Annotated in this window: 45 protein-coding genes and 4 pseudogenes; 13 read left to right on the forward strand and 36 right to left on the reverse strand. The window is 54.3% G+C overall.

The features are described 5' to 3' along the window. The 6 genes and pseudogenes from ATJ93_RS21715 to ATJ93_RS24195 form a co-directional block, all read right to left on the reverse strand. A partial coding sequence (locus tag ATJ93_RS21715) for a type II toxin-antitoxin system VapC family toxin (RefSeq protein WP_120246817.1) occupies positions 1-170 on the reverse strand: 170 nt, incomplete at its 3' end. Next, positions 167-325, reverse strand: a complete 159-nt coding sequence (locus tag ATJ93_RS23855; protein ID WP_170155631.1) for a hypothetical protein — start codon at positions 323-325, stop codon at positions 167-169. The genes ATJ93_RS23855 and ATJ93_RS21715, both read right to left, overlap by 4 nt. 298 nt (positions 326-623) lie before the next feature. Next, the gene (locus tag ATJ93_RS21720) at positions 624-953 is read right to left on the reverse strand and encodes a hypothetical protein (protein WP_120246768.1); all 330 of its coding nucleotides are present in this window, start codon (positions 951-953) and stop codon (positions 624-626) included. Positions 954-1,179: 226 nt separating this feature from the next. After that, a pseudogene (locus ATJ93_RS24625) lies at positions 1,180-1,284 on the reverse strand (PemK-like protein); the annotation flags it as partial. Further along, entirely contained in the window at positions 1,281-1,640 is a 360-nt protein-coding gene (locus ATJ93_RS21730; protein ID WP_120246769.1) for a MarR family transcriptional regulator, read from the reverse strand. The gene ATJ93_RS21730 and the pseudogene ATJ93_RS24625, both read right to left, overlap by 4 nt. A gap of 92 nt (positions 1,641-1,732) precedes the next feature. Further along, positions 1,733-2,119 (reverse strand): DUF7558 family protein, encoded by a 387-nt coding sequence (locus tag ATJ93_RS24195; RefSeq protein WP_449405102.1) that lies wholly within the window; start codon positions 2,117-2,119, stop codon positions 1,733-1,735. Positions 2,120-2,652: 533 nt separating this feature from the next. On the opposite strand from ATJ93_RS24195, the gene ATJ93_RS21745 reads away from it, so the two are divergent. Further along, complete coding sequence (locus tag ATJ93_RS21745; RefSeq protein WP_120246771.1) at positions 2,653-3,006, forward strand: DUF7344 domain-containing protein; 354 nt, start codon at positions 2,653-2,655, stop codon at positions 3,004-3,006. Positions 3,007-3,059: 53 nt separating this feature from the next. On the opposite strand, the pseudogene ATJ93_RS24200 reads toward ATJ93_RS21745, so the two are convergent. The 12 genes and pseudogenes from ATJ93_RS24200 to ATJ93_RS21800 all read right to left on the reverse strand — a co-directional run. Further along, positions 3,060-3,179, reverse strand: a pseudogene (locus ATJ93_RS24200) (PadR family transcriptional regulator); the annotation flags it as partial. A gap of 56 nt (positions 3,180-3,235) precedes the next feature. After that, the gene (locus ATJ93_RS21755; RefSeq protein WP_120246772.1) at positions 3,236-3,727 is read right to left on the reverse strand and encodes a hypothetical protein; all 492 of its coding nucleotides are present in this window, start codon (positions 3,725-3,727) and stop codon (positions 3,236-3,238) included. Next, the gene (locus ATJ93_RS21760) at positions 3,724-4,044 is read right to left on the reverse strand and encodes a CopG family ribbon-helix-helix protein (RefSeq protein WP_120246773.1); all 321 of its coding nucleotides are present in this window, start codon (positions 4,042-4,044) and stop codon (positions 3,724-3,726) included. Before ATJ93_RS21760 ends, ATJ93_RS21755 begins: the two co-directional genes overlap by 4 nt. A 144-nt stretch (positions 4,045-4,188) precedes the next feature. Next, positions 4,189-5,493, reverse strand: a complete 1,305-nt coding sequence (locus ATJ93_RS21765) for a phage NrS-1 polymerase family protein (protein ID WP_120246774.1) — start codon at positions 5,491-5,493, stop codon at positions 4,189-4,191. A 256-nt stretch (positions 5,494-5,749) separates the two neighbouring features. Then, positions 5,750-10,012, reverse strand: coding sequence for an ATP-binding protein (locus ATJ93_RS21770; RefSeq protein WP_120246775.1), 4,263 nt, complete (start codon positions 10,010-10,012; stop codon positions 5,750-5,752). Further along, on the reverse strand, positions 10,005-12,116 hold the full coding sequence (locus tag ATJ93_RS21775; protein ID WP_245977786.1) for a VirB4 family type IV secretion system protein: 2,112 nt from the start codon (positions 12,114-12,116) through the stop codon (positions 10,005-10,007). The genes ATJ93_RS21770 and ATJ93_RS21775 overlap by 8 nt, the downstream gene beginning before the upstream one ends. A gap of 91 nt (positions 12,117-12,207) precedes the next feature. Then, positions 12,208-13,287 carry a hypothetical protein gene (locus tag ATJ93_RS21780; RefSeq protein ID WP_394338804.1) on the reverse strand — a complete coding sequence of 360 codons (1,080 nt, stop codon included), beginning with the start codon at positions 13,285-13,287 and terminating at the stop codon, positions 12,208-12,210. A gap of 35 nt (positions 13,288-13,322) precedes the next feature. Then, positions 13,323-14,477 carry a hypothetical protein gene (locus ATJ93_RS21785; RefSeq protein WP_120246777.1) on the reverse strand — a complete coding sequence of 385 codons (1,155 nt, stop codon included), beginning with the start codon at positions 14,475-14,477 and terminating at the stop codon, positions 13,323-13,325. Further along, complete coding sequence (locus ATJ93_RS23300; protein WP_147376673.1) at positions 14,474-15,235, reverse strand: hypothetical protein; 762 nt, start codon at positions 15,233-15,235, stop codon at positions 14,474-14,476. The genes ATJ93_RS21785 and ATJ93_RS23300 overlap by 4 nt, the downstream gene beginning before the upstream one ends. A 77-nt stretch (positions 15,236-15,312) precedes the next feature. Beyond that, positions 15,313-17,025: a hypothetical protein gene (locus tag ATJ93_RS21790; RefSeq protein ID WP_120246778.1), complete on the reverse strand. Its 1,713-nt coding sequence runs from the start codon at positions 17,023-17,025 to the stop codon at positions 15,313-15,315. Positions 17,026-17,074: 49 nt separating this feature from the next. Continuing rightward, complete coding sequence (locus tag ATJ93_RS23965; protein ID WP_245977797.1) at positions 17,075-17,404, reverse strand: hypothetical protein; 330 nt, start codon at positions 17,402-17,404, stop codon at positions 17,075-17,077. 462 nt (positions 17,405-17,866) lie between these two features. Continuing rightward, positions 17,867-18,822, reverse strand: a pseudogene (locus tag ATJ93_RS21800) (transposase); the annotation flags it as partial. A 95-nt stretch (positions 18,823-18,917) separates the two neighbouring features. Between ATJ93_RS21800 and ATJ93_RS21805 the strand changes: the two are divergent. Continuing rightward, a complete protein-coding gene (locus tag ATJ93_RS21805; protein WP_211334120.1) occupies positions 18,918-19,838 on the forward strand; it encodes a UbiA family prenyltransferase in 921 nt (306 codons plus the stop codon). A gap of 4 nt (positions 19,839-19,842) precedes the next feature. Here ATJ93_RS21805 and ATJ93_RS21810 read toward each other — a convergent pair whose 3' ends face one another. Both ATJ93_RS21810 and ATJ93_RS21815 read right to left on the reverse strand, forming a co-directional pair. Further along, positions 19,843-21,156 (reverse strand): cytochrome P450, encoded by a 1,314-nt coding sequence (locus tag ATJ93_RS21810; RefSeq protein WP_120246780.1) that lies wholly within the window; start codon positions 21,154-21,156, stop codon positions 19,843-19,845. Between the two features lie 123 nt (positions 21,157-21,279). Then, positions 21,280-22,053 (reverse strand): helix-turn-helix transcriptional regulator, encoded by a 774-nt coding sequence (locus tag ATJ93_RS21815; RefSeq protein ID WP_120246781.1) that lies wholly within the window; start codon positions 22,051-22,053, stop codon positions 21,280-21,282. Between the two features lie 245 nt (positions 22,054-22,298). Here ATJ93_RS21815 and ATJ93_RS21820 point away from each other — a divergent pair, with 245 nt between their 5' ends. The 4 genes from ATJ93_RS21820 (at position 22,299) to ATJ93_RS21830 (ending at position 25,237) form a co-directional block, all read left to right on the forward strand. Further along, complete coding sequence (locus tag ATJ93_RS21820) at positions 22,299-23,207, forward strand: hypothetical protein (protein ID WP_120246782.1); 909 nt, start codon at positions 22,299-22,301, stop codon at positions 23,205-23,207. Between the two features lie 266 nt (positions 23,208-23,473). Continuing rightward, positions 23,474-23,869, forward strand: a complete 396-nt coding sequence (locus ATJ93_RS23305) for a hypothetical protein (RefSeq protein WP_147376674.1) — start codon at positions 23,474-23,476, stop codon at positions 23,867-23,869. Beyond that, the gene (locus ATJ93_RS21825) at positions 23,859-24,065 is read left to right on the forward strand and encodes a helix-turn-helix transcriptional regulator (protein WP_120246783.1); all 207 of its coding nucleotides are present in this window, start codon (positions 23,859-23,861) and stop codon (positions 24,063-24,065) included. The genes ATJ93_RS23305 and ATJ93_RS21825 overlap by 11 nt, the downstream gene beginning before the upstream one ends. 215 nt (positions 24,066-24,280) lie before the next feature. Continuing rightward, positions 24,281-25,237, forward strand: a complete 957-nt coding sequence (locus ATJ93_RS21830) for a heterocycloanthracin/sonorensin family bacteriocin (protein WP_147376675.1) — start codon at positions 24,281-24,283, stop codon at positions 25,235-25,237. An 864-nt stretch (positions 25,238-26,101) separates the two neighbouring features. Here ATJ93_RS21830 and ATJ93_RS21835 read toward each other — a convergent pair. Then, entirely contained in the window at positions 26,102-27,403 is a 1,302-nt protein-coding gene (locus ATJ93_RS21835) for a tyrosine-type recombinase/integrase (RefSeq protein ID WP_120246785.1), read from the reverse strand. A gap of 694 nt (positions 27,404-28,097) precedes the next feature. Between ATJ93_RS21835 and larE the strand changes: the two genes are divergently transcribed. Continuing rightward, positions 28,098-29,009, forward strand: a complete 912-nt coding sequence (gene larE / locus ATJ93_RS21840) for an ATP-dependent sacrificial sulfur transferase LarE (protein ID WP_120246786.1) — start codon at positions 28,098-28,100, stop codon at positions 29,007-29,009. A 1-nt stretch (position 29,010) separates the two neighbouring features. Here larE and larB read toward each other — a convergent pair whose 3' ends face one another. Both larB and ATJ93_RS21850 read right to left on the reverse strand, forming a co-directional pair. Next, positions 29,011-29,757 carry a nickel pincer cofactor biosynthesis protein LarB gene (gene larB / locus ATJ93_RS21845; protein ID WP_120246787.1) on the reverse strand — a complete coding sequence of 249 codons (747 nt, stop codon included), beginning with the start codon at positions 29,755-29,757 and terminating at the stop codon, positions 29,011-29,013. Between the two features lie 5 nt (positions 29,758-29,762). After that, a complete protein-coding gene (locus ATJ93_RS21850) occupies positions 29,763-31,094 on the reverse strand; it encodes a DUF362 domain-containing protein (protein ID WP_120246788.1) in 1,332 nt (443 codons plus the stop codon). A 105-nt stretch (positions 31,095-31,199) separates the two neighbouring features. Between ATJ93_RS21850 and ATJ93_RS21855 the strand changes: the two genes are divergently transcribed. Continuing rightward, positions 31,200-32,528, forward strand: a complete 1,329-nt coding sequence (locus ATJ93_RS21855; protein WP_120246789.1) for a glycerate kinase type-2 family protein — start codon at positions 31,200-31,202, stop codon at positions 32,526-32,528. 101 nt (positions 32,529-32,629) lie between these two features. Here ATJ93_RS21855 and ATJ93_RS21860 read toward each other — a convergent pair whose 3' ends face one another. The 8 genes and pseudogenes from ATJ93_RS21860 to aceB form a co-directional block, all read right to left on the reverse strand. Next, complete coding sequence (locus ATJ93_RS21860) at positions 32,630-33,637, reverse strand: 2-keto-3-deoxygluconate permease (RefSeq protein WP_120246790.1); 1,008 nt, start codon at positions 33,635-33,637, stop codon at positions 32,630-32,632. A gap of 332 nt (positions 33,638-33,969) precedes the next feature. Continuing rightward, a complete protein-coding gene (pdxA, locus tag ATJ93_RS21865) occupies positions 33,970-34,971 on the reverse strand; it encodes a 4-hydroxythreonine-4-phosphate dehydrogenase PdxA (RefSeq protein ID WP_120246791.1) in 1,002 nt (333 codons plus the stop codon). Further along, positions 34,964-36,232: a four-carbon acid sugar kinase family protein gene (locus ATJ93_RS21870; RefSeq protein WP_120246792.1), complete on the reverse strand. Its 1,269-nt coding sequence runs from the start codon at positions 36,230-36,232 to the stop codon at positions 34,964-34,966. The genes pdxA and ATJ93_RS21870 overlap by 8 nt, the downstream gene beginning before the upstream one ends. A gap of 553 nt (positions 36,233-36,785) precedes the next feature. Continuing rightward, entirely contained in the window at positions 36,786-37,583 is a 798-nt protein-coding gene (locus ATJ93_RS21875; RefSeq protein ID WP_120246820.1) for an IclR family transcriptional regulator, read from the reverse strand. A 626-nt stretch (positions 37,584-38,209) separates the two neighbouring features. Next, positions 38,210-38,826: pseudogene (locus ATJ93_RS24705) on the reverse strand (IS6 family transposase). 79 nt (positions 38,827-38,905) lie between these two features. Next, the gene (locus tag ATJ93_RS21885) at positions 38,906-40,165 is read right to left on the reverse strand and encodes an MFS transporter (protein WP_120246793.1); all 1,260 of its coding nucleotides are present in this window, start codon (positions 40,163-40,165) and stop codon (positions 38,906-38,908) included. Between the two features lie 17 nt (positions 40,166-40,182). Next, complete coding sequence (locus tag ATJ93_RS23970; protein ID WP_211334121.1) at positions 40,183-40,539, reverse strand: hypothetical protein; 357 nt, start codon at positions 40,537-40,539, stop codon at positions 40,183-40,185. A 424-nt stretch (positions 40,540-40,963) separates the two neighbouring features. Then, positions 40,964-42,265 (reverse strand): malate synthase AceB, encoded by a 1,302-nt coding sequence (gene aceB / locus ATJ93_RS21895; RefSeq protein ID WP_120246794.1) that lies wholly within the window; start codon positions 42,263-42,265, stop codon positions 40,964-40,966. Positions 42,266-43,194: 929 nt separating this feature from the next. On the opposite strand from aceB, the gene ATJ93_RS21900 reads away from it, so the two are divergent. After that, positions 43,195-43,365, forward strand: a complete 171-nt coding sequence (locus ATJ93_RS21900) for an L-lactate permease (RefSeq protein ID WP_170155630.1) — start codon at positions 43,195-43,197, stop codon at positions 43,363-43,365. A gap of 220 nt (positions 43,366-43,585) precedes the next feature. Here ATJ93_RS21900 and ATJ93_RS21905 read toward each other — a convergent pair whose 3' ends face one another. Next, positions 43,586-46,576 carry an FAD-binding and (Fe-S)-binding domain-containing protein gene (locus tag ATJ93_RS21905; protein ID WP_120246795.1) on the reverse strand — a complete coding sequence of 997 codons (2,991 nt, stop codon included), beginning with the start codon at positions 46,574-46,576 and terminating at the stop codon, positions 43,586-43,588. Positions 46,577-46,781: 205 nt separating this feature from the next. After that, entirely contained in the window at positions 46,782-46,988 is a 207-nt protein-coding gene (locus ATJ93_RS24215; RefSeq protein ID WP_245977791.1) for an MOFRL family protein, read from the reverse strand. 393 nt (positions 46,989-47,381) lie between these two features. On the opposite strand from ATJ93_RS24215, the gene ATJ93_RS21915 reads away from it, so the two are divergent. Beyond that, positions 47,382-49,631, forward strand: coding sequence for an NADP-dependent malic enzyme (locus ATJ93_RS21915; protein WP_120246796.1), 2,250 nt, complete (start codon positions 47,382-47,384; stop codon positions 49,629-49,631). A 115-nt stretch (positions 49,632-49,746) separates the two neighbouring features. Here the strand turns inward: ATJ93_RS21915 and ddh are convergent, their stop codons facing one another. Next, positions 49,747-50,682 (reverse strand): D-2-hydroxyacid dehydrogenase, encoded by a 936-nt coding sequence (gene ddh, locus ATJ93_RS21920; protein ID WP_120246797.1) that lies wholly within the window; start codon positions 50,680-50,682, stop codon positions 49,747-49,749. Between the two features lie 136 nt (positions 50,683-50,818). On the opposite strand from ddh, the gene ATJ93_RS21925 reads away from it, so the two are divergent. Further along, positions 50,819-51,244: a PPC domain-containing DNA-binding protein gene (locus ATJ93_RS21925; RefSeq protein WP_120246798.1), complete on the forward strand. Its 426-nt coding sequence runs from the start codon at positions 50,819-50,821 to the stop codon at positions 51,242-51,244. A gap of 73 nt (positions 51,245-51,317) precedes the next feature. On the opposite strand, the gene ATJ93_RS21930 is transcribed toward ATJ93_RS21925, so the two are convergent. After that, complete coding sequence (locus tag ATJ93_RS21930) at positions 51,318-52,373, reverse strand: isocitrate/isopropylmalate dehydrogenase family protein (RefSeq protein ID WP_120246799.1); 1,056 nt, start codon at positions 52,371-52,373, stop codon at positions 51,318-51,320. 141 nt (positions 52,374-52,514) lie between these two features. On the opposite strand from ATJ93_RS21930, the gene ATJ93_RS21935 reads away from it, so the two are divergent. Further along, complete coding sequence (locus ATJ93_RS21935) at positions 52,515-52,883, forward strand: VOC family protein (protein WP_120246800.1); 369 nt, start codon at positions 52,515-52,517, stop codon at positions 52,881-52,883. Between the two features lie 584 nt (positions 52,884-53,467). Further along, positions 53,468-54,229 carry an IclR family transcriptional regulator gene (locus tag ATJ93_RS21940; RefSeq protein WP_120246801.1) on the forward strand — a complete coding sequence of 254 codons (762 nt, stop codon included), beginning with the start codon at positions 53,468-53,470 and terminating at the stop codon, positions 54,227-54,229. A 93-nt stretch (positions 54,230-54,322) separates the two neighbouring features. On the opposite strand, the gene ATJ93_RS21945 is transcribed toward ATJ93_RS21940, so the two are convergent. Further along, the gene (locus tag ATJ93_RS21945) at positions 54,323-57,295 is read right to left on the reverse strand and encodes an FAD-binding and (Fe-S)-binding domain-containing protein (protein WP_120246802.1); all 2,973 of its coding nucleotides are present in this window, start codon (positions 57,293-57,295) and stop codon (positions 54,323-54,325) included. Between the last annotated feature and the right edge of the window lie 376 nt (positions 57,296-57,671).

Here is a 57,671-nt window from a genome sequence, read left to right on the forward strand (position 1 = left end):
GATAACTCGAGACGTTCCTTTTTGGTAAGCACTGACCGCAACTCCATGAGATTAAGCATCGAGGTGAGAAAGTCGTGATCACCGTCAAGGACATCTACAGCGATCGCTCCAGTATCCGGTTCGTCAGTTACTGCAGCGATGAATACGTTGGTATCGAGAAAGAGTTTCATGTCCGTTCGCGGAGTTCACGAACCTCAGCGACTGAATCAACATCAAGGTCGCTGGCTAGTCCCTGAAGTCGTTCACCAAGCGATGGCTTATCACTGTCTTCGTCCTCGTCGTCGGTGCGAGCAAATTCGCTTACGTCGTCGGCGTAGACACCCATACTTGATCAATAGCTTTCCGTCGGTAAAACAGTTCGCCACAGGTCAGATCGGTTTGACTGCTTTCCATGATCGATGGCGATGAACCAGAGGTTCATATTGTCTTTCGGTACTGAGGATCCAATTCGTTGTAGTCATCGCTGAACTCTCACTCACTTCTGGAGGGAAGAAACCCAACGCTCGAGCATAGTATTGCGGCTCACAACGGCGTTCTCGTACACAAAGCGAACGAGAACAAGCGAGACGCAGTCCCACATGGTCATGGGACCCGATCGGCCGAAGGATTTCACAAAAAACGTCTCAGCTGTCTTGCTGCGCGTTCAGTTCCCTCAGGAACCAGCCAGCCGTCGTCCCGATATGAACGCCGTCGACGTTACGCATCTCGAGGCCATTTGTGGCGGTGCGGAACGGAGAGTTTTCCACAAGGACACGATGGATGACGGTGCGGACGGGTTCCGTCCCGTAGCTATCGACGATGGCCGCCATCGCCTCATCGAAATGAGCGTCTTGGTGATCCTCACGGGGATTCTGCGCTCGCTCGAACACGAGATCAACTACGTCGTCAACTGATGCATGCTCGGGGTTTCCGGTTCGTTCACGAACGTTGTAGAGGGCGTCGCTATCGGCCATACTCACTCACTTCTTGGTATCATCCGTTGGCTCATTTGTCGCTGATTTTTCCTATGCGAGGTCTCATCGAGAGCATAGAGTCCGATAGTGGTAGCGGGTGCCTCAGAATCGTCGACAGAAGACCTGTGACGATCAGTATCCATGGGACCCACGTAAGTAAAGGGGAAACACAGTCATCAATCTATCTTCAATTGGTGTCATTAGTCATTTCTGACGGAGAGACTCTCGGAAATTGTGGAGTTCCCAAAACGAGCAGTGGCCGACCGTTGTCCGGGAGTGGATCAGTTCCCCAGATAATGTCGCCGCGTTGTAATTCATCAAACGCCGTCACCGCACTTCCTCCATCTCGTCGGTTTTCAACTCTTCAAGATCCTCCTCACCGTACTGCTCATCTGCAGTCTGATGGTGCTGGTGAAGACGGTAAGCGGCTTGGAGCCGATCCTCGTTATCTGTAATTGCCCAGTACGGGCGCTTATGCCGCACAAGGTCTCGTTCCTTCAGTCGTGAGAGGATCGCACTGACAGCATCGGTATCCAGTTCGAGTTGGTCCGCAATCGTCGCCGCCTTCCATGCTCGGTCGTCGTTGTCGTCGAGAAATCGCACGATTCGCTCGGTGTCGTTTCGGTCCTCGAATTCGTCGTCGTCGGCATTCTCGAACTCCTCGATATCGATGGTGCCGCTCGACATGAATTGATGTTGGTACCGTGGATCCATAGCTGTTTGGGTGTTTGTTACTGGGTTATGTGGTCGCAAATAGGGTTCATTCTGGTACTGATCATTCACTCTGTTGCCATCACCATGAGATGCTCCTCGAGGTCGCGCGTCCAGTACGTCGCGAGCCCACCCGGGCTACAGCGGGCGCACAGCTGCAACGGACCTTCCAAATCCCCAGTTCGACGCAGAATCACGTCAGCGCTGCGAGCGTGTCCACGACAAGCCCCACAGCCGTCACAGGCAACGTGATTGCGCTCGTCGGGATCCGACTCCGTCTGGATCGCGCAGTCGACACAGATCGGGCGGGTGATACGCTCATCCTGTCCCCAAGTATGGGCCTCGCCAATTTCAGTGTCAAGCGGGGCATCACAAAAGGCATAGCCAGTGAGCGGAATACACCAACAGCGACGATCTACATCATACCTGAGGATCAATCCAGCTTGAGAGGCCATCGATATGTCGGAGAGTCTGTGATGGAGTTTCAAAGCTCATGATTCATACAATATCTATATAATAGGATCAACAAGAGGAAATTAGGCCCTTGTGATTGTGTATTCGCCAGAAGAGACAGCGTTATTTTGACGCGTGATCTGAAAAGTGTGAGAGTTCGAGCACTACTCTAACCCTCCCTCGAGATCATGAAATCTGAACACACCGAAGCGTTTGAACGCGACCTTGAAGAATTGATTATCACTGCGTTCAGTCGTGGTGCCACTGTCGAAGGGAACTGGGAGATTCAGATCCCTGTCACAGATGCCCCAAACTGGTCTGTTACAATCACGAAACACTCACTCGACGAGCAATCGGGCTACGAACCCAATCTCCTCGACGAGTGACCGTTCTAGCCGTGAGAACGATTAATTTCTAGCTATAATCGCGAACAAAAAGTCTATATTGGACTATATCCTATCGAGGTTCGTACTCTGCTGAAGTTGTCCTGTGAGACCCGTTGGCTGGCCGAGAGTAGGTGAAGTACGGAGATCGTATGAAGCCACACACGCATGTTCCTCACGATGAAGCGAACAGACCATCGGATATTCAACCCACGCGGCTGTTCGAGGCCTTCTCAGCAGAACGACGGCAATACGCGCTTGCCTACCTCGCACAGAAGCCAGCAGCGATACATATCAATGATCTCGCCGAGTATATCGCTATCAAAGAAGATCAGCCTTCGTACGACTGGTACGAACGAATTCTCGTTGATCTCAACCATCGGCATCTTCCCCAGTTAGCAGATATCGGGCTCATCCAATACGACAGTAATAGCGAGCTCGTGGAGTTGATAGTTGACCGCAAGGTGGTCGCCCCGTATCTCCAGCTTGTCGACGAAGGAAACTAAGCAAGGTACTGGTCCTCCCATTCACGACGAGCGTCAAGTTCACGTTCACAACATCAAGTGATGGTGTAGACATTTGTCCGCCGGTCCTTCTCACCTTTATCGACGATAGTGTCCAAATTCGGATAGAGCCGCCCGTGGTGAATCTTTGGCTCGTAGTAGTCCTCAAGTTCATCAATGTGATCGTCGGTCTGCTCGAGCCATCATCCAGCAGTGGGTACTGATACCTGGACTACTCGGAGAAGAGATCCTGTGCTCTCCGATAGATCGGTGATCCAAGCCAGTCACGGTTTTCCGCAAGTGATTCTACCCTTCTCTTTGCCTCTCTTTCGGTGAGCCGGTTTCGATTGACCAGTGCTTTTAGCAGAATCGGTGAAATCGCTACCCGAGCCTCGATAAGGTTCTGGAGTTCGGGTAGCGCTCGAAGGTCATCAGTAATTAGAAAATCCGCCGGAAGTTCTCGACACAGATCGACGCAGCTGGCTTCACCACGGTCAATGCGAGATGTCTCGAGTTCCGGCTCCGAGGTATCGTGAATGGTATACTCTTGTTTCGCTTTGAGGACATCCGGTGCTGCATAGCCGTGACCATCGTCATACTCCGATGTCTCCGCTAATTCTTCGAGTATTATCTCGGTCGTGTGGACATCGTATTCCTCGAGAACCACATCTACTGTCTCTGCTGTGGCTAGAGAGATGAACGCGCTTGTATCGATGACGATCATTCCTGCACCTGACGTCGGAGATCTGCAAGTTCGTCTGCTAGCTCATCTCCTTGCTCGAGAACGGATTTCGAGGCCTGGACAGCTTCAGCATCTTGCCGACCGACGAACTCTTTCAGGGTCTCGAAGCCGATCTGATCGTCGAGATAGAGCTCGATGAGCTCTTCTTTGAACTTCTCGTCGTCTTCAACCTCCTCGAAGTACTGCTGGAGTGCCTCCTTGATTATCTCTGTACGGTTCTTATGCGTTATTTCGGCAGCGACATCGGCCTTCTCGAGCAGTTCATCTGGAAGGCGGAAGTTGACTCGTGTTGTCCCCATAACTCGATCACTTGTACATACATTGTACCCACAGATTTACGATTACTATCTCTACTCGTTACAGTTTCGAGTTTTTTCAGGCAGTTCCTCTCTGAACTCCTCACTCACTTCTGGGGGTAATAAACCCAACCAATGACGCAGGAACTACTCGTCTCCTCTAAGTAACCGCTTCGTTCTGTTCCAGATCGAGTCTGCATCAGCAGCAGCCTCAGTGTCCTCGAGCGCTGACGACTGATTACGGTCCTCGAGTTGCTTCTTACAGGTCGTGAGTGCCTCCCGAAGCGCCTGATTCTCCGATTCGAGTTCCTCGATGCGTTCGTCTTTCTGCTCAATCGTCGCCTCGAGTTCGGCCATACGCTCGCTCAACAATTGATTCTTCTCGGCTAGATAGGCTGCTTGATCAGTCCCACCAGTAGCTTCAGTATCGGCAGTCACACTCGACGATACTGGCCTGTTATCTGTTCCCCTCGTCTCGTTTGATGATTGATCTACTACAGAGGTACTCGTTTCCGTTCCAGTCTCGCTCGAGGGTTCGTACACATCGTCAGTTCTCGTGATCGCCCGTTCGATCGTCTTTTCGCCGTAGGTCGATCCATCCGCATAGTGAACCTCGTCCCACTTGTCCCGCATTAGTCCCGACTGACGGAAGAGGCGATCCACTCTGGTGGTATCACAGCCGGTCCAAAACGCGAGTAGGCAACACAGCGCCATATCGGCTTCCGACTGGCTCTCGTATCCGCTGATGTTGCCACGCCATAGGCGGTCGAACTTGTCACCGTTGTTCGCCGATCGAGCTTTCTCGAGGAGTTCTTCGTCCTCGAGTTCGAGCGACTGTGTCTGATCCGCGCCGCTGGGTTCATCAACATCGCTGGTATCGGTCTCGTCAGTATCGTTTACTACAACGAACTCGTCGTGAACTGCCTCGAGGGCTTTCTGCTGTTCGATGACTGACGTCGGCGTTCCTTCGACGTGGTCACCAGTGACGGTAAAAAACCGCGCTTGATCGTACATCTCGATCGAATCGTGGCGATTTCGACCGTCGGGTAATTCGCCCTCGAGGATGACGTGATAGCCGGTGCCCGATGGCGAGACTTCAGTGAACGAATCCAGACGCTCGATGATCGTTGTTGCCGGTCCGAGTGGCTCACCCGTCTCGGGATCGCGACAGTCGTCCAAGTCGACGCCGACGAGTGGATCCGTTACTGTGAATACGAACCCGATGCCATCGGCTGCCCCCATAGCCACGTACTCGAGTGCCTCCTCGAGGTCAGTCCACGCCCGATCGTCAGTTGTCGACGCAAAGTCACCAGTCGTCGGGTCCACTGGTACTTTTGTCGGCTTGTCGTCTCTATTTTCTTCTCGCCAGCAAATCCACTGTTCTCGTTCGGTAAGTTGGTCAGGAAGTACTTCTGGGTCGGCAAAACGTTCAGAGGACGAATGTTCACTCATGTTCGATCACCTGTTATGAGCCAATCTATTGATAACTCCAACAAACCCGAGTGGGGTGAGTACTCGAGATGTCCAAGGAAGAACTACCGACGGGTTGAGCGGGTTCTATATTAGTCGGTTTCTGGCCTGGTTTTCCCTGGACATCCAACGCTGTCCAGCGATTTTTCCCTGGACGGTCCTGTCCAGGCATTCGTATCCGTGGACATGAACAGACATTGTTCCAATTCACCCATTTCGAATGACGACCCACCATGGTTCAGCGACGGAATCTCTTCCCGTGGTTCGACAGTGTGATACCTCTATAGTATCGCACACGCTCACCGTCGCGTGTTGGACGATATTCCTCGTACGAAACGTGCTCACTCAGTTTACGACCGAACCACGATTTCGCATAGGCATCGTGATCGAGCTTATCCGCCCACACTTGGTACGCGTCATAGAGATCATTTTTTGAGATTTCGGCCTCGTCTCGTTCGACAACACACCGTTCGACAAAGGTCGCGAAATCAGCTTCCTCTGATTCGGATCCTGCAGTTTCGCTCTGTCCTGGACTGCTATCAGACGGTTCGCTCTCAGATTCAGAGTTACTTGAGGAGAGATCTGGCTCCACCGCCGTACCCAGATCAGTACTCAACGATGCCAGCTTATCGACGAACTCCTCGAGCGGAACACGTTGGCCATTCCGATAGAGCTGTATTTCACCCATCTCTCGGTCAATGACGGCGATTACGTATGTCTCGAGATTCGCCTGGGACTGCGCAAATGAAGATTCAGGGATGAACGGCCGTTTGATCGGTACCCATTCTGATTCGAACTCCGAACGACTCTCGTACGTGTGTCGATCAGTGTGCTCGTTGACGACATACTCGTCGGCAGCCCGGTTGTAGCTATACACGGCGGGAACATCGCTTCGCGAGAGCGAGTCAAACGACGAGACGGTACTGAACTCGTTTCCGTCTCCATCGCGAAGAACGTATTCGTCACCTCGATCGACCCACACTGAACGTCTTGAATCGCCGACCCGTGGACGGACGGCGGTGACCCCCTCTCGAGCGTTGGCACCGCCGTCGAACGTAATGTGTGAATCGGTCGTATAGAGGCGTGTTTCACCGGACTCGAGTTCCTTCACTGGTGACGAGATTATCCGTTCGAGCCGTGATGCAGTCTGAACCCCGTCAGTACCGTCAGAATCGGAAACGACAAAGAAGGGGATATGACCGGCATCGTGCGCTCGTTGAAAGTTTCGAAGGATCTTCACCGGCTTGTCGATGGTCGTTGACTCGACCTCGATCTCGAAAATGTGCTCACAATCTGGGTGTATCGCACGCCCATCGGGTTTCTCACTCCCGTCCTGGGTGAAGATGGTGACGTCGAAATCGTATTGGGAGAGGGTCCGTTCAACGGTCTCCAGTAATTCGTCGTGTGTCTCATTCCCTGCAGCACGCACATCACCGGTCTCCAGTTCGGTCTTCTCCTCACCAGTCTCCGTTAGTCGAACGACGATTTCGGCGCTGTCCTGTTCGAGTGTGACCTCTAGCAGTCGTGATCGCTCTCGAATCTCACCGAGTTCTTCGATCGAGGGTGGTGACGCATCGACGGCATCGTATCGGGACCGAAGTGTTTCGTCGACGGGTTGAACGGGTACCCATCCATTCTCATCGCGAACTTCGCGCTGTAGCTGAACCGTTCGAACAGCATGTGCGAGTGCCTCGTCGAGATCAGCGGACTCGAGATCAAACGCGTCCTGAACCGCTTCAGACGTCTGGCTGGGCGGAGGCGAACCGGACACGATGCCATATTCAGTGCTCGCTCGGTTATGGACCCGCTCGAGCACATCCTGAAACTGCTGCTCTTCGCGGTCAGTGAGTGGATCATCACTCTCGGAATGGCCCGGTGGAATCGGCAGCGGAGAGAGGCTAAACGGTTCCGGCCCAGTCTCACCGAATTTCGGACTGGGCAGCCGAACGATCCACTCGCCTCGAGGCAACGAGCGAATCCGGTTCGTGAACTCGTTTGGATCCATATCTTCGTGGGCCATCACCTTCGCGATCTCGTCGTCGACAGCGATCTTACCGATGATCGGACTGCCAACATCGTTGAGTACATTCAGATAGACTTCGCGACCACCCTTGACGTCCAGTTGCTCCGGGAACTGTAGAGAGAGTCCGACCGAGAGCCGGAAGCTACGTCCCTTCTCCAACAGATCGTTCATTACATCGGAAACGGCCAGACTCGAGGCCTCGTCGATGATGAGATTGACCACGTAATCGTCCGGCTTCGCCTGGATCTCATCACCGCGCTCCCGCAAGGCATCATATAGTTCCGTGAGAATCACACCAGTCATTGCCTTCGCAGAGTCGTCACGAAGCCCGCTTAGATCGAAGAGAATTACCTTCTGCTCGTCGAGGATATCCCGGAAATCGAACTGCGGATCGGTGTTGTTGAAGATCCGGCGCAGGTGTTCGTCCTGGGAGATGTAGTCGATACGGTTGCTCACCCCTCCCATTACCGTCGCGAAATTGTTTGGATCGAGTTGGAGCTGCCGCTCGAGTTGTCGCTGCACCTGTGGATTGCTCGACTGTGGGGCTGCACTCTCCTCCGGCTCAGGAGGCCCAGCACGCCATAGCTGGTCAACGATGTGCTCGAGTTGGTCGTGGGCGAAGTAGTTCACACTCTCCCGATAGCGACCGTTCTCTCGGCCATACTCCTCGTCGTAGAGCGTTTTGATGAGGTACTTAATGAGGTTCGGAGCGACGACTGCCTGTTCGTACCGCTCTTCCCCCATCACCATCTTCAGAATCTCCTCGTAGTGATCTGCCTTATTCTGGACAGCGTCGACGCGACGGACGCCGTTCTCGAGCGCCGGTTCGAGGTTGAAAAAGGCGAATCCTGGGAGGATCTCGGGTATCGGAAAATGGAGGACGTTTTCCTCGAGGTCGTCCATTCCGAATCGCCGGGCGTGAGCACGCATGTACTCCTTGCAGAGACCGTCTCCCTTTGCGTCGATCAGGATAATCGGGCCGTCTGTCTCCTCGTAGAGCGAGAGTTTGTCGTTGGTGAGTGACTTCGACTTGCCACCACCGGTCGTCGCGGCACGGACATAGTGGGTTGGAAGTAACGAGGGCGGAATACGGACAGGCTCGTCCTCTGGTTCACCGGTTTCATCGAGCGCGTAGCCAATTGCCATCCCCTCTCGGAACTCTTCCATCAGGTCTGGGTTTGGACGCGGTAACGGATTCCGTGAGCGCTGTTCGGAGCGTGCGCCACGACTGCCCTCGATAGTGAGATCCTGAGATGAGGGAACAACGACGAGGTTCGCGAGTTCGTCGCCGTTCAAGACCAGATCAGGCCGGGACTTTCCACGGCCTGTAGCGAACTCCGCATTGAAGACTTTCTCGAGTAGTGTCTGTGCACGCTTTTGCTTCGTTCGCGACAGGAGTCCTGCTTCTCGAAGTCGCTTCCCCTCAAGGCTGTAGAACGGGCCATCCAGCGGTGTCAATGATTGAGCGAGTTGATCGAACTGTCGTTCGACCTGCTCCCTGTTCTTCACATCTTCAGAGACTATTGCAACTGCTCGAGCATTCGCAGTGAACGTCCGTTTCGGATGTTTCGCATCGATCCGTTCGATCCGGGCCCGTGCTTCACTACTAAGTTGGGGCCCTTCCCTCTGTTCGGAATCGACTGTCCCGACCTCGAATAGTGGTGCGATATACCGCTGTCCGAACGTATCACGCCCGTCTCGAAGATCTTCCTTCCGCACTTCGGCGTCAGCACTCCAGTCGGGCTTGCGCTGCCAAATGACTTGGAAGACGACCGGGTACTCGATCTCGGTCAGATCATCGATCACTGTGGCCAACGGAGGCTGCTCGGTATCGTACTCAGTTGGGTCGGGGTCGCGGTTTGCAAACGATTTGAGCGTCGTCATCCAGTCGCGTTTGCGTTTCCCTCGACCGTGCCATTGGACGCCAATCGGTTCGAGGTCCGCGCGGAATCGATCATCAGTCACGGCCTCATCATCCGTGTGCGACACCTCCTCCTCTACAGGGAGTGAGGAGCTGTCCAAGACCGTGGTTTCATTGGTGGTGTCCTCATCGTCAGCCTGCTGCTTGTTTCCGTCAGTGCCAACGATCGGCCGTCCACCATCAGTCCGACCACCGGTCTCGTGGTGTTCATCTGATCGATCCTTGGTCGATCGAAGGATCTTCTTCTCGAGATCGACCTCGCTACGCGTGATATCGAAGGTAGTGGGATAGATTGTCTTGAGGCGCTTTTCGAGCGTCTCGAGATGGGACGGCTGATCGACTCCATAATAGAACTCAACTGGCTCATCAGTCCCTTTGCTTACGGCGAGGAATTCGAACGTTGGCGGAGTCGTATCAGCAAACGGATTCAGACGACTCGAGAGACTACGGTGAGTAGGATTCGTGAGCTTATACAGGCTCTCTATCGCAGTCGGAATGTCCTCCGTGTGAAGCTCCTCTGACGTCGGAATAACGCGAAGATACTCACGGTCAGTCATCGGACACGTCACCTCCGTCAGTTCCAGTCGGTGGCTCCGGTTCAGATTTGTCTTGATCGCCGTAGCTGATCTCGAAGCCGGCAGAATCATCTGATGCGGCTGATTCTCCCAGCGGACGGCGATCTTGCTCTTCGTCATCAGAAATACCGGGAAGTGCAGACCGCGACTGCTCCTTGGGATCGAAATCGATCACCCTCTTTTCCTTCTCGAGGGCGTGGACTTCGATCCCACGCCAGTCACCGTCGACACCGACCAGTGCCTCCGAATAGCCGATATCCTCACTTCCAGGGACGGCATCTTGCACAAACCGCATCTGTGCCGAGTTCAGGCCGAACTCGTTGGCCCACTCTTGGTCCATCCCATCGAGGTGATGGAATTGCTTGATCGCACACTGATCGAGAATCGCTTCCGACTCCGCGTGCTGGAAGAACTCGTCGACGGTCTGGGTGATCATCCGAATCGAGAGATCGTGATGGCGGTGATGCCGGAACACGATCTCGAGATACTCGAGACTCGCTGCGTCCTGCATCAGATATCGCGCTTCGTCGATAACGAAGACGACCTCCTTGTCCGTCTCCTTCGCTCGTTCGTAGACGAGCGTGATGAGCAACTGCATAATTAGACTCGTGCTGCCGCCAAGACTGCCCTCCTGTTGAGCAAGATCGAGGTAGATCACCTTCTCATCGCGAAGGTCGAACTCGGTCTGGCGGCCGAGGTTCTCGTAGCGGCCGCCCTCAGCAAAGGAGCGTAATTGGTCGATCAACCACGTCGCATCTGACTGGATCTTGTCCACTTCCTCGTCGGTCCTGACGACGAATCCATCCGGATTGTCGACCATCTCCTCGAGGATATCGAGGACGTCGCGCATCGTCGGACTCTCGTTGTGATGAGTCGCGATATCGTCGGTGATTCCCTTTCGAGCGTAGGCTTCCTCAATTGCCGTCTCGAGTGTGGTGCGCTTATCCCCTAACTGGATCCCACGGAGCGCAAAGTAGTTCGAGAGGAAGCTCATCACACTATCGAGTTTTTCTCGATACGGGCTGGCGTCCTCACCCATTGCTCGCTGAATCCGCTCAGGAGTCGGCTTGATCTCGAGTGGGTTCAGTCCCATATCGCCGCCAACCGTAATTCGGGTTCCACCGAGGGCTTCGGCGACACCAGCCCAGTTATTCAGCGGCTCGAGAATGATGCCGATGCGGTCCTCGCTTTGTTCGATCGAGCGAATGAAGTTCTGTTTCGCACTGAAACTCTTCCCCGACCCCGGATCGCCGATCGTGAACATCGCATAGCCGTTTTCGCGAGCAAATGGATCAATCACGACCGGGCTCTCGTTTTTCCAATGAACGCCGAACTCGACTCCTTCGTCCTCGAGGATGGTCGCATTGTGCGGTGACGCAAGCAATGCGCCGATGGCGCCTCCGAGGGTGATCGACTCACGACCGAATGGATTTTGACCGACCGGGGCTGCTGCCTGCAACGCGAGATCCTGATTACAGATTGCCGTCTTTGGAGAGAGACCAGCAGGTTGCTCGCGAAGTCGACTACGAATCGTCTGGACGGATTCGCGAAGCTCGTCTTTCGTCTCCGCTCGGACGGTAACGAACATTCCCTGATCGAAGACCTGACTCCCGTTTTCGACGGCCTTGTATGTCGCGAGTGCCTCGTCTGCGCGTTCCTGTAGATAGGCGCCGCGGACGCTTTGCTCGAGATCGGCATCAACCTGAAGATCGTCGGCTACACGCTGGAGTTCGTCTCGTGCTTTCTGCTGGTTCCGCGGTGTGATCTGGACTGTGAGGTCGAATTCGACGTCAGTCAGTTCGAACAGTTCGTTGAGATAGCCATCCTTCGGATAGTCCGGATAGTCCGCGATGTATAGCGTCGACGTCCACTGTTCGCCGACCTGCGCTGCTCGTGTCTCCCACGTAATCGCTGCGGGAGCAATGGCACTCTTGTGTCGTTCCGAGATATCCTCGAGAATCTGTCCTTCGACGTCGCCAGTTTCGAGCGTTTCCTCGTCGAGAACATCGGAGAAGTCGACTTCTTCCTCCTCTGTCGCTACCCGATCTCGAGAGATCTTCAGACCGACTCCGATGAGCACGGCCATTAAGACAGCTCCACCAACGATGTGCGTTGTCTCGAGTGCAGTGAACGCTTGCTCGAGGCCGGCAGAGATATTCGTCGATACCAACGGTAGCCTATGCATCTTCATCCCTCCGTTGTGAGCCGAGGATTGGTTGATCGCGAACAGCGTTCGAGGCGTCGTCGTAATCGTGTTCTTCGCCGTTCCAGAAGTCCATTGAGAGGACGAACAACTCAACAGTACTCAATCGACGTGCCGACCAGCCTGGCGCCTTCTGTATAAGCTCTGTCTGGACGGTTCGACACCGTTTATCGAGCTTTTCGAACATCTTCGCTCGAAGCTCGGCATCGCCCAGATCTTCCCGCCGGGTGACGAACGGATTGAACAGAATCCCGATCACCGGTAACGTGGTCAACTTCTCTACCGGCGATCGTTCGGTCTGATATCGGTTGTACACCTCGAATGGATGCACTTGTACACCGATGAAACACCGAATCTGCTGTGTCCCCTCGAGTTCTCGAGGCCGCTGCTCGCGATACTCCTCGAGAAGTTCCTCGAAGATCGGGTTCTCATCGACGTCCTCGTCGTCAAGTCGGTCCTCAATCTGGGTGATTAGATCTGCAACTGGGAACGATCGCGTTGTCGCGTGGAATTTGAGCGTCGAATCGAGTTCCTTGTTCGCAAATTCGCTCGCTATCTCCTGTACATGGGCCCAATCGCCGCTCATCGCAAAATCCATGTTCCCAGGATCGACCTCGAGGAACGCTTCCATCGACCCGTCAGTCCGTTGGATAGCACCGGCGCCAGGCCATGCTCGCTCGATGTTCGTTAGATCCTGCGTTCGTTCGTCCGGTGCAAAGGGCGTATAGTTGATCACGCCGCCCTTGTTTTTCGTCATCTCCGAATGGGTTTGAGCGTGCTCCTTGTTCGGAGCGCTGTACGTGACTCGTGGCCGCTTGCAGTAGTAGCGATAAACGTCAGTGAGCCACGTTGCAGCCGACAGGTGTGATGGGCTGGCATAGACTGCTGCAACACCCAGCGAAAGGCCCACGAGAGCTAGCGGGAGTGTCAGGGCATCGACTCCGCTAACGCCGCCGAGTAGTAACCCGGCAATCGGGAAGCCCAGAAGGATATAGACGTCGCCCTCATCTACGTTGACGATTGGGATCCGATTCTCCTCACCGAGGTGGTTCATAATCCGTCGGGAAGCTGCCTCTCGATCAGTCATGGTCAGTAGTAGCCTGGATCGTTCTCTGTACGGCGATACTCTGGGACGCCTTGCTGTCCGTAGGCATCAGTCACAACATTATCATGTACTGTCCCACCTGATCCCTCGCTGCTTGAGGGGGCTCGCGTTTGTGCCTCGCTCGAGTGCTGCTGGCCAGCTAGCCGTCGACCAGCGACTTGCCATGTGGCTGCTTTCGGTCCCCAGCGAGCAGCAGTTACAGCAGCCATAGGACCAGCTACTTTCGCTGCACCGATCGCTGCGCCTGCTGTGATTACTCCTTTTGTAACTCCTCCGACGACACTCGCTGTTAGCGGACTCGCATACGTGAAGAGTTTCCACACTAAAATCAGCGAAAAGACTGGCAGCGATGCACCCACAAGATAGCTCAAGAAAGCACTCTCAGGAGCGATCGATAACTCTGCACCAGTTCCAAAGAGAAAATCGTAGCCTCGAAAGAGAATTGCAACTGGTAGCGGCATGACCGCCAATGGAACGAATTTGATAGCGAGTTGCTTTGCAATACGAGAAATAACAGGCAGATAGCCGAAGATAACCGCGAGAAGGAGTGGCATTGAATAGAGGTAAAGATAGAGCAAAATCTCTCGAATGAAAAAGAGCGCCTGCAGTATCCACATTGCTATTCCGCCAATTCCGGCCAATAACAGCGCGAGTGCTGGATTTGAGATAGATACCTGGAGGAACGAGAGGAGTGCCTCTCTGAGAGCACTGATGTCTGGAATCAAGGCTATTGTAAAGCCATTTATGAGGAATAAGGAGAGGGCTGCAACCCAGTACCACGTTACAGTTAGGAAAGCGCCACTCCATGCTGATCGGCGAGCCTTCCGGGCCGTGTAGACACTTCCAAAATCAAATATCCGAATAGTGTGATGGGCTTGAACGAAGATCACAAGAAGAAGTAAAGAAAGAAGCATGATCTCACCACCCACAAGGGCCTCATAAAGGCCGTTCCATGGACTATTTGTTGGTGTTCCGAAGATAAAGCTCCCCTCTGTACTAGGAATTGGAGTTCTAAATGCGGCCTTCGTAAAAGCATGGTATCCATCAACAAGACCATTTTGTAGCCATTCAATAAGCGTCTCAACGATATCCTCGAACCACTTCCGACCGAATTCTGCGAGAGATATCGCAGGTATCATGTTTTAGATTCAACTTCGATTTCACATTCGTTGAGGTCTTTACCGGTGTATGAGATCATATAGGAAGCAGAAGTCGGATCCTCACGAACAGCAGATTCAAGATTTACTTCGAATTCGCCTTCCACAGTATTCGGCGAACAAGAGACATTATCTCCCGAAGCGGAGAAAGGCATCAATTGGCTGTAAATGAGTATTTCATCATCTGGAAGGAGTACCACACTATCTGTATGACGATTAAGATCACTCTCGGTATCATAGATTCCACTCTCACTGAAATTCGATGGAGTAGGACGAGGTATATCCCCCGAGAAAGATAGACCAACTATTTCATCAGGACCGGTTCCATCATTCTCCAACCTAATGATAGTCTCTGTGCGAATATCAATATCACTTGCACCTTCAACCATCTCCTCAGGGTGATTCCGAGCGAGTCGAAGATCGGTTATATCAACGTCCGGTTCAATCGTCAGTGATTGCGTTGCCTGCTCTTCTTCATCCTCAACAGCAATGATTTCGTAGTCACCAGGGGTATACGAAGTCCCAATTTGAATTGTTTCTCGACGAACGCCTGTAGGAATCGTCCGTTCGGCAAATAACTCGCCATCAGGAGCAATTACGTTGACGTGGTCAATCGACGACTCCTCAGTAAGCTCAAGGACAAGGTCCATCTCCTCAACGAATACAGCGTCGAATATACCATTGTCCTCGTCTTTGGTTTCATCTGCCTCCGACTGATTGGTCTCAGAGGATCCACTCATGCAACCACTCACGGCGACAGCTGCGCCGGTAACGATACTACTGAGAACGGTACGTCGTGATGTGGATGTGTTTCGGATCATGGATGGTATTCGTCTGAAACGTGCAAGAACGATCCCAGCTTGAGACCTGCATAAAGCGCGATGAGGAACGGTATCGAGAGCCGTAGTACGTCGATGAAGAGTGTAATCCACCCGCTGGCTGTCGTAAGTGGGTTCCACGAAACGGATACCGTGTCACCAACGTACGCCGGGTTGTGTGTTCGCCACGAGCCGGGGTGATATTCTACTGTATGGATCCCCGGCTGCGTTACCGTCACTGTCGTGGTGCCAGAGGTATCCGTCTCGACACGCTGATCGGCGATCGTAATGTACCCAGCACGCGTCTGGACGCCAATTGGTGCAACTCGAGGATGATTCTCGAACGACGGTTCAAGAACGATCGGATCACCGGTCTCGGCATCCCGCAACTCGATCTCAAATGTCGCTGCTGACTCGTTTTCCTCGAGCAGTTCGACAGACAATTCACTCTCCCGGATTTCGCGCTCACTTCCACGCTGTGGCTCTACGAGTTCAGCCGTCTCGCCACGAACGATCCCCTGCACTTGGAGGTGATTGCGATCAACGTCGTCGTAGCGAATTGCGAGTCCGTAGGATCGTGTGTACGGCTCTTCGACGATATCGATCGCGACGTTATCGGGGACTGTCGGCATCGGTGATGAACTCTCGGTTCCCCACATCTTTTCGATGACTGGGCCATCGCGAATCGGGTCTGCACGGGGACCGATCTCTGAGGGATACGCCCGGACGTAGACCGGATGTGCATCTGATTCGACTACCTCACGCTCGGTTGCCGACGATTCTACAAGCCGGTCCCAGTCCGTATTTCGAGCTGTATAGTATCGCCAGACCCCACGAACTGCAGCATCACCATCTTCAGTAAGTTGGTATCCATGCCACGGCTGCGCTTGATAAATCGCAATACCGGTATCTCCATTGGGATAGTTGGCGTAGTGGATCGACGCTGTAAGATCGTATACATTGACCTCACGGCTACTCGAGACCGTGAGATTGTCGATGTGAACCTCCGTTCGGGTCTCAGTCCCTGTTGTGATCGTTTCCTCGAGTTCGACTTGGATATCAGCCTCAAGCGTTAGCGTCGACGGGCCAGTGCCCTCAAGGTCGTACTCAAGGACAGGCGTCTGTTGCCCAGTCTGTTCGGCGATGACCTCCCCGTCTTGGATTAGCCGTACCTCTTCGATTTCGTGACCAACGAGTGACCAGTCACTAGTTTCGTTCTCCGATTCATCCGGAACCCGAACTCGATAGTCGATAAACCCACGAATTTCTCCCTCTGGCGCGACATAGAGCGGTGTTTCGTTCGCATTCAGGTGAACCATCGTCGATGGCTGGACTGCGAAGATCGTCGCGTGTGCATCAGCAATGAGTGTAGAATCTCGAGTTTCGGCATTGGGTGGATACACCGATGTATTCGTATCGCCTGCCTCGAGCGACTCGAAGTCGTAAGTGGTCCAGCGCTTGGCAGTCGTTGGTGGGTCTGCAAAGGTGATATCGGTACAGTTCGCTACGGCCTGCATCTTTGTCCGGTTCTCGCCGTACCGATCATAGTATTCCTCGTCGCTGATACAGTCATCAGGCTCTTTTGCCCAGAGCGTCGCAGTCTCGTTTGCAGAAAGGCCACTCTCATCAGTACCGGGACGAGGTGGGGGAGTGGCACTACTTGTTCCACTGGCGACGAGCATTCCTCCAATGAGGATTACAGCGCCGAACATGGAGACGATTCGATGCATAGCCTTTCGAACGAGGATTATGGCTGATCAATCACCATGGCGCTAGATTAACGCAATCAGCAAGTGGGAGACTCATTATCGACCCAGCAACGGAATAGAGGGGCCCAAGCACCAACAAGATCACAGCGGACTTCAGGGCAGTCCGCTTGTGCTGTTTCAACCCACGCTTCTGCTCAGGGTTCACCGTAAACATCTCTGCAAGTGAATCCGCCTGCCAGACAACAACGAGTCCAGCAATTCCCAACGTCGTCGTAATCTGGAAGAACCCAGAAATCATATCCGGAAGCTGATCGGCCTCACACAGGACATCATCCTGTGCGACAACCGGGTTGACTAGAAAGATCACGGCTAAGAGCAGTATGAATAGACACTGTCTGACTAGCCTCTTTCCATGAGGCCGCTCAATCGACGGTTCACCTGAACGTGTCTCAGCTAGAATTCCCGTCACGATATTTTGATCTAATTGAGACATAAATATAAGATTTCCTTATCTATCCCTAGGAATATATCATATGGAAATATCCTATCGATATCTATGACAGCGGGCTGTTGGATGGTGCGAAAGTTACTCCGTTTGGGTGCATAATCGTTGGAATATTTTCTACTCAGATTAGGGAAATCCATCTCACGTTCTTCGCGTGCTTATAAACTTACAAATGAAACTAGGAAATTCCCGAGCTGATGACTCAATATTCGGTGCGAAGGCTGGACGAGATCGAATTAACGACTGTAGATTGGTCTCCTGTATAACAAGTAGTTCGAAAACACTAAAAATCGACAAAGCAGCCGCTACCCAATTTGAGAACCCGGTATGAGAAAACCGTTACCCGAACTCACGCAGGAAGTCGCCCAACGCTCTCACGAACGTCTTCGCCGTGATCACTGGCGGTGACCGGATCGGCTCGTCGAGCGCGACCTTGATTAGATAATCCGTCAGCCGCCACAGGTTATAGATCAGCGTCGACAGCGCGAAGTTACACAGGCGAAGTCGGTAGTCCGTCGACGACGTCTTCGGCATGAAATCCTTGATCGACTTGTACTGGTTCTCGATATCCCAGCGTCGACTGTACCCGTTCATGACACTCGAGATTTCCTCGGGCTCAACGCGGTCCTGGTTCGTTACGAACACCGCGTACTTGCCGTCGGCATCATCGCTCGTACTCGGTGCGTACAGGAACTCCGCTTCGTGATGGATCTTGCCGTCGATTCCGAACGGGACGTCATGCTTGACAGCTTCGTCCGCTGTTGGATGCTCCTGAATATTCTGGATTGCCGCTAAGTCATCCTCGTACGTCGGCACTGGAGAGAGATACGTAAGCCCGCGCTCGTGAACATCTGCGTACACGCGATTCACGTAGTACCCCCGGTCGAACATCACTATATCCAAGTCGACGAACTGCTCTGCCTGATCAAGCAATCGGCTCACTAAATCGGCTTTCGAGTACGATGGAGAGTTCTCGGGCTCCCACGCAGAGTCCTCTTTGACCGGCTCAATGCCGAGGACGATAGGCGCGTAGTCACCGACCAGCGTGATAGTCGCGTACTTGTACCCGCGTTTGTACTCGCCATCTTTCTTGTATCCGCTCACCATTTCGGGTAGTCTGGCTTCGCGATCCCTGCCTCCTTGTCTTCCCACGGCCAGACGTGGAACTGCTCGTGGGTGATGTCGATCGCTGCAACGGTTTCTCGCGAGTCGAAGGGATCGTCGCTACGGATCGAGTTGATGATGTTCTCCGTGGCAGCATTGAACGCCGTCATTATTGCGTTTCGAATTTGATCGATTTTTCCTGGAACCAATATACATTCTCCCTAGCCACAAGTTAGAAGAATGACCGATATCAATTGGTAATGGAGAATCAAATCCAATTGACAAGATGAATGTGAACTCAAACATAGATTGGAAAACGATTTCTCAGAAGACACGGGGATTAGCACAAGTCAATCGACTACCAGAAACTATTAGCTATAATATTATTTATGCCGTTATCGGTATTAATATTGCAACAAATCAACCAATATCTGATGTCCAGGGATACATAAATAATTTGATGGTACTATTTGTTGCTATGATGATGTCAAAAATGCAAGCTTCAGTTGCGGATGCGTTGCATGATTATCGAGTTGATAAGGAAAATCCAGAGAAATCATATATCGCTAGATCAGTTCAAATATTAGGAGAAAACAATCTTTATTCGCTACTTGCGATCGAACTAACGGTAGGGCTCTCACTTTGGGGATGGCTCGCCTTCGGAACTGATAAACCGATTTTCCTTCTCATGGGTGCTTTGGTTGCTATATTTGGGTTCGTATATTCGTACCCACCCCGGATTAAAGAACTCGGTTTTTTGAATCATATCGTAACAACCGGGGTCGACGTATTTTGTGCTATTCTTCCTGTTTCACTCCTTATAGGGCTTAGATTCAACCAAGAGACCTATTTCTTGCTTGCTGCGATTTTCTTGTATATCTTGGGCTATCATATAGCTCATCAAGCAGCAGATACGTATTTTGATCGGCAAAGCGGTCTCTCGACTTTCACTCAACAAATAGGGGTCGGCCGAAGTATACTCCTGTCTGCGGCGACTACAATCGTAGCTGCGATCTTCACCTGGCTGGGCGGGTATCCAATATCGGCTATAGGACTCGGAATCGGTGGACTGGCGTATGGATTACTTCTCTGGCAGATAGTCGGTAAATCTGAAAAAGAGAAGTCACTAACTGTTTCTCGGTGGTTTAGTATCTCACTTTGGGCTACGTATCTAAATGGAGTGGTAGCAGTCGGCTTACTTCTGTAACTGTTCAATTCCTTCTCTCGAGCTTTATTTTGATTGGTGAGCTAGGTTGCGTTGAGAGGGAAGGAATAACTTCGAGAGATTCTTGAGATGGAACTTTTGGTATGTATTTTTCGAGGATCATTCCAAGCACGATTTTTCCTTCAAGCATTGCTAATCGTTCCCCGATACATCGTCTTGGGCCTGCTGCAAATGGGAAATACATTCCTGGTGATGGTGCTGATAGTGAATCAGATTCCCATCGGTCTGGTTGGAATTCATGTGGAGACTCGTATAGTCGAGGGTCTCGATGAGTCACCCATTGACTCAAACAGAGAAGGGTTCCTTCGGATATCTTGTGACCGCTCAGAATAACATCTTCGGTCGGTTGACGAAATATCGCATATGCAGGCGGGTAAAGGCGAAGGGACTCTTTCAGGATATGATCGAGTAGATTAGACTGTTGGAAAGGCTTCTCAGAGTTCTGGGGCTCATTTTGATCGATTTCGTTGATAGCTTGAGCTCTGATATCTGGATTGGAGCCAAGCAAATAGGTAGTATATGCTAACATGAGCGCGGTAGTCTCATGGCCAGCGAGTAGAAGTGTTACAACCTCGTCTCGAATCTCTGCTTTAGTCCACGATTCTTGATCAAGAAGATCAGCTATGAGTGAGTCATATTCTTCAGGGTGTTCTATGTGGCGTGTAATGATTTCGTCGACGATCTCGTCAAGTTCACCGATAGCACGACGATATGATCGATTCCTCGAGGTAGGAATCCACTCAGGGAGGTAGACGTAGGTCTGGGCGATATATGTGAAGTAGTCGATCACTTCATCAAAAATAGAGGGTAAGTCCCAGTTCTCCGACCGAAGGTCAATGTCGAATAGCGCATTGGTGATAATACGCAGTGTCAGTTCTTTCATTTCGTTTCCGAACATGACTATATCGCCGTCTTCCCATTGGCCCAATTTGTACTCGGTATGTGTTTTTATTTGATTAGCATAGGAGTTCATTTTCTGAGGGTGGAAGGAAGGCTCAAGATCATGGCGATTGGATCGCCACCGATCGCCTTCAGCTAAAACAAGTCCGTTGCCGATCAATGAGGATGTTACTCGTTTATGGAATCCTCCCTTTCGGTACTTCTTATTTTCATCTATCAGGACTGTTTGAATATCATTAGGGTCCATTAGAAGAACAATCTGGTTGCGAGCAACCCGGATTTGAGCAATGTCTCCATATTTTTCGGGGAAAGCACTGAACCACTTTAGGATGTTCTTGCGATAAAATTGGTGTGTATTTCCGATAAGAGGATATCCAGTTGGACCGGGGAGTTGTGACATCACATTGGATCGAGTGAATACTAAAGAATAAATTTGTTTCTCGGAAACTGGTGGTATGGCCACACTCTGATGATAGCATCAGGTTGTGAATTAGACTTCTGTATCGAAGAACAGTGAAGGATTTTACAGATTGTCTATCTTTGAGGAAGATTTGAGGTATTTTTCGTATGTTTCACGAGCCCATTGAACAGCTGCTTCCTTATCGTTTATTATTACGCCTTGAACACCTCCCTGGTTATAGACAGTCATTCCGGCATGTTCTCCTTCAGGAGTTTCCATTATCCACACTGCACAGGGGAGTGATTTTCCAGTACTGTATATGTCGACGTTATCATCTGCAACGAAATTTTCAAAGTTCTCTCCTCGTACCTCGTGAAGCGACTCGAGAACTTTCTCCTCAACGATGATCTCGACTTCTAGATCATTCTCTTGAATTTCCTTTTCTAGCAAATCTGGATACGAAGGGAGGGAAAGAGGAGCTAAGCCTGTTAATTTTGTTGCTGACTTCAGCAGTTCGTTGGCTTCTCTCAAAGCAGTTTCTGGCACCTGTGGGTCAGCAAGATGCTTAGAAGCCCCCTTAATGAAGTCACGGTCGATGGATATATCACCAGATATGCTATTTATTATCTGGTGAATATCTGCTAGGTTGTCAGTGGTGTCCACATAGTTTTCGTATGTTTCAAGAGACAACTTTCCAGTTGAGGTAAGATAGTACTCCCCACCTTGGATCTCAACACATCTCAAGTCCTGTAGGTTTTTGATTGCTCTATCTATCGTAGAACGAGATGCACTCACTTCTTCTGTGAGATCAGATTTCGTTTGTGGGTTATTGAGTAGAGCGCGAAGAATTTCGGTTCGCTTCCTGAGTGTATCCCGTAGTTTTTCTACATCATCCATATTATGTGATTAGGAGGATACCACAGTAATGTTTTTGTCAAAATACTATTTATTATACACTGAAATTAGATTTGAGAATAGTATGGTGTAGATCATGGGGGGATAAATGGAGATGAGTAATCGGCCAGGAGTTGAGTCACCAGACCACTATCTGATTATCTTTTCAAAAGTTGGTAGTACAATAGGGATAGGTCTAATAATTCTACCGAAAAAACCATAAGCGTTCAATGGAATGTCAAAGGTAGATGAGAGAAAAGATAACTGAGGAATTACGGCAACCAGAGTATACGGGAGAGAACCGGTGTGAAGCATGTACGGTGGTGAATGTCGCGATCGCAGGTGTACTTGGAGCAATTATTAGCCGGAAATCGAAATTCATGGGAGTAGTGTCGGTTGGCGTTTCTCTAGTGTTGATTTATCTTCGAGGGTACCTCATTCCCGGAACACCGACTCTGACCAAACGGTATATGCCAGCGTCTGCTCTCCAACTGTTCGGGAAAGAGCCAGAACCGGAAATTCGGAATGGCTTGGCTGCGACTAATACTTCTAGTTCAAACACTAGTGGTACTGACACGACTACAGCACAGATCTCTAATGAGGGGGCTCAAAACGAGTCTGAAGGAGAAAATGAAGGGTCCGTCACCCTATCACCAGAAGAGTATTTCCTCTCAGTAGGGGTTGTCGAAGAATGTGATGAGAGGGATGATCTGTGCATAGAGACGTCCTTCGAATCAGAGTGGGTTGAAGAAATGACCGACCTCAATGACGGCGATCTCTCAGCAGAAGATGCTGCTGCAGCATTAGGTCTGGACTTAGAAAATCATGAGTTCACGATTCGAGAGGATGATCAAGCTCGCCAGCTGAAGCGGGACCAACAGATTATCGGTCAGTGGCCATCGGAAGCTGCCCTGATTGCCGACATCGCTGCTTCTCGAGTACTTGAGTCGTGGGATACGAAATGGAGCGAGTACGAACCTGCTGAAAAGGGAGAACTCCTTAACGGGTTGCGATTATTCCTCGATACCTGCCCGACGAGTGATGGAGAGATCGTCTTCAGCGAGGAAACAGTCGAATCATGCTGTAGTAGCCACGAAGTGATCGCAGCAGTGTGTGAAGATACAAACGAGCGTATTTTCGAACACCAGATGCCGTGATCTCTCCTGTTCCTAGGCCCTCTTAACGAATTGAGGAACAGACGTTTTGGAATTTTTCTGCTGATATATTGGTGGGAGAAACTGGAACACTCTCAAAGCGTATATCTGTCAGTTTAGTTTAGAAATCCTTATGTGGTGTGTGGTTGAGCATACAATATGGAAGGTAAACCAGACATGGTGGTAGAAATACCAGACACAATGGTAGCAGAACCAGACATTGGTTGGAGTAGTAATGGAGAGACAACTAATCACGGAGGGTTCAACGCATGAGCCAAGCAAATTCAAGTCTGGCGCAGCAGAAAAGAGCAGGTTATCTCCTCCTAGGAGGCGCACTGGTAACGCTTGTTGGGGGTATAGCGGTGTTTTTCTACTATGATGCACCTCCGATGAGTTATGCAGGTATTCTCGTGCCTGTAGTGATCCTATCGGCGTTCGGATTTAGATCGATAACAGCTACTCGCAACGAGAAGGCATTAGGTGATGAGAGGACTCGGGATCTGATTGGAAGAGTCAGCATTAACGCATTTTGGTGGCTAATGGCGATCATCCTGATCAATGGTTTCTGGAATGTAGTCCCCAGGGAAAGCGCAGAGTTCCTGTATCTGGGTAGTGGATTAGGCATATTCGCCATTTACTATGTGTACTACCGCTATGTCCGATAAAACGATAGATAATGAATTGAAGGTCTATCGAGCTAAGCGCGATATCACGCAGGAGGAACTCGCAAAAGAGATCGGCGTTACACGGCAAACGATAAACGCTATCGAGAGAAACCGATACAACCCCTCTCTGGAAATAGCATTCGAGCTAGCAGAATATTTCGACTGCTCAGTAGAGGATATTTTCACCTACGAATAGCAGCTCTACTTTTCTTGTTCTTGAGGAGAAGTTGAGCATTCTAGTCGAGAGTGTAGCAACACCCCCAGCAGTTGAATGGATAGATCAGAGTCAGGGTTTTTGCTCAATTGCTACTAGATAGGCCAAAAACTGAATAATAGTCCAAGGAATAGTAATAGAGTATAAATTCTTCGGGAGAAGAAATAAATATATCGGTGATATTCAACCTAATTGCAATGCGAGAAAATACTGATTCCGAAGACGACTCGAATAAAGTCAACAGACGGAATGTTCTTCGGACGCTCGGTGCAGGTGGTGTCGCAACGGTCGCTGGTATTGGACAAGTCTCAGCGTTGTCTGGAGAAGATGATGTGCTGGAGAAGGACATGGTGAAGGCCCTCCTAGCTGAGCTCAACGATCCCGAAGTCAGCGAGGTCACCATCGATGGGCAGGACCTCACAGAAGAGGTCTCGATGGAGAGAGCTGAAATCGAGACGAAGTTCGGGACCATCGTGTACGCGGAAATCGACGAGCCCGATGCTGGACCTGAAGCCTACTTCGAAGTCGACAAACTCACTGGAGAACTGGAGGAGGAGGTCCCGGAAAAATACCGTGGACTTCCGGGTAATACTGATCTCTTCCTCGTCTACGAAGACGGGGACGTCGTGGCACGACGAACTGCGACAAACCCCGAACGGAAGCGGATCGCGGAGGCTGTCGGATTCACGGATGAAGAAGAGGAAGAGATGCCTATTATCTACGACGCGGAGACTGGTGTCTTCGAGACCGGCAAGCTAGAGGAAAACGAAGAGGAAGACGACGAGACAGGCAAACAGTACCGAATCGAACTCGAAGAAGCGTTCGAAGTGAACGAGCACCAGGAAACGCACAAGGCCCTCCGAGAAGAGAAATACACGATCGAAGTCCTCGAACTCGAGGATGAATCAGACGATGGGGGATTCTCGATCATGCAGTCGGGCTGGCAGGGCAGCGACTGTTGGGGTCTGAACTTCGGTGCGCCCTGTTCCCAGTGCGTTTTCGGTAGTGGTGTCTGTGGTGGCTGTGCAGCTGTCTGTGGTGCCACTGGAGGGCTCGGCTGTATTCCATGTATCGCTGGCTGTGCTGGAACTGGGGGCTCCTGCGGCTGCTGTCTCAGCTGTAACAGCAACACCCACAATCCAGTGTGTTACTAACGGTCGCCCTAGATCACTCCCGGTAGGCTCCCGGCCCTTGCATTACAACCCCCTTCCGGCCTACCGATATCCATTCTTAACAGTAGTTCTGTATTTAGCTGCTATATTTTAGGCATCCGGTGTACGACCTCAATGTCGTGAAATAAAGTCCACAAATTCGAAAACTACTGCTAAAGACCTGATTAGCTCGACATCGGCGATAAGTGTTATTTAGTTGGCGGTTTGTAGAAATCCAAACGCGGAATCTGTGCCATCTGAATCGTAAGCATTTTGTATAGCGTTTAACACTATATACAATGCGTAGCACACCACCCTCGCAAGTGAAGTCGTGGACTAAATTTTCATCTCGAGTTCGTGAGTGAGTCCAATAGGGTTTGGAACCAGGATTATCCTCTCGAGAGCGATATACGCCGGTGCGGCGCCTAGAGGGCAGCGCCGCAGTGGACAAAGCCGGAACGACGCGCTACCCCCACTAATTCGGGCATTCCCTCGAGGTCTACTCCCTCCTCGAGGGAGCTTTTCGTACACTGACGTAGTTTACGTGGTTGAGTGCGGATTTGACGAAATCTGTCTTAACCAACATGGGATCTGTATCCAGTCGCAAGTTGGTTAAGGCCGAGAGCGGCGCTGGATCCCGCTTAACTAATCAGAGTAATCAATCGTAATGAGAGTCACTTTGCATTACCCCCGTAATCTCAAGTATTCCTCTTTCCCCATCTATACGTTTAAACCCGAAACCTCGGGTAGCCGCAGTGATGCTCTGGGCGATCAGCGTCGCTGCAACGATCTCCTCGTACGACGAACCCGAGAATCTACAGCAGTGGCTCGAGGAGTTCAACGAGGCTTACGCCGAGGTCAGTGAGATCATTCCCGTACCTCACTTTCGAACGCTGCGGCCAGTTCCTCACGCATGAATTCCCGTCGGCGTTTCCGTGCTTCCTCCTCACCAAGATAGTTTTCGACGACGACGTTCGGATCCGAACTGCCCTGTTCGGCAGCAACCGCCTCGATTTGGCTCGAGAGTCGTTTCACAGCGTCACCGTAGGTTCGGTACCAGAACCGCCGTCCGTACTGTGGCGTCGGCGTCTGCTCGCGGATCTCGAGGCCAGCGTCCTTCGCCAACCTCTTGAACCGTTTGGTGATCGTATCCGGGCTTCGGTGGCCGCTTTCAGCGGCAGAACTCGGGAACAGGTAGCCGTCCCAGTCGTCGCGATTGGAGAGCTGTGTCCAGCGATCTGCCAGAGTCTCGAGGCCGTAGAGGATCGACACGCGACCGGGACCGTTCTTTCGTTTCTCGTCGAAAACGATGTGCGGATCCTCTGCCTCGAAATCGAATCCGTCGTCGTCAGTCGGCGCGAACTGGTCACGTGAGAGTCGTGCGACCTCCCTGCGGCGTAGGCCCCACGCACACGTCGCGACGACGAGCAGGCGATCAGCAACCGAGTCACATGCATCAACGAGCACCCGGACGTCGTCGGCCTTGAGGGCTGGCGGGTCGCGATCGTCGGCGCCAGGCGTCGATCCCTTCCAGTTGGTTTCGTGGGGCGCCCCGGCGGCCGGGTTGAACTCCGCGTCCCGATCCATCACCAGCCGTTCGTAGAACTTCTGAACCTCGAGCAAGTGTTTGTACCGCGACTCGTGACTCTCGAGGTCGGGGTCTGGGTTCGTTTCATCCCACTCGTCGAAGACGTCCCGCACGCGTTGGCGTTCGATCCGTGGCTGGACGTCGGCGCTGTCCTCGCGAATGCGCGTGACGATATCTGCGCGGCCGTGCAGGTCGGCGTATGTGCGGACAAAGCGAGCGAGTCGCGAACGTTTTGAGTCGATCGTTGTATCAGCGAGTCCCTCCCGGCGGAGATTCTTCTCAAGATACCACTCGAGCTCACGAATAGTGGTCTCATCTTCGATACCCCAGGAGTAATCCTCGTCACGACCAGGGTCCGGGTAGCCAACCGTCGCAAGAAACTGCGCGAGCGTGAGGTCGTGATGTTCGCGCAAGGCGTAGGCGATCCCGGAGTAGCCCGCCTCGGTGATCTCCTCGTAGGTCGGCCGCGTCTCGAGGTCCAGGCCGTCCCGTGCGAGGTCCGGCTCGACCTCAGTGTTCCAGAAATGTTGCAGTTCCTCGAAGGACATGCGGGACCAGTTGATCTGTTCCTGCTGGCTCATCGCGTCCTCACTTGCCTGAGAAGGCCGTTTGCTCCGGGTTGGGGTAATTCTAAGACCGGCATTTTCGTACTGCTCGCTATTTGTGATACTCACATAAGACTACTGCTTATCGGGTTGTCCTATACAGACAACCGAGATAAGTAACAAAGCCGCAGAGACGGGGCCGGAATTGGATGAATCATATATGGCTATATAGAATTCGAGTCTCTCGTCAGAAACAAGAACCTTCGGACATCACCTACGTGCTTAATAACCTCTGTGCCAGTGAGCGAGCATATCGTGTTCGAATAGCAATCGTCCTGACGACCCCCTCGATGTAGACAGCAGGGTCGTCAAAGAAGTCGTAGATCAACGTGATACCTCCATGATCGGGTTGGATATACATCGATTCTAAGCAATATATTCCGATATCGGTATACTTTCGTACTCATTCAGTAATATGGAATGTATATGTTCGAGACCGTACTCCACACTGGCGCTGAGCATCCAGATCTCTGGTGGACGCTTCTTCCAAGCCTGTTCTCGTTTGTAGTCGGACTTGGACTGGGTTCATATTCTGACTGCTTACGTAACTGGGTCAATGCACAAACGGAACCAACCACGGAATAATCACAAATAGTACTCTTACAGCGGATCCTCTCAGCAGAAGGGAATTTCGGCACGTTTTTGCCTGAGAGTGATAAGCAATACCAATATGGTATCAATCGAGGAAGTGATAACCAGTATTACTGCTGATCTCGCTGAATTCGACGGTGTCCTCGTCGCGTTCTCTGGAGGCGTTGACTCGAGCGTCGTAGCGGCCCTCGCCAATGAGGCGTTGGGAGACAATGCGATCGCTTGTACAGCAAAAAGCGAGACGCTCCCAGAGGCTGAACTCGAAGAGACGAGGCAGATTGCCGCCGAAATTGGAATCCGCCACAAGGTTGTCGAATTCTCGGAACTCGACAGTGATGCGTTTCGTCGCAATGACGAAGAGCGGTGCTACCATTGTCGGACGATGCGCCTCTCGGCGATGTACGATGTGGCGCGAGAGCAAGGGATTGAGATCGTTTGTGACGGGACAAATGCGTCTGATCCTGGGGAGGGACATCGTCCGGGACACCGGGCCGTTGAGGAGTTAAATGCGTACTCGCCACTGTTAGAGCATGAGGTTACGAAAGCGGAGGTTCGAGAGATCGCTCATGAGTTTGATCTCTCAGTTGCGGACAAGCCATCGATGGCATGTCTTTCCTCACGAATCCCCACTGGACTGGAGGTCACGGAAGAACGGCTGACTCGTATCGAAAAGGCCGAACAGATCCTCCGGACTTGGGGATTCGAACAGTTTCGTGTACGCGACCACGACGGGCTTGCTCGTATCGAAGTGGCATCTGACGAACTGGAAGCGGCGCTCAATCCTGACTTCGTTAGGACAGCCCGAGAGCATATCGCTGATCTGGGATTCGACCATGTAACGCTGGATCTCCACGGCTATCAGACTGGCAGCGTGAGCCCAGAGACCAACAACGCTAGAACCGACACATCATCCGCAGAAAACAGCGATGATCCAGTCGTCGAAGACGTGTTTGCTGTCGAGGATTCGACCGGCGCTAACAGATCACAGTAACCTACCCACGTGCGGCTTGGGCTGCCTGTGCGCCAGCAACGAACCCAGCATCGATATTAACGACGCTGAGGACAGTACAAGATTGGAGCATCCCCAGTAGAGCAGCTTTGCCATCTGCGCCCGCCCCATAGCCAATCGAGACGGGGAGACCGATGACCGGGGCGTCAACCATCCCGGCGACGACTGTCGGCAACGCGCCCTCCCGTCCGGCAGCAACAATGATACAGTCGGCGTCATCGAATTGGTGTCGCTCTGCGAACATTCGGTGGATTCCAGCAACGCCGACATCGTAGATGGTCTCGACCTCGCAGCCCATCTCACGGGCGGTGACGGCTGCCTCTTCTGCGACTGGGATATCTGATGTCCCACCCGTAAGGACAGCGACTGTCCCATCAGTCACTGGCGGTTCATACTCCGAGGTTCGCAGGACCATGATTTGGGCCTGCTCAATCCATTCGACTTCGGCTGCCGACGACTGAACATCCTCGAGCGCTGTCTTGGTCTCTTCGTCGATCCGAGTTATGATCACTCGATCTTCCTTCTCTATGGCTTGCTCCGCGATCGAGGCCACATCCGCCGGCCGTTTTCCTTCTGCGAGGACAACCTCCGGAACGCCGTTGCGGTCCTCTCGACGCGTATCGAAACGGGCGAAGTCATCAACGCGTGTAAATCCTTCAATACGCTCACGCGCCTCCGCGACACTTAACTCGCCCTCCGAGACGTCTTCGAGGATTGGTTCGAGGTCCATGTCTTCTACTCTTGGGGCGACGGCGCTGCGAACTGGCCGTTGTCGAATTCGATTGGCTCCGGTTCGCTAACGACGCGCAAGTCGTCTCTCTCTCGGGCTTCTTCGACCAGTGCCTCGGACGCGTAGAATCGACCCAGATGCATTGTGTCGCGTGCACGGATTACTCGCAGATCCTCGGTGTCGATCACACCGATTGTCGACAGGGCAGCAACTAGCCCTGCTCGGTCAGTCTTGACTGCCGGTGGAAGACGAACTCCACGGATCGTACTGGCAGTGATCGCATTGATCAGCGTATCCGGTGCGTTCACTTCAGTTACGATATCTTCGTGGACAAAGTCCGCTGATCCCATTCCCATGGCGTTGCCATGGGTCGTTTCGGTCAGCCCGCGGACGTAGATCCGTTTAATATCGGGAAGGTCGGGTTCGGGCTCGTTGATTGCGAACGGGCGCCGGCCGATGACGTTGGTGTCCATGCCCTGCCCGCTAATGTCTTTGCCCTGTTCGTCGAGGACGAGTACATCGACTTCGTCAAACGGGATCTTAGGCATGATTTCATAAGCGGTTTCGAGCAGTTCGGCCTCGCGGTCGAGGAAGCCATCAGGGCGGATTCCCTCAATATGGCCTGTATCATCGTGTTGATCCTCGACGACGGCGACGCCGCCAATGATTGGCAGCGACTCCAGCAGCTGCGAAGTGATCTCGGGGATCATGTTGCGGAAACTCCAGTTGACAGCCCATTCATGAGCAATCTTGGCTCCGCGTTGTTTCCCCATTCCAATCACCATCATTTTCGAGAGCCCACTCTCAACAGTCCCGTCGAAGTCAGTGTGGGGCTTGATCCGATTGACAGGCAGGATGGCATCAGCGCCTGCAGCATTCGCGTCGGCAACTACTGGAACACCGCGGTCAGGGGTCTCACCAACCTGAACGACCTCCATGCTGGAGCGGATCTCACACCCGACTTTTGCTTCGGTTACGCCCAGTGACTCGAGCATTTCTCGTTGCCCCTCCGCGGTTGCGCCACCGTGGCTTCCCATCGCAGGGAAGATAAACGGTTCATAGTCGAGATCCTCGAGACGTTCGATCACACCACGGACGAGCAACGGGAGGTTCGCGATTCCCCGGCTCCCGACACCGACAGCAACCTCACCGCCCTCGGGGATGTCCTCGAGGGCAAGATTCTCTACTGCATTACCAGCACGCTCAGGAATCTGTTCGGCTGGGATCGGATCTGTATCCCACACCTGTTCGATGACTCCAAACTTCGGAAGCTCGGTCTCACCGCACGCTTCGAGTACTGTCTCCTCTGGGACGGCTAATTCGGAACGCGAACCCATACTAAGCGAATGAAAGAGCACTCTTTAGTAAAAGAATATGGATATCAGACGTAATTGTTGCTATCCAGGGTACTATGATTATAGACGAGATGATTACTGTCAGCCATGATAGAAAACCGTCAGCAGATCAGTGGCAGCAATGCACAAGAGTTGGCGCTGGACTGTGTCACGGCCGGTATTGAGGCGGCGAATCCGGAAACCGTCATTCCAGAGCAAATCGGACTGAATGGCAATGACCTAACGGTAGCCGGTACGACATACGATCTCGGAGATTACGAACGCATACTGATCGTTGGTGGAGGCAACGCGGCTGCCACCGTCGCACAGGCCCTTGAGGACGTACTTGGCAACAGGCTTGCAGACGGTGCCATTGTGACGGATAATCCGGTTGAGACGGCGTCAGTCTCTGTGCTCCCAGGCGACCATCCCGTCCCGAGTGAACGCGGTGTGGAAAGCACTCGCGAGTTACTGTCGGTTGCCGATGAGGCGACTGAAGACGATCTTGTACTCGCCGTGATTACGGGCGGTGGGAGCGCACTTCTTCCCGCTCCCGCAGCGGACATCTCTCTTGCAGACCTCCAGAAGACTACGGAGGCGTTGCTCGCCTCAGGTGCGACTATCCATGAGATCAATGCGGTGCGTAAACATCTCTCCGACGTCAAGGGCGGGCAACTTGCTGCGACGTTGGCACCCGCGACAGTTGTTGGAGTGATCCTCAGCGATGTCGTTGGGAACAATCTGGATGTGATTGCGAGTGGGCCGATTACGCCGGATCAGTCGACGTTCGGGGATGCATTGGACGTTATGGAACGGTACGACGTTGATCTTCCTACTACTGTTGTCGACCGACTTCGCCGCGGTGCCAACGGAGAGATTGAGGAGACACCAGATGCAGGAGATCAGACATTCAGGGATGTCGATCCCCATATCATCGCAGATGGAAACACTGCGCTACGCAGCGCAGCGGCCGTCGCCAGTGATCAAGGATACGAACCGCTGATTCTCAGTTCTCGTGTTCGTGGCGAGGCCACGGAGGCAGCCAAGACGATGGCTGCAATTGCGGAAGAATGTATAGCGACCGGAGAGCCAGTCGAACCGCCGGCTGTGCTACTCTCTGGTGGGGAAACGACAGTAACAATCACTGGCGACGGAACCGGCGGCCCGAACCAGGAGTTTGCGCTGAGTGCCGCGCTTGAACGCTCGGAGCCGGGCATCACTGTAGCGAGTGTGGATACTGACGGTATTGATGGAAAATCCGACGCCGCCGGCGGCATCGTTGGAGCCGACACTGATCTACCACAGGCCGAAGCACAGGAGGCGCTCGCAAACAACGACGCCGGTGGATTTCTCGAGCGTCACGATGGCGTGATCCTAACAGGAGCGACGAATACGAACGTCAACGATTTGCGGGTATTAGTCGTTGAGGACGAGTAGCGGACGACAGCTTTTCGTTCGCTGCATCAGTAGCGAACTTCGAGTCACCAGTTGACTATACTTCTGTAAAAAGGAGCGTCTGTTCTCGCCGAAATACGCTGCTATTCGTCGCCGCCTACCGAGGCTGTGTCTGCCCCAACAGGCTCAGGCTCATCTACAGGGCTCGATTCTTCGTCTGGTTCTTCCCCGTTTACCTTCCGATATACAAAGCTCGCCAATGCAGGCGCTAAGAGCGCAGTCACAATTGTCGACGCTGCAACCTGTGGTGTCGCTATGGTTGCCGCCTGCCGCATAGCAGGATCAGCAGCGGCGACAGCTTCGGGCGTCGCAACCGCATTCCCGGCTGTACTCGATGCGGATGCACCCGCTACGCCGGAGCCACCCGAGGCTCGATCAGCGAGAATGTTGAAGATGCCACCGATGAGCACGGTCATGACTCCCAGCAGAATACCCGCCGCACCGGCCGTGATCAGCATCGAGAAGTCGATCCCAGCACCCAGCGGGAACGCGAAGAACGGAATCAGGACCGGGCCAGCACTTGTGAGGAACTCACGCATCTCTGGATCGAGGTTCCCGAGGACCATCCCAATCAGAATCGGGACGACAACCGATACGATATCTAGGAACGGGATTGAGGCGATCCCGGCCGTCCCAAGCGCAACCATAGTCAGGAACGGGCCGTCGTTAATGGAGATAATCGAGATCGCCCCGACGTCGGTCTCGTCGCCCATGTCGCCGACCAGGGCAGCATACAAGCCCCCGTTCGTATTGGTCATTGCTGCGATGATTGCGAGCGATGAGAGTCCAAACAGGCTGTTGCCGAGGAAGTTAGCCACAATCAGCCCGATTCCCATCCCAACAAGGAATTTCGTCCCCGTGATCGCTGCACCCTGCTTGAGGGCTTGAGGTGCTTCATTAACCGTAATTCCGGCCCCCATACAGACAAGGAAAGCAGCAATTAGCGGCAGCGCTCCATCTTTAAGGAGCGCCGTTGTAAATCCGCCGATCTCCAGCGCCTGCGGGAAGAACGTGTTTATCACCGCCCCAAGCACCAGCGGAATCACCATCATTCCGCCGGGGATCGACTCGATAGTCTGTTTGATCTTCATTGTTCACTCTCGGAACTGAAAGTCGCTGTCAGCTGTTTTTCCCACTTTGCAGTCGATGTACTACGGTCTCTCCTACTGCAGGCTGGCTTGGCGAACATTCCAATGATCGTTACAGAACAAAGGTCAAAAAACGTTACGGATGGTTGTGATACGATGACAATACAACACCCCGTACCAGGGATTCCAGTCGTCTATATTAGTCTGAATATACACTCCAGTCACAGTAGCTGCGTAGAATTGGGAAGACCCGCCTATCCAAGTAGCAACTAGGGGAAACCAGAACAGAGAGAAAGGAACAACTGACTACCAGATACTCTGTACTGGAATAAATGTCAGTTCTCAGCCGCCATATCGACAGCAACGTCGACGGCATCAACGAGGCTCTGCTCGGAGGCAATTCCTTCTCCCGCAATATCGAATGCGGTTCCATGGTCAACGCTGGTCCGAATGATCGGGAGCCCAATTGTCACATTCACACCGGAAACAGCGTCACCTCCGGCGAACCCGAGCATCTTAATCGGGATGTGTCCTTCGTCGTGATACATAGAGACGACACAGTCGAACTCTCCACGCGCCGCCCGGACGTATACCGTGTCAGGCGATTCGGGTCCCTCTACGTCGATCCCCTCGTCTTGTGCCTGCTCAACAGCGGGTTCGATCTCAGCATGGTCTTCGTCGCCTAGCAGTCCGCCATCACTGGCGTGAGGGTTCAGACCTGCAACGGCAATTGATGGTGAGTCGAGGCCAAGGTCACTCAGTGCATTATCAGTCAGACGGATTGTCTCGAGTACGTTTTCAGCCGTCACCAGGTCACAGGCTTCCCGGAGAGAGACGTGCGTACTCACGTGGGTCACACGGAGCTCGTCCTCAACGAGCATCATCGAGTAATTCTCTGTGTCGGTGTAATCGGCGAGCATTCCCGTGTGACCAGCATAGTCGCTCCCTGCGAGCTTCGTCGCCTGTTTGTTGATCGGTGCCGTCGTAATCGCATCAATCTCTCCCGCTTTGGCAAGTTCGATGGCGCGTTCAATATACTGCAGGCTCGCTGCTCCGTACGCCTCACGAACCTCTCCGCGGACGAGTTCGTCCACCAGATTGAGGTCTAACACTGGAATGGTGGTGGCATCGAACGTCGCATCAGTTACAGTCTCTATGGCTTCAACATCGAGCGAGACGTCACAGACTGCAGTGGCCTCGACGACCACATCTGCATCGCCGATGACGAGCGGTCGACTGCTCTCGAGCAGTTCCGGATACGCCTTAACGATCACTTCTGGGCCGATCCCACCAGGGTCACCCATTGTGATCCCTATCAGTGGTTTCTCTCTATGCATCGGTTTGACTCAAAACGTCCAGACAATTAACGATTGTTTCTTCTGACCCAAATCCACCAGCCTTCGTGACCAGCGGCATTCCGGCGGTAGCTCCGTCAGCAAACATTCCAATGGGGATTCCGGCTTCGACCTCTTCGCCGGTCAGCGTTACTGCCGTCGCTCCAAGTTCCCGGATAACCGCAACCGCAATGTCACCGCCGGTTAGCAGTAAGCCCGACGGAGTCTCATCTTGGAGAACAGCGGCTGCAGTCTTTGCAAGGCCCGCTGCGATCTGCTCGCGGATCTCTGAAGAGGTAAGTTCTTGTTCCTCGCCGGCAGCCAGCGTTCGGTCGACATCTTTGTCATCGGTTGCCGCAGTTAGTACGACCGGTTGGTTATCGCGCAGGCGATGCACCGCTTGCTCTACGATGTCGTCCAAGTCCTTGTCTTTCAGCAGCGTAGGACCGTCGATCTGAATGACCGCATCAGTAGACACACGTTCGAGTTGGGAAAGCGTGGTCTCACTCACACTCCCGGCGACCCCTAATGCTGCACCGTCTCGGAGTTGCGGGGACAAACGCGTATCGGCGTCAGCACCGGGGACGATAATCTGCTCTGCCAACCCGGCACTGCCGACATAGAGCGTGTTGACGTCCGTAGTTGCTTTGGCAGCGCCCGCTAGATGTGTATCTTCGACCGCGTCACAGATGATGATCGGTGCTCGATCGTTCCGTTCGACTATCTCTGTGATTGCGGCAGCAACTTCGTCGTGTCCATCCGTGATAGTTGAGAGGGGAACGTTCTCGACTGGTCGGTCGATCGATTTGAACAAGTCAGCAAGTGATGAGGATGTTGGCCCTTTCTTGTCGTCTCCGTACTCCGTTTCGGCGACAGGGGTTCCTTTCACATAGTGAACGCCGTCTTCTGTCGTCCGGCCAGCTGATGGGAACGCGGGCGCAACCAGAGCCAGTTCAGCACCCGACGCAGCTAGTGCCGCGTCGACTTCTGCAGCGAAATTCCCGCGGAGAGTCGAGTCGACCTTCTTGTAGATGGTTCGCGATGAGGTTTCCTCGACGACTGTGGAAACGGCATCAACCGCGTCCGCCTTGTCATCGTATCGGCTATCGGTGTTAATCCCCAGTACTGCGGCGTCTTCTTCAATCGCATCCATCTTAGCTTGCGGATCGACAACGACAGTCGTCGCGTATCCACGCGCAGCAAACCCCTGTGAGGTATCCATTGCTCCTGTGAGGTCATCAGCAACCACTTCGACAGCGTACATGGTCCCATACTCTATAGTCGACCGTGATAAAATATTGGATGATTCGCATCGACAACATGATATCGATTCATGGAGGCCTTGTAGGCGTGTATCGGCCGTTTTCGTCCCCTAGAAGGGTATTCTTGAGCCGACTGAGCGATATTTTCGTAGATAAGGTCTCCAATGTATTTGTTTAGTAATAGCAAACAGGATGGAGTGATTCGCTGACCCTCTCCATCTATTTACGATTGTACTATTGTAATCACATCTAATCTGAGATGACTTTCTCTGTTTCAACAAACTACAGAGGAATCCTCAGCGCCATATTTTATAGAGTTACTGAATGTAATTTGATGAGCAGTCTATCATTATTGAACCACATAGGCGAATCATAACTCCAAAGCATTTAGTGAAACTAAACGACCCATTCGGCAGTAACCTGTTGTGACCTTCCAGAAGCAGCAGTCTTTCTCTCAAGATTTCTTGACAAAATGAGACGATAGGGGATTACATCTTTGTAACAGAGTTCCGCTTTCATCTGGCTCTGCGTTTCTACAACTAACCGGGCAGGAATTCACTTCGCACCCGATGTAGGAATTATCTCAGTCATATTGATATTTGCCTCAATTACGCTGGTCGTGTTCTTTACCTTCTTAGGGAGGATATTTCGAAATCGGTCGTCTTGCATTCGACTAACCGGGCCAGAGACGCTTACTGCGCCGAGAACACGTCCTGTTTGAACCCTTACTGGTGCGCCCACTGCCCGAACTCCGTCAACCTCTTCCTGATCATTCAGTGAGTACCCACGCTCTCGGGTCGCTGCGAGTTCATCAAACAGCGTTGACCGGTCAGTGATCGTATTGTCGGTCATCTCTGCAAGACCGTACTCGTCAACGATACGTTCAACACGAGATTGCGGTAAGAAGGCGAGGATCGCCTTTCCTGTTGCAGTGTAATGGAGGTAATCCGGGCGCTGCAGTTTAACGGAATGAAAGCGTTCCCCAACAGCGTCTTCTCCAAGGATCTTGCAGAGTTTCATGCTCAGTCCATGTTGTTCAGTCGATAAGTGTACGATTTCGCCGGTCTCGTCTGCTAACTCTTGCACCTCGGGTTCGCCAATTTGATAGAGAATATTGTTGTTTCGGACGTACTCCCCGAAGATAAGAAACCGGAGGCTCAACTCGTACTGGTTGTCCTCTTTCACTACGAATCGGTTCTCTTGCAATGTACTGATATGATTGTGGACCGTCCCTTTCGTGAGCTCGAGATGGTCAGCTAACTCCGTGATTGATGCACCATCCAACTCTTTGAGTGCTTCTAAGACATGAATCGTCGTCTCGACAGCACGAACTGGATTATTCGCTTCTTTCATTACCCACATTCAGATTCGTCGCCGACATAAATGTGTTTACTATCTCTAAACGCGTGTGTTTAGTTAATGGAAAAAGATGGCGTGCTGATTTACAGTTGGTTCATAGCAAAGATCGGACGCCTCAGCGATAATGACGACTGGATTAATTTTCGTTTTGTGGAGCGAAGACGGATACCTGGGCGCCCAGTGAAGCGTGACGTTCGACTTTATATTGCGATTTTATATATTCTTAATAATGTTAAGTAATACGATAGGCACGGTTCCAATCGATTAGGAAAAGCGGTTCATATTAAATACAGAAAACCGATCTAAAGCCGGCAACTGACGCAACTCCGAATCACGTTGCGCTTGATGAAGCCGTAATATCGAGAAATATGACATCGGAAACGCTGTGTTTCTCGTTGATACCGCATACCATCTTCAGATGGCACTTCGCCGACTTAGGCACCATTTCAATAGGAAAACAGGGGAATCGGAACGCTGCCAGACGCATTTATCTATAAACATAATGTCACACCCCTAAATTATCAAGTTATATCAGTTACGCTAGAATATCGACCACAGGGAACTACATAGTTTTGCACCCCATTGACTGGTACGTTTCCATCGAGAGCTTGATTCAGTCTCTAGTGTATGTAGTAATGCACGAACTATTCAATCTACTAGCAGAGGTTCGCCCGACTGCCCACCCACCAATTATGAAAGCAGTTGATACGTATTTTGAGCGTGTAAAGCCACTCTTTGAATCGGTTTCGGTCGGTATCGCTGTCCTGACTGCTCAGTCCAACTCGAGAGAGGGCAACCCGATAATCAAATTGATCAACAAGAAACTCAGCCTCGGAGAGGTCGTGTTACCCGCGAAATTTCCGCAGAAACACAGCCGCCGGATCAGTGCCATGTTGATTAATCAGCGCAACGTCAAGAATCAACTTCACGGTATCTATTGCAACATACAGACAAGACTACTCGCCGTTGATATTGACAGCAATTTCGTTAACAGTGGCCCACGACGGCGACGCTGTCGGCGGGTCGCATCCGCTGTCAGTCGATGAACCCAGTTCTAGACCGGCCCGTGAGAGCGTTCAAATCCTAATTCCGCGAGAGTCGTTGTTGACTCCCGTAGCGAACCACCGGTCTGGTGGAGGCAGACGGCGACGCCCATCAGGGCGTTCGCCGTCCGCTCGTTTTCCTAAGATCCTTCTAACTCCTCTTCATAGCTCTCACTGAGCAGGTCTGCGGACATCAACCAACTCAATAGTACGATCTGTTCACTTCTCAAGCTGACTCAACTAGACTGTGCCGAGTCATCCAATATCTCAGTCCTACGATGTGGCGTCGGTATCGGACCGGTATAGCAAAATTGCGAGGACAGTACCAATCACAGGAAATACCGCCAGTATTACGAAGGTTCCCATAATAGATGTGACGTCAAGAAGATAACCAGCGATCGCTGCCCCCAGCGCCCCAATGCCGAAGACACAGACGTACGTGAATCCGTAGGAGAGACCACGAGCGGTCGGTGGGCTGTACTCGGCGATGGTCGCCTGGTACATTGGCTGGACGGCGAACAGGAGGAACCCCAGCACCGCACTAATAACGACCAGCGCTGCTAGACCCGCCTCAGCCGCGGGGACAAACAGCACGGCGACCGCAACAAGAGAGCTGAAGATCCCTGCAAGCCCGAGTTCCATGGGGATCCGATCAGTGAGTTTGCCGCCGACGTATTGGCCGGCCATCCCTACCATTAGCAAGGCGACGTAGAGATACGATGCAGGATCGAATTCTTCAGCTATCGGGCTGTTCGGATCGAACAGCTGGAGCTGTTCAGCGATTTCAGGAAGGAAACCGCTCAAAACGTCCGGCAGGAAAGTCAAGGTACCTCGATAGAACAGACCGCTCATCATAACGATGAGGAGCGCAATTATGAAACTGGCCGTGAACAGTCGACGGCTATCCGTGACGAACTCTGACAGCGATCCTGGGCCGTTCCGATCGGCTCCGAAATCGCCACCATCCGCTTGTATGGCGGCTGTCTCGTCGAAACTGATTGACAACGCATACCCGATCGCAATCAGCGCCGGAACGACGAGGAGGGATGTGACGAGCCGCCAGTCGAAAAACAACAACAATACAGCGGTAATCAGCGGCCCGAGACCGGTCCCGAAATTCCCGGCTATTCCGTGGTAGGCAAAACCGGTGCCTCGCTGTTCGACGCCCGTTGAGAGCAGGGAGAGTCCCGATGGATGATAAATACTGGCGGCGATTCCCCAGAGGCACAGCGCGATCGAGATCATCTTGATACCCTGGGCCGTACTTAACAGAAGGAAAGATCCGCCCATCCCGGCGAGACAAACAAGGATCAGTTCCCGCGAACCGAACCGATCAACCAGGACGCCAGCAGGGAGGGCACCAATTCCGAAGAGCCCGTAGCCGACCGAGACCACGGCCCCAAGCACGGCCGTACTAACGCTGAACTCGCCAAGCCAGATGACCATCAAGATCGGAATCGACAGCTCGTAGGTGTGAACAACTGCATGCGAAATCATTACAAATCCGACGATTGACTTATCGTTCGCGTTCATATAGTGTACAGTATCAGTCAGATAATTCTCTGGATTTCTTTTAACTTCTTTCGATCGTACAGTGACAGAGTTTGAGGCGCCCTTGCGTCTCTTCCCCAGCCGCATTCTGTCCAACTCGGTGACCCCTCAATCGGCCTCCCATACTCAACCACCTTGCGTAGGTGCTGTCCGCATCGGTGCTGCGGACGATGTGGAGGGCGAAGGCCGTCGCGGACTGTCTGACCGACGTGTTCGATCCAGATCCGGTCGGTGGTCTCGTATTCGGGGATGTCGAGGTCGGTGTCCATGTGCTCGTTGAATGACTCGGCGGCCTCGCGCTCGATCCGATCGATGCGCGTGCGCAGCACCTCGAGTTCGTCGGTCTCAATTTCCACCTCTCCCTGCTGCTCGGTCAGGCCCTCGAAGCGGCTTTCGCGGCGATCGATCCCGTTTTGGACGTTGATCAGTCGCTCTCGGTGCCGTTCACGTTTCCGTTCCGTCTGCTTGATCTCCCCGTGCTCGGCGCACAGCGATTCGATCCACGAGGTTGTCGCGCTTGCTCAGTTTCTTCTCCTGGAGCGAGTGGAGGAGTTCGATCGTCACCCCGATTTCGCAGCGCTAGACCTCGCTGCCACAGGTCTAACAACGGACGGTCTGGACGGCCTCGAGCAGCGCAGCGGTGGCAGTCCCGTTGCCGCTCGCATCGTCGTCACCTGCGTTGTTTCAGCCGTCTCGATCATACAAGACAATGATTACAACGACGATCGTCGATTAGCCACATCGGCAACTACTGTTCAGCTAGGGAAGGAGGTCAAAAGCTTAATTTCCGACCTCCATCGCACGTTCGACAACATCTTCGCTGTACATCTCGGCGAGATCCTCGTGCTGATCGGGACGATTTTCGTACACGTCTTGGAAGAGCGTAATCGGAGTCATTGCAGCCTGATAGGTGGCTTCGTCCCACATGCGATCGTTCTGGATATCGACTTCAATCCCGTCGATGACCAGCGTAGCAGCACGCTCCATGGCAATCGCACCTCGGCCCGCCTCTTTTGCGGCTTCGAACTCTTCCATGGAGTCGACGATATCGTTCATACTCGGGACATACTCGGCCCGATCTAGTAGTTCTTCTTCGAGTTCGCCTTCGTCGAGTTCGTATTCGTCACCGCCGACACGAAGGATGTATCCGCCGTCAGTTTCCTCAAGCGAGAGGCGTGAGCCCGAGTAGCGGTACGTCCCGTCCTCCTCGTCCAGTTCGACCTGTTTGGGCCCGACCTCGAGAAGCCAGCTTCCTTCTTCGGGCGGAAGCGGTGCCTTGTTGGCTTCGACGACCTGCCCGGGGGTCAGCGACCAGATTCCGAGCATCCCCTTCGCCTGATTCTCGGTCATGCGCTCGTGGTACCCCTCGACGTCCCGGATGTCGTCGTACGGTCCGTCGACCGCGATTAAACCTGCAGCACTGGCTCCGCGCGAGGTGTTATGGCGGAGTTCTGCCCACGGCGGGAGCTTACCGGTCGGCGTAATCGCGCGCATGTCTTTCGTGTAATCGACTTCGCCGTCGACCAGCATGAACAACCGTTCGAGGTTGTTTTCGGGCTTGCCCATCTCCTCGCGCAGTTTCCCCATCGCGAGCTCGGCCTGGCCGCTCTCGACGATAACAGACATCTTCAGACTTCCTTCCTCGAGGCCGTGCTCGTTTTCGACGATCGTGAAGAACTCGTCGGCCTTCTTCCAATCGTCAATTCCGCCCACTTCCGGGATGACGAACCCGTCGATATATTCGACCGCTCCGTTTTCAGGGTCGGCGATCTCGAGCATCTGTTGGAAACCCTGATATCGCGTTGATGGACTGTCGCGGTGCCAAACGACGCGTGGATGGATCTCACTGGGAAAGTCGGCACCGTCTTTGGAGACGACCTCGATGATATTCTCGACACCCTCATCCCGCATCGACGGAGCGGTAGCGTCCTCGTTGTCGGGCACCCAAACATCGGGCGCCTCCATTCCACGGAGGTCGATCGCTCGGCGAAGCATCTTTGCTGTGTCGTCTTCATCCACCGCGGTCGGAGTGGTAAAGAACGTTCGAACGAACGCTCTGTCGTGTTTGCGTTCAGTAACCATCGCAATCACTTCAGAACAATCTTTCCCTCACTATTAAAGTTACCGACCTTTGTACAAGGGACAGTCGAGATACTCGTGATATCCAATCAAACTCTCCCGTTCGGAGTAGTCTGTGGGCAAACGGGCTAAGTAGCAGAAGGAATCTTTAGGATTCTCGTAGCAGAATCATAGACGCCACAATATTATTCCATCTGGACGAACATGAAATATACTTCCTGTTCTCTATTTCAGAAGAATGGTCTTCGGTTCGAACGCGATGTACTACTAGAAAACCCTGCTATACACAGTAATTTACACAGGTACTATCGTAATTCCCCCGGAAAATTGCTCCGAGAAGTCCTATACAGCATGATTTTCTATGTGAGAACGATCCGGCTTAAAGACGGTCACGTGTGCTCGGTTGAGGAAAAACCAGCACTACCCTGTTCCCGTTCTAATATCTTGACAGGTACAAGACACGATATCAATACCGATCGGGCGACCGAGTTATACGGTCACAGAGACACTCGATGACTGCCCGGGCTTAAGAATCGTCTCGCTCGTCGAGGTTGCGTGCCGCTCCGCCCATCAGCTTGGGTCTTCGGACTCCGGCGGAACCGGCAATACATCGTAGAAGACTTCCGCGGCTCGAAGCGGCGGTTTCGGCACTACACCGTCGCCGCAGCGCAGTCTATGTGATCAGCGGATCGGAAGCGATACCTATTGTTGTGCCAATTCCACCTCGAACAGACAGTTAACGATCAATTCCATTCAGTCTAATCGACGGGATCGGTACGCTGGAACAGAACGCCTTCATTTCACTCTGGATGGACGGAAGTCCGCTTCGTGACGCGGGTGATTCGGCTGTACACGCTACAGTTGTTTCTGTCCACCTGATCCGTAATGTGCCACAGAGAATATATTTGTATGGAACAACCATTATACTTATTATGTTGGTTATCGCGGCGTTGGCGACGGTCGGCCTCGTGGGCCAGGAAGGGCGCATCATGCGACTGAACTTGATTCCGTTGATCTACTACGCGACGTTCGGCGGGTTCTGGGCGCTAGTTTTCGTCTACGTCCTGCCGGACATCTTCCCAGTCGTGTTCGACGTTTTCTAACACTCTCAATCGGATTTTTTCGAGGATACAGTCTACGAGAGGGGGTGGATCTCGATCCGAGGAAATGACACAGTAGCGGATCCGGATTCCCTCGCGTCCCGCTGCCGTCGAACCAACTGCCGACGAACCGCGAAAAGGCTTCCTTCGAACTGACTGGTGGTATCAGCTCGAACCGAACACGTCTGCGTATGACGGCTAAAAGAAAGGCTCTCGACCGCTCTTACGGGCTCGTGAGCAGTTCATTTACCTTTTCGATCGGATGCGGAGGCTTCTCGTCTCGGGCGTCACGATCACCGATCTGACTCCGGCATGAGGCGCCCGGTGCGACCGGCGTGCCGTCGCTCTCGTCAAGCTTCTCGTAGAGCTGTTCGCCAATCGCTTTCGAGATATCGTAGTGTTCCGCCTCGTAGCCGAACGACCCGGCCATGCCACAGCAACTCGAGTCGATCGGATCGACCGTGTAGCCGACACGGCGGAGTACGCCGACGGCATGGTGATCCTTCCCGGTCGCCTTCTGATGGCAGTGGCCGTGGTACGCGAGGGTCTCGTCGGTGTCATCAAGGGGAAGTCGCTCGACGAGCCGATACGTGTCCATGTACTCACTGACGCCGTACGCGTGCTCGGCGACCCGCTCCGCTTCGGGGGTATTCACCAGATCGAGGTAATCATCCTGAAACGCGACGGCATCGGACGGCTCGACGGCGACGATCTCATATCCTTGCTCGATGTAATCGGTGAACAGGTCGATGTTCGTCCGAGCACGGGTTTCGGCAGCGTCGAGCATCCCGATCGAGAACGCTGCACGGCCACTCGGGGCGACGTCGTCGGGAATCGCGACGTGGACGCCCGCCGACTCGAGCACGCGGACGGTTGCTTTCCCGACCCGGGGGTAGCTGTAGTTCGTGTAGGTATCGGGGAAGAGCACGACTTTGCGGTCGGCGTCCGCCGGGTCGACCCGCGGTCCGCGCTTGGCGTACCAGTCCTGCAAGGATTCTCGCTCGAACGACGGGAGTTCGCGCTCGGGTGCGATTCCGAAAACGTTCTCCATCACGAAATCACTTCCTGGTAGCTTCTGACCGAAGTTCGAGAGCGGGGCAAGCGCGCTTCCGATCTTCGAGACCGTATTGATGTTGCCGAACAAGCGCTCTCGCAGACCGATCCCTTCGCGCTCATGGTACTGATGTTTTGTCTCTGCTTTCAGCTTCGCCAGATCGACCCCGGTCGGACAGTCGCTCTTGCAGCCCTTACAGCCGACGCAAAGATCGAGAACTTCTTCTTGGAATCGGTCGGAATACAGCTCCTCCTCCGGGATTTCACCGGATATCGCCGCCCGGAGCATGTTCGCGCGGCCGCGGGTCGTCGCGATCTCGTCTTTCATGCCGCGATATGTCGGACACATCACGTCGTCGGTTTGTCGGCACGTGCCGCAACCGTTACAGAGCTCGACGAGGTGAGAGAAACCGCCCTCGTCGGAGAAGTCGAGCTTCGTTTGGGGTTCGATCGAGGAGTAAGCCGCGCCGTACCGGAGGTTCTCGCGCATGTCGGTCGGGTTCTCTTCGCGGAAGACGACCTTTCCCGGATTCATCAGCCAGTCGGGATCGAAGGCGGATTTGACATCTTTGAACGCGTCCCAGAGGTCCTCACCGTACATTTTCGGGTTGAACGCCGTACGGGCGAGGCCGTCGCCGTGCTCTCCGGAGAACGACCCGTGGTGTTCGAGGACGAGGTCAGTCACGTCCTCGGTGATCGATTGCATTGTCTGGATTCCTTCGTCCTCCTTGAGATTGAGAATGGGGCGGATGTGGAGTGTCCCGCTCCCTGCGTGCGCGAAATACGCCGCGGAGGTGTCATGCTCATCGAGAACGTCCATGAACTTCTCGACGTACTCGGCGAGTTCCGCGGGCGGAACCGTCGCGTCCTCAATGAAAGGATACGGCTTCGGATTCCCCTCGAGGCTCATCAGCAGCGGAATGGCCGCTTTTCGGAGTTTCCAGAGTCTGTTTTGGTCCTTATCGCTGTAGGCTTCAATCGCCTCGAAGGCGTCCCCGTCGTCAACGAAGTGCGCGTTCGTCTGCCGGATCGGCGCCTCGAGATCGTCGTAGAGTTCGGAGTCGAACTCCAGCATGAGGGCGGCCTCCGTCCCCTCCGGAACTGGCTCCTCGTAGCGGGAGAACTGTTCGGATTCGCGGGCAAGCCGAAATACCTCGTTGTCCATCAATTCGACCGCGCTAGGATTGAACTCGAGCGCTTCGGGGACCGCCTCGAGGGCGTCAATCAGCTCCTCGAAACAGTAGAGCACGAGAGAGGTTTCCTCCGGAAGGGTTACGAGACTGATCTCAGCCTCGACAACTACGCCGAGCGTCGATTCCGCGCCGACGAACAGTTTCGAGAGGTTGATAACCTCCTCGTTGTCCTCGTTTTCGTAGATCACCCTGTCGAGATTGTACCCGGAGACGTTGCGCTTGAGGTCAGGATACCGCGCCTCGATTTCATTCTCATTCTCCTCGACGAGCAATCGGACGGTGCGGTAGATTTCGGCCTCACGATCGTCCTTCGAAACGATCTCCTCCCACTCCTCCGAGTCGAGGACGACCTCTCGAGTGTGGATTAGCGAGCCGTCCGAGAGGACGACTCGTAACTCCTCAGTGTAGGCGTCGGTGATCCCATATCGGACGGAGTGGGCCCCAGTTGAGTTGTTTCCGATCCCGCCGCCGATCGTCGCGCGATTTGATGACGCGGGATCCGGAGCGAACTTGAGGCCGTACTGGGCGGCCGCTTCGTCGAAGTGGTCCTGAACGACACCCGGCTGCACTCGTGCCCGATGCCGTTCGGGATCGATCTCGAGAATATCGTCCATGTACGTCGACATATCGAGTACGACGCAGCCCGGACCGACCGCCTGTCCGCCAAGCGACGAACCGGCGCCGCGGGCGATAATCGGAACGTCGTGTTCGGCCGCGACCCGCACTGCGTTTTGCACGTCCTCGACGTCACGAGGGAGAACGGCGCCCGCCGGCCGCGCTTTATAGATGCTCCCGTCGGTCGCATACAAGACCTGAGCGTACTCGTCGAATCGAACTTCACCCTTAACTACATCACGAAGATCTGAAGCGAGCTTGGCGTACTCGCTGACGTCCTCGTAGTCGTGCTCAAGTTCGTCCCTAAACCTTTCGTAGTTACTGAGATCGCCTTGGGGCTTCTCGACAGCCATTATGTTTACCTCTGACATCAATTATGATAAATCCTGTGTTTGGGTATGCCTCTCGCGGCATTCAGAACCAAGGGATAGGAGCACAGAAACGAAATCGGGCCCGTCTTGATTCGTATGGAGTCAATCCTACCACTCAACAACGATTACTCGCAGGTCGTTGACGTCCGTCCCAGTCGGCCCCGTGTAGCCGATCGAATCGGCCGTCTCAAAAGCTGGAAACGTTGTTCGCGAGGGCTGCACGCCCTTCCTCGCGCGTAACGTCCGACGGAGCCGCGACGGCACCGGCAGCGTCGGTTCCGCCATCGATGCCGTCGGTATCGACGCTCGCGACTATGATCCTCTTGGAATGAGCGTCGCTTACCCGCTGAGAACGAACTCTTGGTTCGGCCCACCGAAACGTGCTTCTCGTCAAGCGTGACTGTCGTTTCTCTGCCGTGACGAGTACCGCCGGTGGTTCGACGGGCGTTCCGGTCCTGCAATACTCCTCAGCGGTCGCGACTTGCTCAAGTGCCGCCTCACTCGCCTCCCTACGTACGCGAGACGAAAGGACGAGGGGACTCGTATCTCCTTCCAGTTACGACATCGCGAACCGCGTTGAGCGCGGTTCACACGATTCCGATCACGTGCGTGTACACGGACTCCAGCAGCGGATCCGATGAAACATGACACCATCTCTCATAAAGCGTTTGAGCCGAAATCGTCGAGCGATAATCACAGCGAGAATGGCAACCGATTTTGACCATCAAGAAACGCCAGAAACCCACGAGACGCTATCTTTATCAGGGAGTTCGATATATAGCCATCCATGTCCCTTGAGGACGAGTCACTCGATTATCACGCGGCGGATCCGCCCGGAAAGATAGCAATCTCGACCACGAAGCCGACGAACACCCAGCGGGACCTCTCGCTGGCGTATTCGCCCGGTGTCGCCGGCCCCTGTCGGGCCATCGATGAGAAACCGAACGACGCGTATTCGTACACGGCGAAGGGCAACCTCGTCGGCGTCGTCTCGAACGGGTCCGCCGTCCTCGGGCTGGGAGATATCGGTTCCCAGGCGTCGAAGCCCGTGATGGAGGGCAAAGGCGTCCTCTTCAAGCGCTTCGCCGATATCGACGTGTTCGACATCGAACTCAACGAGGACGACCCCGACGAGTTCGCGGCGGCAATCGAGATGATGGAGCCGACGTTCGGCGGAATCAATCTCGAGGACATCAAGGCCCCCGAGTGTTTCAGGATCGAGGAGCGCCTCCGCAAGGAGATGTCGATTCCCGTCTTCCACGACGACCAGCACGGCACTGCAATCATCTCCGGAGCGGCACTTCTCAACGCCGCCGAAGTGGTCGAGAAGCCTCTCGAGGATCTCGAGGTCGTCTTTTCCGGCGCCGGGGCGAGCGCAATCGCGACGGCACGGTTTTACGTCTCGCTCGGCGTCCGGAAGGAGAACATCACGATGTGCGACTCGACAGGGATCATCACTGAGGACCGTGCCCCGGAGATAAACGAGTTCAAGCGCCAGTTCGCTCGTAACCTCCCGGAAGGAGGGCTGGCGGACGCGATGGAGGGCGCTGACGTCTTCGTCGGGCTGTCGGCCGGCGACATCGTTTCGCAGGACATGGTCCGCTCGATGGCCTCGGAACCGATCATCTTCGCAATGGCGAATCCGGATCCCGAAATCGGTTATGAGGAAGCCAAGGAGGCTCGCGACGATACGGTCATCATGGCCACTGGACGTTCAGACTACCCGAACCAGGTCAACAACGTCCTCGGGTTCCCCTTCATCTTCCGCGGCGCCTTGGATGTCCGGGCAACCGAGATCAACGAGGAGATGAAGGTCGCCTGCGCTGAAGCACTCGCCAAACTCGCCCGCGAGGACGTCCCTGACGCCGTGATCGAGGCCTATGGCGATCAGCCCCTCCGGTTCGGTCCGGAGTACATTCTCCCCAAACCGATCGATCCGCGCGTGCTGTTCGAAGTCGCCCCAGCCGTGGCACGCGCGGCAATAGAAAGCGGCGCCGCGCGGATCGAAATCGACCTCGAGGAGTACCGGGAGCAACTAGAAGCGCGTCTCGGGAAGTCCCGCGAAATGATGCGTGTGGTCCTGAACAAGGCCAAGAGCGATCCGAAGCGGCTGGTGCTGGCTGAAGGCGAGGACGAAAAGATGATTCGGGCAGCCTACCAGATCGCGGACGAAGGGATCGGCGATCCAGTGCTGCTCGGTGACGAATCCACCATTCAGGAGACCGTCGGAGAACTCGGTCTCGAGTACGATCCCGACATCGTGGATCCGTCGACGAACGGCTACGAGGAGTACGCGGACAAGCTGTACGAGAGCCGCAAGCGAAAAGGCGTAACCCGAAGCGAAGCCGAGGACCTGATCGAGAACGACACGAACTACCTCGGTAGCGTCATGGTCGACAGCGGCGACGCCGATGCGATGCTCACCGGACTCACCCACCATTACCCGTCAGCGCTCCGGCCTCCCCTACAGGTGATCGGGACCGGCGAGGATACCGCCGCCGGCGTGTATCTGCTCACCGTTAACAACCGAGTCGTCTTCATTGCCGACGCGACGGTCAACCAAGATCCAGATGCTGAAACGCTCGCGGAGATCACCCGCCATACGGCCGCACTCGCCCGCCGCTTCGACGTCGAGCCACGAGCGGCGATGCTCTCCTACTCCGATTTCGGTAGCGTCGATAACGAGCGGACTCGTAAACCACGGGAAGCCGCTCGCCTCCTGCAGGACGATGTTGAAGTCGACTTCCCGGTCGACGGAGAAATGCAGGCAGACACTGCCGTCGTTGAAGACATCCTCGAGGGCACCTACGGCTTCTCCGAGCTCGACAAACCGGCGAACGTGCTCGTCTTCCCGAACCTGGAATCGGGGAACATCGGCTACAAACTCCTCCAGCGAATTGGCGGTGCAGAAGCGATCGGGCCCATGCTCGTCGGGATGGAGAAACCGGTTCACGTCCTGCAGCGGGGCGACGAGGTCAAAGATATCGTCAATCTCGCCGCGGTCGCCGTCGTCGACGCCCAGCGACGGGGCGAGTGACGGCTGATTCGACGAGTTGATGCCGTGATTTCGAAAGGCATCGAACCGACACGAGGGGTACTCGCGTCGACAGTCACTCCGTTCCGAGAAATATGTGCCCTTAATCCCGTTCGGCTCAAGCCACCCGATTTTTGAGCAGATCCCCCGACTGATATCGGTGGACGTTTTCCATGACAAGGTCGGCGAGATCAAGGTGATACCGGTTCGTCGCGGAGGCCTTATGAGGCGAGATGATCACCTCGTCGAAATCCCACAACGGCGACGCTTCCGGTAGCGGTTCCGTTTCGAACACGTCGAGTCCCGCACCCGCGATTTCGTCGTCCTCGAGGGCGTCGACCAATGCGTCCTCATCGACGATCGGACCGCGAGCGACGTTGATCACGTATGCGTCATCGCGCATCAGTTCAAACTCCTCGTCGCTCAACATGCCGTCTGTTTCCGGCGTATGGGGGACAGTGAGAACGACGAATCTGGCGTCTTCAATCGCTTCGTGAAGTTCATCGGGACTGAAGATATCGGAGACACCAGGTACCGGTTCGTCAGAGCGACGAACGCCGACAACCTCCATACCCATGGCATCACAGCGTGTCGCGATTGCTTTACCGATCGTTCCGAGTCCGACTACGCAGGCGCGTTCGTTCTCGATCGTGAACGGGCGGTCGTACGGCGGCTCCCACCAAGTGCGCTGATTTTGGTGATCGCGGTATCGATGGTCCAGTCGGGCGAGCGAAAGCATGAAACTGAGTGCGAGTTCGCCGACAGTCGACCCGTGAATGCCGGTACTGTTCGTCAGTCGAACGCCAGCGTCCTCGTATGCCTCGGTATCGAACTCATCATACCCGGCTCGAATACAATGAACCCATCCGGCATCTAGAAACTCCGGTCGAGGAACGTACGTCGCGATGGCGTCGGTCCGACCAAATTCGTGACCGTCGCCGACGAGTGCAGTCGGAATCGAAAGGTCGTCGAACGCGTCGACGAACGCCTCCTTGGGGATCACGTTTTCGACCGATTCGTGCACGTACAACTGATCGAGGTCTGGCCGGCCCATGTCTACGTATTTTTAAGGAACTACTTTGAATATTATGTAATATTCTGTTACATTCGGACTCGAACTAAAAGAAAAGGGGAGACTGGTCGGACACCTGACCGTAATCTTTTTCGGCTAATATATCGCTTCGTCAAACATGGAGTACCGAGAAGTAAATCCGACGCGTGAGTACCTCGCGCGACTCGAGACGGGGAACGACTGGCGAAGCGAGATTGAAGCACTTGCCCGCGAAGAAGATGTCGAGGCCGGCTGGTTCAACGCGATGGGCGCCGTGCAGGAAGCAGAGATTTGGTTTTACGATCAAAACGAGCAAACGTACCGGTCGGTGACGTTCGACGAACCGCTCGAGGTCGCTGCATGTGTCGGGAACGTTGCCAAGCTTGACGACGATATCTTCGCGCACACACACGCTGTCCTCTCGCGGCGGGACGGCGAAACGCTCGCCGGTCACCTCGACTCGGCAACGGTGTTCGCTGGCGAAGTCCACCTCCGGGCCTTCGACGAAACCCTAGAACGGACCCCCCACGAGCGGACCGGACTCGATCTTTGGCTCAACGAGTAACGCGACACAGCCACGTTGCCGAGCTATCGGCCGCTCGATATGTGGGATATTTTTACGCAAGACATCCGACTCGCTAGATCCGGGTCCGCAGATCCGCGACGACATCTTCCGTCCGAGCCGATCCGCTGAGGTCGGGCGTTCGGGGCGCGTCCGAATCGGCCAACTGCTCCTCAACGGCGGCCCAGAGCGCGTCGCTTGCCTCTGCCTCGCCGAGGTGATCAAGCATCATCGCGACCGAGAGGATCGTCGCCAGCGGGTTCGCGACGCTGTCGCCGGCGATGTCGGGTGCGCTGCCATGTACCGGCTCAAACATCGACGGATACTCGCCCGAGACGTTGATATTCGCCGAGGGTGCGAGACCCATGCTCCCGGTAATGATCGCGCCGATATCCGTCAGAATATCGCCGAAGAGGTTAGAGGCAACGACGACATCGAACTCCTCCGGGCGGCGAATGAAGTCCATGCTCGCCGCGTCGACGAGCAGGCGTTCCACCGTCACCTCGGGGTACTCCGCCGCGATCTCCTCAACGATCTGGTCCCAGAACACCATGCTGTGGGCTTGTGCGTTCGACTTTGTGATGCTGGTGAGCTTCCCGTTGCGTTCGGTCGCAGCCTCGAAGGCGGCGCGGACGATCCGTTCGGTCCCCGTTCGAGTAAACACCGCGCTCTGAACGGCGACTTCGTGGTTGTGTCCGGGGTGTTCCTGTCCGCCCATATCAGCGTACTCCCCTTCCGTATTCTCGCGGTAGACGACGAAGTCGATATCGCCACCGCTGTACTCCTCGAGAGGGCTTTCGACGCCGTCGAAAAGGATCGCCGGCCGCTTACAGATCGCCTGATCGAATCCCTTCCGGATCGGGAGTAGCAAGTTGTTCAACGTGACGTGGTCCGGGACGTCGGGGTGTCCGATTGCGCCGAGCAAGATCGCGTCGTATCCTGCCAGTTCGTCGAGTCCATTGTCGGGCATCATCGCCCCCTCTTGAAGATGCCGTTCGGAACCCCACTCGTATCGAGTCATCTCGAGTTCGACACCGAACGCCGATGACACGTCCTCAAGGAGCGGTTGGATTGCGTCCACGACTTCCGGTCCGATACCGTCACCTGGGATACTCGCCACTTCGTAGGCCATACACGGTGATCTCCGGCGACCGATAAAAATCCTGTGGGGCTGAAGGGACACTGCAACCGACACGTCTCCGGTGTCGACGGCATCGTTACCGGTCCGAGAGATACCATCGGATTTATGCAGCCGTCGATAGGTGAACGATGTATGGAGCTCATCCATATCAACATCAATGTCTCCGACGCCGAGGAGACAATCGAATTCTACGAACAGTTTGGATTCGAGGAGAGTTGGGAGTTCGAAACGCCGGACGGCAAGACGACGAACCGATACATCGCAGACGAAAACGGGATCGAACTCCAGCTTTCGGATACCGACGGTGAGGAGGAGTTCGAGCCCGGGACGGCGTGGGACCACCTTGCCATCGGCGTCGACGATGTCGACGAGGTTTTTGAGTCGATCGACCACTACGGGGTCGAGAAGGAACCGGGCGATCAACCCGAGGCCGGCGCGCGAACGGCCTTCGTCATCGATCCAGATGGCCGAACAGTTGAACTGGTCGAACCGCTCGAGTAACACCGATCCTCGGGATCATCCTACGCCGGGTAGTGTTCGACCGCAGACGAGGGGGCCATAATTGAGACCAGCGCAAACCGCCGACCCCACACCTTCGTTCTCTATTTCAGACCCCGTTTACTATACTGTGAGCCGTAATGCGAACGGATGAAGCCAATTGACTCCGTAATACGGCCATACGACCGTAATAACAGATAGTGTCAAACTCAAATAGGAAGATATTATCCAGAGTACTTCGACGTTCTCTATATCACTAATTATCAATGGGATTCCATCCATCGAATATATTTGCTCTTAATGAGAAGAGAAATATATACACCAGTACTTATGTAAAACACGGCAATCATATTGAACGCTATGAGCGAAAATCGACTAGTTAGTCTGGATTTCTCTATATCAGAATCGATAAAACGAATCCACAGTCGGGGCTACGACACCGCCGATACGTGGCTACGAGCGCGGTTAGGGTCAACTGGTTCGCGGACGAACGTACGGACTGCCAGCGGCTGATTTTCGGACGCGGTTGCGGAAGCATTTGCTATGTTAGAACAATACTTATTGAGCTTCGTTGTGACACTCCAGGTATGGGAAGACAAGCCAAACACCCGGTTCGCACGACTGAGAAGTCATTGGAGATCATCTCGACGCTCAACCGGTTGGGCGAAGCGCGGCTAACTGAGCTGGCCGACGAACTCAATTTCGGGAAGAGTGCCGTCCACAATCATCTCAGCACGCTCGAGGAACACGGATACGTCATTAAGGAGAATAACACCTACCGGCTCAGCCTCAAGTTCCTCGATATCGGGGGGCAGATACGGGGCGAGATGGACGTTTATAAGGTCGCGGAACCAAAAGTCAAAGAGCTAGCCGAGGAGTCAGGCGAGCTCGTTCACCTCGTCATCGAAGAGGACGGAAGGGGCGTATACCTCTGTCGGGCGAAGGGAGAACGTGCGGTCGATCTGGACACGTACATTGGATGCCACCATCTGATGCACAGCTCGGCGTTCGGGAAAGCTATCCTCTCGCACCTTCCGAAGGAACGCGTCGACGAAATCATCGATCAACACGGACTGCCGGAAGTGACGCCGAAAACGATAACGTCGCGTGACGAGCTTTTCGACGAGCTCGAACGAACCCAAGAGCGTGGCTTCGCGGTGGACGACGAGGAGCGCCTCGAGGGGCTCCGCTGTATCGCCGCTCCGATCCGGTTTAATTCGGACGTGGTCGGAGCGATCAGCATTTCGGCGCCGACGGCCCGGATCGACGACGACTGGGAATCGAACGACTTCGTCGAACCGCTCCGCCGAGCGACGAACGTGATCGAACTCAACAAATATAAGATGTAGCGGCGTCGGTCGCAACGCCGGTTTACGATCGCCTGTTCGAGAGTTGTTATATCGGACTATACGACGCTCACCCCTGGCGATGGCTGCGCCTCGTCAGACGAGTGCTTCCTCGAGTTTCACGATCGGATGCGGCGGTTTCGTTTCGTACTCGTCGCCGATCTGGGTTCGACAGGATGCGCCAGGTGCGACGACCTCGTCGCCGTCGCTGTCGTCGATCTGCCTGAAGAGCATGCGGCCGATGGCACGGCTCATCGAGTAGTGTTCGGCCTCGTAGCCGAAGCTCCCGGCCATGCCACAGCAACTGCTATCGAGCGGATCGACGTCGTATCCCGCTCGACGCATGACGCCGACGGCGTGGTGGTCTTTCTTCGTCGCCTTCTGGTGGCAGTGACCGTGGTAGGTGAGCGCTTCCGCAGCGACGTCGAACTCGATGTTTTCGTCGAGCCGATGGACGTCGAGATATTCACAGACGCCGTAGGCGTTCGCCGCGAGGTCGTCGACGTCGTTTCCGATCAGGAGATCCCGGTAATCAGACTGGAACATGACGGCGTCGCTCGGTTCGCAGACGACGACGTCCCATCCGTCTCGCACTTTCGGAGCAAGTGCGTTCACGTTGTGCTCGGCCCGTTCCCTGGCTTTGTCGAGAAAGCCCTTCGAGAACGCCGGTCGACCACTCGTGGTGACGTCGTCCGGGACCGCGACGTGGACGCCCGCCGCCTCGAGCACGCGCACGGCAGCCCGTCCGATCTCGGGAGTGTTGTAATTCGTGGTGACGTCGGGGAACAGGAGCACCTTCCGCTCGGCGTCGGCCGGATCAACGCGGGAGCCGCGCGATTCGAACCAGTCGACGAAGGTTTCGCGGCGGAAGGTCGGGAGCGACCGCTCGCGGGCGATCCCGACGGTCTTCTCCATGACGGTTCGCGTCCCCGGCATGGCGGTCACGGCGTTCGACAGCGGCGCCGTCACACTGCCGAGCTTCGAGAGGAGGCCGATATTCGCGAACAGTTTGTCGCGGAGCGAGGTGCCGTGACGCTGGTGATGTTCGTGTTCGACTTCGACTTTCATCTTCGCCATGTCGACCTCGCTCGGACAGTCCTTCGAACAGCCCTTGCAGCCGATACAGAGGTCCAGCACCTCAGTCACGAACTCGTCACTGAACGCTTCCTCCGTTGAGAACCCGTCGGTCATTGCCTGCCGGAGCATGTTCGCTCGGCCGCGAGTGCTTGTGATCTCCTCACGGCTCGCTCGGTAGGTTGGACACATCACGCCACCGGTACCCTCCTGACTGCCGCGACAGCCGCCGCAGCCGTGACAGAGCTCGACCATCCCCTGGAACCCGTTCTCGTTGTCCCAGTTGAGCACCGGGTCGAATCCGGCGTCGAAACGGCTGTCGGGACCCAACCGGAGATTTTCCGTCATATCGTGGTCGCCACAGACTGAGCCGGGATTGAGCAGCCAGTTCGGATCGAACGCCGTTTTCAGCTCTCCGAAGATCTGCACGACGTGGTCTCCGTAGAGCTTCCGATTCCACTGCGTGCGTGCGCGTCCGTCGCCGTGTTCTCCCGAGACGCTGCCGCCGTACTTCACCGCGAGGTCGGTCGCGTCATCAGCGAGTGACTCCATCGTATCGACCCCGTCGGCAGTCTTGGTGTTAACCAACGGCCTGACGTGAAGACAACCGGGCCCGGCGTGGGCGTAGAAACTGCCGAACGTGTCGTGATCCTCCATCACCTCTTGGAAGTCAACGATGTACTCCGAGAGGTGCTCGGGCGGGATGGCGATATCCTCGATAAAGGCGATGTGTTTCTCGTCGCCGGTCCGCGACAGGAGGATCGGCGTAGACGCCTTTCGCATCTTCCAGAGGCGTTGCTGTCGTGTCTCGTCGAACGCCGTCAGCGAGTCGAAGGCGCGTTCCCCGTCCCGATCCTCGATCAGCCGTTCGACCTTCTCGCGTCGCTCCGCGTCGTCTTCGGCGTAGAATTCGACGAGAAGGAACGAGTCAGTCCGATCCGGAAGGATACCGACGACATCGGCGAACTCGTCCGTGTTTCGAGCCAGGTCCAGCAACACGTCGTCCATCACTTCCACGGCCGCCGGATCGTGCTCGAGGATCGCGTCGACGTCGTCCATCGCGTCGAGCAACGTCTCGTAACAGAGCACCGCGACGGCCTTCGTGTTGGGGATCGGCTCGAGGGAAACTTCCGCCTCGGTGACGATCCCGAGGGTTCCCTCACTACCTACGAGCAATTTCGCGAGATTTACGGTGCCGGTCTCGGCCTGTTCGATCAAGACGTCCAGATTGTACCCAGAGACGTTTCGCTTCAGCGTCGGGTACGCGTCCAGAATCGCGTTGCTCTCTTCCTCAATGATGCGGACGATCTCGGCATAGATGCATTCGACCAACTCACCGTTCGGGTCCGCCCGGTCGCGAAGTTCTTCGACGTCGATCTCGCCGAAGGTCGTTACGGTACCGTCAGCCAGGACGACCTCGACCTCCTCAATGTAAGCATCGGTCTTGCCGTACTTCAGCGAGTGCGCACCGGTCGTATTGTTTCCGATCGCACCGCCGAGCGCACTGCGATCGGCCGTTGACGGATCGGGAGCGAACTTCAACCCGTGCGGTTCGAGCGTTCGGTTCAGGTCCCCAAGCGTGATGCCAGCCTGCGCTCGAGCCCGACTCGCGTCCGGATCAACCTCGAGCACGTCGTTCATGTAACGGGAGAAATCCAGGACGACGGCTTCGTTGACCGTCTGGCCGGCTAGGCTCGTCCCACCCCCGCGCGGGAGAACCGGAATCTCCCACTTCGCACAGTAGTTCATCACCGCTTCGACGTCGTCGGTACAGGTCGGATAGACGACGCCGATCGGGAGGACCTCGTATGCGCTCGCGTCCGTCGCGTACATCTCACGCGAGTATTCGTCGAATCGAACGTCTCCGTCGACACGCGCTTCTAGCGCCTTCACGAGGTCCGGCCGCTCCGTTGCGTCGGTTCGATAATCGTACTCCGCACGACTGTCCGCCGCCGGATCGACGTCTGTATCAGTTGGTTTGTCTTTCGTCGCCATTATTTGTGTTCGTAGCCGTGATACGGTTGATTCGCTGTGACTGCAAGCGATCGATAGCTCGCGGTTCCGATGACCGGTGCCGCGTTCACATCGTCGTTCCCCAACCCCTACTCGTGCACAGTCGAGTAGTGGTGGTCGAGTTATCGCTCCGGCAATCAAGGTCGAGGAAACAGCGTTGCAAGTACCTGCGCTCTCTCGCGTGCACCACTCGTTTGTCAATCGCTTGCATGTCCAGCATGTGGTAACGGTTAGTGGATGGATCACACATAACTGTTATGCTGCTATTCAGTACGAGAGCCCCGGAGGACGTTCTGTTAGTCGTCAAATCGGGCGGTTGTTCCCACGATCGACACTATAGTCGCGCTCTTGACTATCC

The organism is Halopiger aswanensis, from assembly GCF_003610195.1.
Classification (GTDB): Archaea; Halobacteriota; Halobacteria; order Halobacteriales; family Natrialbaceae; genus Halopiger; species Halopiger aswanensis.

Excerpts from the sequence above, each read along its gene's own strand:
- ATJ93_RS23855 (WP_170155631.1), bottom strand. The coding sequence starts at position 325 with ATGGGTGTCTACGCCGACGACGTAAGCGAATTTGCTCGCACCGACGAC.
- ATJ93_RS21720 (WP_120246768.1), bottom strand. The coding sequence starts at position 953 with ATGGCCGATAGCGACGCCCTCTACAACGTTCGTGAACGAACCGGAAAC.
- ATJ93_RS21730 (WP_120246769.1), bottom strand. The coding sequence starts at position 1,640 with ATGTCGAGCGGCACCATCGATATCGAGGAGTTCGAGAATGCCGACGAC.
- ATJ93_RS24195 (WP_449405102.1), bottom strand. The coding sequence starts at position 2,119 with ATGGCCTCTCAAGCTGGATTGATCCTCAGGTATGATGTAGATCGTCGC.
- ATJ93_RS21745 (WP_120246771.1), top strand. The coding sequence starts at position 2,653 with ATGAAGCCACACACGCATGTTCCTCACGATGAAGCGAACAGACCATCG.
- ATJ93_RS21755 (WP_120246772.1), bottom strand. The coding sequence starts at position 3,727 with ATGATCGTCATCGATACAAGCGCGTTCATCTCTCTAGCCACAGCAGAG.
- ATJ93_RS21760 (WP_120246773.1), bottom strand. The coding sequence starts at position 4,044 with ATGGGGACAACACGAGTCAACTTCCGCCTTCCAGATGAACTGCTCGAG.
- ATJ93_RS21765 (WP_120246774.1), bottom strand. The coding sequence starts at position 5,493 with ATGAGTGAACATTCGTCCTCTGAACGTTTTGCCGACCCAGAAGTACTT.
- ATJ93_RS21770 (WP_120246775.1), bottom strand. The coding sequence starts at position 10,012 with ATGACTGACCGTGAGTATCTTCGCGTTATTCCGACGTCAGAGGAGCTT.
- ATJ93_RS21775 (WP_245977786.1), bottom strand. The coding sequence starts at position 12,116 with ATGGCCGTGCTCATCGGAGTCGGTCTGAAGATCTCTCGAGATCGGGTA.
- ATJ93_RS21780 (WP_394338804.1), bottom strand. The coding sequence starts at position 13,287 with ATGAACCACCTCGGTGAGGAGAATCGGATCCCAATCGTCAACGTAGAT.
- ATJ93_RS21785 (WP_120246777.1), bottom strand. The coding sequence starts at position 14,477 with ATGATACCTGCGATATCTCTCGCAGAATTCGGTCGGAAGTGGTTCGAG.
- ATJ93_RS23300 (WP_147376673.1), bottom strand. The coding sequence starts at position 15,235 with ATGAGTGGATCCTCTGAGACCAATCAGTCGGAGGCAGATGAAACCAAA.
- ATJ93_RS21790 (WP_120246778.1), bottom strand. The coding sequence starts at position 17,025 with ATGTTCGGCGCTGTAATCCTCATTGGAGGAATGCTCGTCGCCAGTGGA.
- ATJ93_RS21805 (WP_211334120.1), top strand. The coding sequence starts at position 18,918 with ATGAATGTGAACTCAAACATAGATTGGAAAACGATTTCTCAGAAGACA.
- ATJ93_RS21810 (WP_120246780.1), bottom strand. The coding sequence starts at position 21,156 with ATGTCACAACTCCCCGGTCCAACTGGATATCCTCTTATCGGAAATACA.
- ATJ93_RS21815 (WP_120246781.1), bottom strand. The coding sequence starts at position 22,053 with ATGGATGATGTAGAAAAACTACGGGATACACTCAGGAAGCGAACCGAA.
- ATJ93_RS21820 (WP_120246782.1), top strand. The coding sequence starts at position 22,299 with ATGAGAGAAAAGATAACTGAGGAATTACGGCAACCAGAGTATACGGGA.
- ATJ93_RS23305 (WP_147376674.1), top strand. The coding sequence starts at position 23,474 with ATGAGCCAAGCAAATTCAAGTCTGGCGCAGCAGAAAAGAGCAGGTTAT.
- ATJ93_RS21825 (WP_120246783.1), top strand. The coding sequence starts at position 23,859 with ATGTCCGATAAAACGATAGATAATGAATTGAAGGTCTATCGAGCTAAG.
- ATJ93_RS21830 (WP_147376675.1), top strand. The coding sequence starts at position 24,281 with ATGCGAGAAAATACTGATTCCGAAGACGACTCGAATAAAGTCAACAGA.
- ATJ93_RS21835 (WP_120246785.1), bottom strand. The coding sequence starts at position 27,403 with ATGAGCCAGCAGGAACAGATCAACTGGTCCCGCATGTCCTTCGAGGAA.
- larE (WP_120246786.1), top strand. The coding sequence starts at position 28,098 with ATGGTATCAATCGAGGAAGTGATAACCAGTATTACTGCTGATCTCGCT.
- larB (WP_120246787.1), bottom strand. The coding sequence starts at position 29,757 with ATGGACCTCGAACCAATCCTCGAAGACGTCTCGGAGGGCGAGTTAAGT.
- ATJ93_RS21850 (WP_120246788.1), bottom strand. The coding sequence starts at position 31,094 with ATGGGTTCGCGTTCCGAATTAGCCGTCCCAGAGGAGACAGTACTCGAA.
- ATJ93_RS21855 (WP_120246789.1), top strand. The coding sequence starts at position 31,200 with ATGATAGAAAACCGTCAGCAGATCAGTGGCAGCAATGCACAAGAGTTG.
- ATJ93_RS21860 (WP_120246790.1), bottom strand. The coding sequence starts at position 33,637 with ATGAAGATCAAACAGACTATCGAGTCGATCCCCGGCGGAATGATGGTG.
- pdxA (WP_120246791.1), bottom strand. The coding sequence starts at position 34,971 with ATGCATAGAGAGAAACCACTGATAGGGATCACAATGGGTGACCCTGGT.
- ATJ93_RS21870 (WP_120246792.1), bottom strand. The coding sequence starts at position 36,232 with ATGTACGCTGTCGAAGTGGTTGCTGATGACCTCACAGGAGCAATGGAT.
- ATJ93_RS21875 (WP_120246820.1), bottom strand. The coding sequence starts at position 37,583 with ATGAAAGAAGCGAATAATCCAGTTCGTGCTGTCGAGACGACGATTCAT.
- ATJ93_RS21885 (WP_120246793.1), bottom strand. The coding sequence starts at position 40,165 with ATGAACGCGAACGATAAGTCAATCGTCGGATTTGTAATGATTTCGCAT.
- aceB (WP_120246794.1), bottom strand. The coding sequence starts at position 42,265 with ATGGTTACTGAACGCAAACACGACAGAGCGTTCGTTCGAACGTTCTTT.
- ATJ93_RS21900 (WP_170155630.1), top strand. The coding sequence starts at position 43,195 with ATGTTGGTTATCGCGGCGTTGGCGACGGTCGGCCTCGTGGGCCAGGAA.
- ATJ93_RS21905 (WP_120246795.1), bottom strand. The coding sequence starts at position 46,576 with ATGGCTGTCGAGAAGCCCCAAGGCGATCTCAGTAACTACGAAAGGTTT.
- ATJ93_RS21915 (WP_120246796.1), top strand. The coding sequence starts at position 47,382 with ATGTCCCTTGAGGACGAGTCACTCGATTATCACGCGGCGGATCCGCCC.
- ddh (WP_120246797.1), bottom strand. The coding sequence starts at position 50,682 with ATGGGCCGGCCAGACCTCGATCAGTTGTACGTGCACGAATCGGTCGAA.
- ATJ93_RS21925 (WP_120246798.1), top strand. The coding sequence starts at position 50,819 with ATGGAGTACCGAGAAGTAAATCCGACGCGTGAGTACCTCGCGCGACTC.
- ATJ93_RS21930 (WP_120246799.1), bottom strand. The coding sequence starts at position 52,373 with ATGGCCTACGAAGTGGCGAGTATCCCAGGTGACGGTATCGGACCGGAA.
- ATJ93_RS21935 (WP_120246800.1), top strand. The coding sequence starts at position 52,515 with ATGGAGCTCATCCATATCAACATCAATGTCTCCGACGCCGAGGAGACA.
- ATJ93_RS21940 (WP_120246801.1), top strand. The coding sequence starts at position 53,468 with ATGGGAAGACAAGCCAAACACCCGGTTCGCACGACTGAGAAGTCATTG.
- ATJ93_RS21945 (WP_120246802.1), bottom strand. The coding sequence starts at position 57,295 with ATGGCGACGAAAGACAAACCAACTGATACAGACGTCGATCCGGCGGCG.